This window comes from Streptococcus sp. S5, assembly GCF_034134805.1.
Classification (GTDB): Bacteria; Bacillota; Bacilli; order Lactobacillales; family Streptococcaceae; genus Streptococcus; species Streptococcus lingualis.
This window is the reverse complement of the sequence record NZ_CP139419.1, coordinates 690559-748229: the sequence shown is the minus strand read 5'-3', so window position 1 is coordinate 748229 and position 57671 is coordinate 690559. Positions and strand designations below refer to the sequence as shown.

58 protein-coding genes, 1 tRNA gene, 1 pseudogene and 1 riboswitch (2 of these 61 only partly in view) are annotated in these 57671 nt (G+C 43.4%); of the genes and pseudogenes, 5 read left to right on the top strand and 55 right to left on the bottom strand.

Annotation, left to right across the window (positions count from 1 at the left end):
- From tehB to SM123_RS03385, 15 genes are all read right to left on the bottom strand, one after another.
- Positions 1-538, bottom strand: partial view of an SAM-dependent methyltransferase TehB gene (gene tehB / locus SM123_RS03455; protein ID WP_320909826.1) — the 5' portion only. The gene continues 323 nt to the left of window position 1, outside the view; only the first 538 of its 861 coding nucleotides appear in the window; it begins with the start codon at positions 536-538; its stop codon lies beyond the left edge, outside the window.
- Between the two features lie 130 nt (positions 539-668).
- Positions 669-1136 carry an SsrA-binding protein SmpB gene (gene smpB, locus SM123_RS03450; RefSeq protein WP_003005443.1) on the bottom strand — a complete coding sequence of 156 codons (468 nt, stop codon included), beginning with the start codon at positions 1134-1136 and terminating at the stop codon, positions 669-671.
- A complete protein-coding gene (gene rnr / locus SM123_RS03445) occupies positions 1099-3459 on the bottom strand; it encodes a ribonuclease R (RefSeq protein ID WP_320909825.1) in 2361 nt (786 codons plus the stop codon). Before rnr ends, smpB begins: the two co-directional genes overlap by 38 nt.
- Before the next feature lie 96 nt (positions 3460-3555).
- On the bottom strand, positions 3556-3789 hold the full coding sequence (gene secG, locus SM123_RS03440) for a preprotein translocase subunit SecG (RefSeq protein ID WP_003008189.1): 234 nt from the start codon (positions 3787-3789) through the stop codon (positions 3556-3558).
- A gap of 41 nt (positions 3790-3830) precedes the next feature.
- Positions 3831-3980 carry a 50S ribosomal protein L33 gene (gene rpmG / locus SM123_RS03435; protein ID WP_003005699.1) on the bottom strand — a complete coding sequence of 50 codons (150 nt, stop codon included), beginning with the start codon at positions 3978-3980 and terminating at the stop codon, positions 3831-3833.
- Positions 3970-5169, bottom strand: a complete 1200-nt coding sequence (locus tag SM123_RS03430) for a multidrug efflux MFS transporter (protein WP_311625817.1) — start codon at positions 5167-5169, stop codon at positions 3970-3972. Before SM123_RS03430 ends, rpmG begins: the two co-directional genes overlap by 11 nt.
- Before the next feature lie 16 nt (positions 5170-5185).
- On the bottom strand, positions 5186-5782 hold the full coding sequence (coaE, locus tag SM123_RS03425) for a dephospho-CoA kinase (RefSeq protein ID WP_254727153.1): 597 nt from the start codon (positions 5780-5782) through the stop codon (positions 5186-5188).
- Positions 5783-6607, bottom strand: coding sequence for a DNA-formamidopyrimidine glycosylase (gene mutM / locus SM123_RS03420; RefSeq protein WP_320909824.1), 825 nt, complete (start codon positions 6605-6607; stop codon positions 5783-5785).
- A 45-nt stretch (positions 6608-6652) separates the two neighbouring features.
- Positions 6653-7552, bottom strand: a complete 900-nt coding sequence (era, locus tag SM123_RS03415) for a GTPase Era (protein WP_006595864.1) — start codon at positions 7550-7552, stop codon at positions 6653-6655.
- A 29-nt stretch (positions 7553-7581) separates the two neighbouring features.
- Positions 7582-7980: a diacylglycerol kinase family protein gene (locus SM123_RS03410; RefSeq protein ID WP_003008202.1), complete on the bottom strand. Its 399-nt coding sequence runs from the start codon at positions 7978-7980 to the stop codon at positions 7582-7584.
- Positions 7961-8458, bottom strand: a complete 498-nt coding sequence (gene ybeY, locus SM123_RS03405; protein WP_003005431.1) for an rRNA maturation RNase YbeY — start codon at positions 8456-8458, stop codon at positions 7961-7963. The genes SM123_RS03410 and ybeY overlap by 20 nt, the downstream gene beginning before the upstream one ends.
- A gap of 96 nt (positions 8459-8554) precedes the next feature.
- Entirely contained in the window at positions 8555-10291 is a 1737-nt protein-coding gene (tetB(46), locus tag SM123_RS03400; RefSeq protein ID WP_320909823.1) for a tetracycline efflux ABC transporter Tet(46) subunit B, read from the bottom strand.
- Position 10292: 1 nt separating this feature from the next.
- On the bottom strand, positions 10293-12017 hold the full coding sequence (gene tetA(46) / locus SM123_RS03395; RefSeq protein WP_320909822.1) for a tetracycline efflux ABC transporter Tet(46) subunit A: 1725 nt from the start codon (positions 12015-12017) through the stop codon (positions 10293-10295).
- A 393-nt stretch (positions 12018-12410) separates the two neighbouring features.
- Positions 12411-12483 (bottom strand) — tRNA-Thr (locus SM123_RS03390).
- Positions 12484-12533: 50 nt separating this feature from the next.
- Positions 12534-13103: a GNAT family N-acetyltransferase gene (locus SM123_RS03385; RefSeq protein ID WP_320909821.1), complete on the bottom strand. Its 570-nt coding sequence runs from the start codon at positions 13101-13103 to the stop codon at positions 12534-12536.
- Positions 13104-13303: 200 nt separating this feature from the next.
- On the opposite strand from SM123_RS03385, the gene ald reads away from it, so the two are divergent.
- Positions 13304-14416, top strand: coding sequence for an alanine dehydrogenase (ald, locus tag SM123_RS03380; protein WP_320909820.1), 1113 nt, complete (start codon positions 13304-13306; stop codon positions 14414-14416).
- A gap of 304 nt (positions 14417-14720) precedes the next feature.
- Here the strand turns inward: ald and SM123_RS03375 are convergent, their stop codons facing one another.
- The 7 genes from SM123_RS03375 to rplK form a co-directional block, all read right to left on the bottom strand.
- The gene (locus tag SM123_RS03375; protein WP_320909819.1) at positions 14721-15719 is read right to left on the bottom strand and encodes a PhoH family protein; all 999 of its coding nucleotides are present in this window, start codon (positions 15717-15719) and stop codon (positions 14721-14723) included.
- A 79-nt stretch (positions 15720-15798) separates the two neighbouring features.
- Positions 15799-16014, bottom strand: a complete 216-nt coding sequence (locus tag SM123_RS03370) for a YozE family protein (RefSeq protein WP_003005127.1) — start codon at positions 16012-16014, stop codon at positions 15799-15801.
- A 10-nt stretch (positions 16015-16024) separates the two neighbouring features.
- Entirely contained in the window at positions 16025-16879 is an 855-nt protein-coding gene (gene cvfB, locus SM123_RS03365; RefSeq protein WP_049490840.1) for an RNA-binding virulence regulatory protein CvfB, read from the bottom strand.
- Between the two features lie 99 nt (positions 16880-16978).
- Positions 16979-17536 (bottom strand): ribosome recycling factor, encoded by a 558-nt coding sequence (gene frr / locus SM123_RS03360; protein WP_003005165.1) that lies wholly within the window; start codon positions 17534-17536, stop codon positions 16979-16981.
- 19 nt (positions 17537-17555) lie between these two features.
- Complete coding sequence (gene pyrH / locus SM123_RS03355) at positions 17556-18287, bottom strand: UMP kinase (RefSeq protein WP_003005706.1); 732 nt, start codon at positions 18285-18287, stop codon at positions 17556-17558.
- Between the two features lie 163 nt (positions 18288-18450).
- Positions 18451-19140, bottom strand: coding sequence for a 50S ribosomal protein L1 (gene rplA / locus SM123_RS03350; protein ID WP_320909818.1), 690 nt, complete (start codon positions 19138-19140; stop codon positions 18451-18453).
- Between the two features lie 97 nt (positions 19141-19237).
- Positions 19238-19663: a 50S ribosomal protein L11 gene (gene rplK, locus SM123_RS03345; RefSeq protein WP_003005369.1), complete on the bottom strand. Its 426-nt coding sequence runs from the start codon at positions 19661-19663 to the stop codon at positions 19238-19240.
- 160 nt (positions 19664-19823) lie between these two features.
- On the opposite strand from rplK, the gene SM123_RS03340 reads away from it, so the two are divergent.
- Positions 19824-20168: a DUF3397 family protein gene (locus SM123_RS03340; RefSeq protein ID WP_049498640.1), complete on the top strand. Its 345-nt coding sequence runs from the start codon at positions 19824-19826 to the stop codon at positions 20166-20168.
- A 186-nt stretch (positions 20169-20354) separates the two neighbouring features.
- Here the strand turns inward: SM123_RS03340 and SM123_RS03335 are convergent, their stop codons facing one another.
- From SM123_RS03335 to SM123_RS03315, 5 genes and pseudogenes are all read right to left on the bottom strand, one after another.
- Positions 20355-22673 carry an HAD-IC family P-type ATPase gene (locus SM123_RS03335; protein WP_320909817.1) on the bottom strand — a complete coding sequence of 773 codons (2319 nt, stop codon included), beginning with the start codon at positions 22671-22673 and terminating at the stop codon, positions 20355-20357.
- Positions 22674-22681: 8 nt separating this feature from the next.
- Complete coding sequence (gene gloA2 / locus SM123_RS03330) at positions 22682-23068, bottom strand: SMU1112c/YaeR family gloxylase I-like metalloprotein (protein WP_320909816.1); 387 nt, start codon at positions 23066-23068, stop codon at positions 22682-22684.
- A 66-nt stretch (positions 23069-23134) separates the two neighbouring features.
- Positions 23135-25096, bottom strand: a pseudogene (locus tag SM123_RS03325) (DNA translocase FtsK); the annotation flags it as partial.
- A gap of 554 nt (positions 25097-25650) precedes the next feature.
- Positions 25651-26082: a hypothetical protein gene (locus tag SM123_RS03320; RefSeq protein ID WP_320909814.1), complete on the bottom strand. Its 432-nt coding sequence runs from the start codon at positions 26080-26082 to the stop codon at positions 25651-25653.
- Between the two features lie 135 nt (positions 26083-26217).
- A complete protein-coding gene (locus SM123_RS03315; RefSeq protein ID WP_070595285.1) occupies positions 26218-26982 on the bottom strand; it encodes a hypothetical protein in 765 nt (254 codons plus the stop codon).
- 239 nt (positions 26983-27221) lie between these two features.
- On the opposite strand from SM123_RS03315, the gene SM123_RS03310 reads away from it, so the two are divergent.
- Entirely contained in the window at positions 27222-28067 is an 846-nt protein-coding gene (locus SM123_RS03310) for a peptidylprolyl isomerase (RefSeq protein WP_320909813.1), read from the top strand.
- 312 nt (positions 28068-28379) lie between these two features.
- On the opposite strand, the gene SM123_RS03305 is transcribed toward SM123_RS03310, so the two are convergent.
- From SM123_RS03305 to tmk, 8 genes are all read right to left on the bottom strand, one after another.
- On the bottom strand, positions 28380-29921 hold the full coding sequence (locus SM123_RS03305; RefSeq protein WP_320909812.1) for an ABC-F family ATP-binding cassette domain-containing protein: 1542 nt from the start codon (positions 29919-29921) through the stop codon (positions 28380-28382).
- A gap of 363 nt (positions 29922-30284) precedes the next feature.
- A complete protein-coding gene (locus SM123_RS03300) occupies positions 30285-30638 on the bottom strand; it encodes an arsenate reductase family protein (RefSeq protein ID WP_223325160.1) in 354 nt (117 codons plus the stop codon).
- 5 nt (positions 30639-30643) lie between these two features.
- Positions 30644-31135: a methylated-DNA--[protein]-cysteine S-methyltransferase gene (locus tag SM123_RS03295; protein ID WP_223325162.1), complete on the bottom strand. Its 492-nt coding sequence runs from the start codon at positions 31133-31135 to the stop codon at positions 30644-30646.
- A complete protein-coding gene (locus tag SM123_RS03290) occupies positions 31119-31700 on the bottom strand; it encodes a GNAT family N-acetyltransferase (RefSeq protein WP_320909811.1) in 582 nt (193 codons plus the stop codon). Before SM123_RS03290 ends, SM123_RS03295 begins: the two co-directional genes overlap by 17 nt.
- 17 nt (positions 31701-31717) lie before the next feature.
- Entirely contained in the window at positions 31718-32575 is an 858-nt protein-coding gene (gene rsmI / locus SM123_RS03285; RefSeq protein ID WP_003005580.1) for a 16S rRNA (cytidine(1402)-2'-O)-methyltransferase, read from the bottom strand.
- A 2-nt stretch (positions 32576-32577) separates the two neighbouring features.
- Positions 32578-32898: a DNA replication initiation control protein YabA gene (gene yabA / locus SM123_RS03280; RefSeq protein WP_003005416.1), complete on the bottom strand. Its 321-nt coding sequence runs from the start codon at positions 32896-32898 to the stop codon at positions 32578-32580.
- Between the two features lie 9 nt (positions 32899-32907).
- Complete coding sequence (locus SM123_RS03275; protein WP_223141681.1) at positions 32908-33801, bottom strand: DNA polymerase III subunit delta'; 894 nt, start codon at positions 33799-33801, stop codon at positions 32908-32910.
- Positions 33798-34436 carry a dTMP kinase gene (gene tmk, locus SM123_RS03270; RefSeq protein WP_049472085.1) on the bottom strand — a complete coding sequence of 213 codons (639 nt, stop codon included), beginning with the start codon at positions 34434-34436 and terminating at the stop codon, positions 33798-33800. Before tmk ends, SM123_RS03275 begins: the two co-directional genes overlap by 4 nt.
- A 149-nt stretch (positions 34437-34585) precedes the next feature.
- On the opposite strand from tmk, the gene SM123_RS03265 reads away from it, so the two are divergent.
- Positions 34586-35473, top strand: coding sequence for a YitT family protein (locus SM123_RS03265; protein ID WP_223141680.1), 888 nt, complete (start codon positions 34586-34588; stop codon positions 35471-35473).
- A gap of 42 nt (positions 35474-35515) precedes the next feature.
- Here the strand turns inward: SM123_RS03265 and SM123_RS03260 are convergent, their stop codons facing one another.
- From SM123_RS03260 to SM123_RS03200, 13 genes are all read right to left on the bottom strand, one after another.
- Positions 35516-36172: a CBS domain-containing protein gene (locus SM123_RS03260; RefSeq protein ID WP_003005183.1), complete on the bottom strand. Its 657-nt coding sequence runs from the start codon at positions 36170-36172 to the stop codon at positions 35516-35518.
- 174 nt (positions 36173-36346) lie between these two features.
- Positions 36347-37057: an ABC transporter ATP-binding protein gene (locus SM123_RS03255; protein ID WP_003005434.1), complete on the bottom strand. Its 711-nt coding sequence runs from the start codon at positions 37055-37057 to the stop codon at positions 36347-36349.
- The gene (locus SM123_RS03250) at positions 37057-37821 is read right to left on the bottom strand and encodes an ABC transporter ATP-binding protein (protein WP_003005595.1); all 765 of its coding nucleotides are present in this window, start codon (positions 37819-37821) and stop codon (positions 37057-37059) included. The genes SM123_RS03255 and SM123_RS03250 overlap by 1 nt, the downstream gene beginning before the upstream one ends.
- Complete coding sequence (locus SM123_RS03245) at positions 37821-38768, bottom strand: branched-chain amino acid ABC transporter permease (RefSeq protein WP_205011637.1); 948 nt, start codon at positions 38766-38768, stop codon at positions 37821-37823. Before SM123_RS03245 ends, SM123_RS03250 begins: the two co-directional genes overlap by 1 nt.
- Before the next feature lie 3 nt (positions 38769-38771).
- The gene (locus SM123_RS03240; RefSeq protein ID WP_021153669.1) at positions 38772-39641 is read right to left on the bottom strand and encodes a branched-chain amino acid ABC transporter permease; all 870 of its coding nucleotides are present in this window, start codon (positions 39639-39641) and stop codon (positions 38772-38774) included.
- Between the two features lie 81 nt (positions 39642-39722).
- Positions 39723-40880, bottom strand: coding sequence for an ABC transporter substrate-binding protein (locus SM123_RS03235; protein WP_023918808.1), 1158 nt, complete (start codon positions 40878-40880; stop codon positions 39723-39725).
- Positions 40881-40988: 108 nt separating this feature from the next.
- Complete coding sequence (locus SM123_RS03230) at positions 40989-41267, bottom strand: DUF2129 domain-containing protein (protein ID WP_023918810.1); 279 nt, start codon at positions 41265-41267, stop codon at positions 40989-40991.
- 277 nt (positions 41268-41544) lie between these two features.
- Positions 41545-42135 carry an ATP-dependent Clp protease proteolytic subunit gene (locus SM123_RS03225; RefSeq protein ID WP_155126695.1) on the bottom strand — a complete coding sequence of 197 codons (591 nt, stop codon included), beginning with the start codon at positions 42133-42135 and terminating at the stop codon, positions 41545-41547.
- Positions 42136-42263: 128 nt separating this feature from the next.
- Entirely contained in the window at positions 42264-42893 is a 630-nt protein-coding gene (gene upp, locus SM123_RS03220) for a uracil phosphoribosyltransferase (RefSeq protein ID WP_003005574.1), read from the bottom strand.
- A 219-nt stretch (positions 42894-43112) separates the two neighbouring features.
- Positions 43113-45773 (bottom strand): magnesium-translocating P-type ATPase, encoded by a 2661-nt coding sequence (mgtA, locus tag SM123_RS03215; RefSeq protein ID WP_023918811.1) that lies wholly within the window; start codon positions 45771-45773, stop codon positions 43113-43115.
- Positions 45774-45980: 207 nt separating this feature from the next.
- A riboswitch (M-box (ykoK) riboswitch) is annotated at positions 45981-46138 on the bottom strand.
- A gap of 35 nt (positions 46139-46173) precedes the next feature.
- Positions 46174-47337 (bottom strand): MalY/PatB family protein, encoded by a 1164-nt coding sequence (locus SM123_RS03210; RefSeq protein ID WP_023918813.1) that lies wholly within the window; start codon positions 47335-47337, stop codon positions 46174-46176.
- A gap of 1 nt (position 47338) precedes the next feature.
- The gene (locus SM123_RS03205; protein ID WP_070506858.1) at positions 47339-48436 is read right to left on the bottom strand and encodes a cystathionine gamma-synthase; all 1098 of its coding nucleotides are present in this window, start codon (positions 48434-48436) and stop codon (positions 47339-47341) included.
- 407 nt (positions 48437-48843) lie between these two features.
- Positions 48844-50472: a putative polysaccharide biosynthesis protein gene (locus SM123_RS03200; protein WP_320909810.1), complete on the bottom strand. Its 1629-nt coding sequence runs from the start codon at positions 50470-50472 to the stop codon at positions 48844-48846.
- A gap of 87 nt (positions 50473-50559) precedes the next feature.
- Between SM123_RS03200 and SM123_RS03195 the strand changes: the two genes are divergently transcribed.
- The gene (locus SM123_RS03195) at positions 50560-52005 is read left to right on the top strand and encodes a UDP-N-acetylmuramoyl-L-alanyl-D-glutamate--L-lysine ligase (RefSeq protein WP_320909809.1); all 1446 of its coding nucleotides are present in this window, start codon (positions 50560-50562) and stop codon (positions 52003-52005) included.
- Positions 52006-52320: 315 nt separating this feature from the next.
- Here the strand turns inward: SM123_RS03195 and SM123_RS03190 are convergent, their stop codons facing one another.
- The 7 genes from SM123_RS03190 to SM123_RS03160 form a co-directional block, all read right to left on the bottom strand.
- Complete coding sequence (locus SM123_RS03190) at positions 52321-52971, bottom strand: DUF1803 domain-containing protein (protein ID WP_320909808.1); 651 nt, start codon at positions 52969-52971, stop codon at positions 52321-52323.
- 190 nt (positions 52972-53161) lie between these two features.
- Positions 53162-53740 (bottom strand): TetR/AcrR family transcriptional regulator, encoded by a 579-nt coding sequence (locus SM123_RS03185; RefSeq protein WP_320909807.1) that lies wholly within the window; start codon positions 53738-53740, stop codon positions 53162-53164.
- A complete protein-coding gene (locus SM123_RS03180) occupies positions 53740-54441 on the bottom strand; it encodes an MBL fold metallo-hydrolase (protein ID WP_320909806.1) in 702 nt (233 codons plus the stop codon). Before SM123_RS03180 ends, SM123_RS03185 begins: the two co-directional genes overlap by 1 nt.
- Before the next feature lie 378 nt (positions 54442-54819).
- Positions 54820-55332, bottom strand: a complete 513-nt coding sequence (locus SM123_RS03175) for a YiiX/YebB-like N1pC/P60 family cysteine hydrolase (protein WP_320909805.1) — start codon at positions 55330-55332, stop codon at positions 54820-54822.
- 62 nt (positions 55333-55394) lie between these two features.
- Positions 55395-56330, bottom strand: a complete 936-nt coding sequence (locus SM123_RS03170) for a manganese-dependent inorganic pyrophosphatase (RefSeq protein ID WP_003005572.1) — start codon at positions 56328-56330, stop codon at positions 55395-55397.
- 124 nt (positions 56331-56454) lie between these two features.
- A complete protein-coding gene (gene pflA, locus SM123_RS03165; RefSeq protein ID WP_003005017.1) occupies positions 56455-57249 on the bottom strand; it encodes a pyruvate formate-lyase-activating protein in 795 nt (264 codons plus the stop codon).
- 213 nt (positions 57250-57462) lie between these two features.
- On the bottom strand, positions 57463-57671 hold the 3' portion of the coding sequence (locus SM123_RS03160) for an endonuclease/exonuclease/phosphatase family protein (protein WP_320909804.1). Its footprint extends 2101 nt past the window's final position; only the last 209 of its 2310 coding nucleotides appear in the window; its start codon lies beyond the right edge, outside the window — the gene reads right to left on this strand; its stop codon occupies positions 57463-57465.

The following is a 57671-nucleotide window of genomic DNA, read 5'->3' as shown; positions in this document are numbered from 1 at the left end:
CTGCAGCATTGATATCATAGAGTCCCACTGGCATCTCTAGATCTTCCTCAGCGACAATACTTTGTAAGATCTCAAGTGCCAGCTCATTTTGATCCACTGCTGTCACGTCAAAGCCATGTTGGGCCAAAAAGAGGGCGTTGCGGCCTTGCCCGCATCCTAAATCCAGTGCCTTTCCAGCTGGGACAATTCCCACTGCTTCTAGCACTTCTGAATGGACAGGATTGGTGTTGTATTTTTTGGGGAAATAATCTTTTGGCTCACAGTAAAATTCCAAGTACCACTCCACATCATCAGTCGCCGCTTCGACACGGTGCCAGGCCTGGGGCTCGGCCATGGGGTTCTCTGCTCCTGCTTCAAAGAGGTGGCTTGCGATTTCTTCCCCCTCTTCGGTCAATTCAATAAATCGTAACTGACCCTTTAAAACAGTAATCTTCCCCCAGGTTCCGACCTTGGTATTGTGCTTTCTTTGAAGAGCTTCTGGCATGCTATCCTTGGTCCAGATAGGCATGCGCTTGTAGGCGATCAATTTTTGTGTCATGCTGCTTCTCCTTTTTCTTTCACTACCCTTATCATACAGAAAAAAGCCCCTTTTTACAAGTTAGAAAAAGGAGAGCCCATCTCTAAGAAAAAAGACAGATCTGAAACAAGTTTCAAAACTGCCTTTTTCTTTAACGTGTATTGTATTGTTTCATGACCCGTGCGATGTCTCGGTTTTGTTCCCGACGTTTGATGGATTCACGCTTGTCATAATCATGTTTCCCTTTAGCGAGCCCCAAAAGCAATTTGGCATAGCCATCCTTGAGATAGACCTTCAAAGGCACCAAGGTCATTCCGGTCCCTTTGGTGTCTTGGTCCAGCTTTTGGATTTGCTTTTTATGAAGAAGGAGCTTGCGACGACGGTCTGGATCTTGGTTCCAGATATTGCCTTCCTCGTAAGGGGCAATGTGGACATTGCTAAGCCAAACTTCGCCATTTTTAACTTGCGCAAAGCCATCTTTCAAGTTAATGCGTGCTGCACGGACACTTTTGATCTCTGTCCCCGTCAGCACCATCCCTGCTTCAATCGTATCCACGATGGTGTAGTCATGTCTCGCCTTTTTATTTTGCGCGACTACCTTTCCTTCGCCCTTTGCCATGTTTGGCTCCTTTCTTTGCTACTTCCTTGTAAAATGGTTTCTTCCCTTTTTTCTTTTTGGATTTAGAGGAAGAATCTTTCCGCTTGTCATCTTTTCTAGCGGTTGATCCCTTAGAAACTTTTTTGTCCTTGCGTCTGCGATCTCTACGATTGCCATCTCGGTCACGTCCTTTAGACTTGAGACCTTTTTCGACGACATCCCATTCACTTGGAATATAAGAGAAATCAATCTCTCCTGTCATCTTGTCGGCTCTTTCTACCTTGATCCGGATTTGCTGACCAACACGGAAGGTCACTCCTGATTTTTCTCCGCGAAGGGTTAGATCTCGTTCATTAAAATGGTAGAATTCAGGGAGATTGGTAATATGGATCAAGCCTTCAACCGTATTTGGCAACTCCACAAAGAGACCAAATTTCACCACACTGGAAACCACGGCATCGTACTCTTCCCCAACAAAGTCTTCCATGTATTCAGCCTTCTTCATGGCTTCTACTTCGCGCTCCGCATCAATAGCCCGGCGCTCTCGACTAGAGGATTGGCTGGCAATGTCTGGAAGGACTTGTTCAAAGTGTTCAGCCACATCTTGAGATTTTCCGTATTCGCGCACCATTCGATGAACCATCAGGTCCGGATACCGACGGATGGGACTGGTAAAGTGGGTATAATACTCAGCAGCAAGGCCATAGTGGCCATGGTTATGCTCTGAGTAGCGAGCCTGCTGCATCGAGCGCAACAACATCATCGAAAGGACATCCGCATAGGGTTCTCCTTCGACCTTGCGCATAATTTCTTGCAGGGCTTCTTGACTCATCTCACTAGCCGTTCCGTAGATTTGGATTCCAAAACTAGAAGCATAATCGATAAACTTCTGTACTTTTTCTGCCTTTGGATCTTCATGGATCCGGTAGATGAACGGTAGTTTCAGTCGCGTAAAGTGCTCCGCCACTGTCTCATTAGCGATCAGCATAAAGGACTCAATCATCCGCTCGGCAATTCCTCTTTGACGCAAAACGATATCGACCGGTTTTCCTTCTTTATTGACCAGGATTTTAGCCTCATTGGTATCAAAATTAAGGGCGCCGCGACGAATCCGCATGCTTTCTAGAATGCCATGCAAGGTGGCCATTTGATGAATACTTGGGACAATTTTCTTAAAGGTTTGAGCCTTTTCTTCGTCTCCCGCTAAGATATCATTGACGTCGCTATAGGTCATTCGGAAGGTTGTATTGATCACTGTTTGGGTAATGGTATGCTTGACGACCTTGCCATGAGGATCGATCTCCATGATGGCAGACTGGGTCAGGCGGTCCACATTCGGATTTAAAGAACAGATCCCATTGGAGAGACGCTCTGGCAACATGGGTACTACTCGGTCGGTCACATAGACAGAGGTTGCCCGATTTAGAGCTTCCTTGTCGAGTGCTGTACCTTCTGTAACATAATAAGAAACATCTGCGATGTGAACACCCAGCTCAAAGTTGCCGTTCTTGAGTAGCTTGATATGGACTGCATCGTCCAAGTCTTTGGCATCTGCCCCATCAATCGTAAAGGTGATCTCATCTCGCAGATCTAACCGTCCCTCTAAATCCTTAGCAGACGGTGCATCTGGAACCTGATCAGCCTCTTTCAGCACTTCTTCTGGAAATTCTGAGACGATGTCCATGGATTCTAACACTTCCAAGACATCGATTCCTGGATCTGTCACATGACCGACCACATCCCGCACCGTCGCCACAAAATAATTGTGTTTGCGGCTCGGGTATTGATCAATTTCGACTTTGAGGATTTCGGTCCCTTCCAATTGGATGGCTGGCTTCTTCACATAGATCAGCTGGCTGATCTTTTGATTTTTCGAACGAATGTAGCCGGCATATCTAGGCTTTTCCTCATCCAGAACGATTTGTCCAACTACCGTTTTGATGCTATGCTCCAAGACATCAATAATCTTAGCTTCTGCTGCCGTTCCCTTGTTTCGGTCTGCTACCTTGGTAATGACGATCTCAACGGTGTCACCATCGATAGCGTGATTAACATCATTTCGGCCAACAAAGAGGTCCTCTTCTTCGCCTTCTAAACTGACAAAGCCAAAGCCATTCTTATGCGCATGAAAGATCCCCTTGAGGGTAATAACTGGGGCCTTCTTTTGAGCCAAACGAAGAGAGCCATCATCTTCGAATTTCAACTCATGACGGCGTTCCATCAGAGAGATGGTTTTGACCAAGTCACGGAAATCCTTAGACCCTTCCTTTCCTAGAGCTGCTGCTAGATCATTGATCTGGGCTTTGTCATGCTCTTGTAAATATTCTTTAATACTTGTTTTCATTGATTTATTTGCTGGTTATCCAGCCTCCTTTTTTCTATCTACTTGTGTCTTTGTTTTACAAAATAAAAATAGGCAAAGACATTGTCTGAGCCTATCTTATCTACTAGAAAGTACCATTAAGATCATCGCGATCAATAACCAAAAGAAGATCATAATAGCTGTTAAACGCTGCATCACGGCTTCAAACCCGCGCGCTTTTGAACGTTCAAACAAGTCATTTGAGCTTGCGTCAAAGACGTTGCTCGATTGGTTTTTTGTTGGTTGCATAAAAATTGCGATAATAATCAATACTGATAATACTAGTAAAATAGTTGTTAATGCTCCGCTCATATTCAAAACTCCTTAAAATCTTCACTATTATACCATGAAAATCATTTTGATTCAATATGTAAGGTTACTTTTCTTTCCTTGGGACAATACTTCAAGACCTCGATCTTTTCGGGATGGGTTTTGGTATTTTTACTGGTCAAATAATTCTGACTCCCACAACTGGTGCAGGTCAATTGAACTTTAATTCGCACGTACGTCTCTCACTTTCAAATACTTTCTAAATAAGAATAAGAGGAACATCAAATCGGTAAAGGCCAAAAGGGCTGTACCGTAAAATACCCAATGATAGCCAAAATGCATGAAAATACTCGATCCCATCATTGGCCCTAACACGCCACCTAAGTAATAAAAGAGCTGGTTGTAGCTAAAGATCCGAGAGATCCCTTCAGGAGGGGTTAATCGATTCAATAATGCAGAAACTCCAGGTAGTAGGGCTCCTGTCCCGATCCCAAAGAGGAAGCGTAAAATCCCTAATTGAAGGGGTGATTGCGCTTGGGCACAAAGGATATAGAGACAGCCACTATAAAGAAGGGCGATTAACAAGAGCCGGTGATTTCCGATTCGGTCTCCGAGTTTTCCCATCCAACCTGAAAAGAGCATACTAGAGACTCCCATAGCCGAAACAATCATCCCCGATACAAAGATCAGGTTATCTCTTTGTCCCAAAGCTCGCACATAAAGAGGCAGGATCGGAGAAATAGATTGGGCGATCATTTGAATGGTCATGCTGGTCAAAAAGAGGCCCAAGAGAATATCCTTCTGCTGAATGGACTTGAGCAACTGCCAACTGGATTTTTGTTCTTCTTTTGGAAGGGGCTCATAGTCTTCCTCAATGCCCCAGAAGGTTAAGAGGGAAACCAAAAATAAGAAGAAGCCGACCAAGAGAAAGACATTGCGCATGCCTAGATTTTCAGCAATGAGTCCCCCAATCAAAGGGCCCATCAAGGTTCCAGCCACGACACCGGTCGACAAGGTCCCTAGGGCATAGCCAGATTGGTCCTTGGGAACTTGACTAGCAATCAGGGCTGTACTATTGGGGACAAAACCTGAAAAAACCCCATTGAGCAAGCGCAGGACCAAGAGCCAAAAGACGGACGGGACAAAGGCAATACCTCCCATGGTCAGCGTCATGGCAATGGAAGCTCTAAGCATCATAGGTTTTCGACCATAGCGGTCGGCCAGGCTCCCCCAGATGGGGGACATGATCGCAGAAGTCACAGAAGAACTCGCGACGGCAATCCCAGCATAAAGGGGAACAGCCTTACCCGTAACACCCAACTCTTCCACAAAGAGGGCCATAAAAGGGACGACTAAAGAAAGGCTGGCTCCGATGAAAAAGCACCCGATCCAGGCAATATATAGATTTTTACGCCAATTGATTTCTCTTGTGATAAAATCATCTTCTTTCTAATTGTTTTAGGGCTGCATCTAATTGAGCATAGAGGGCCGTTAGATCGCCATTATTGTCTAAGACCAGATCTGCATGGGCTCTTTTTTCATCTAGCGGCATTTGAGACGCGATGCGTTCTTGGGCCTGCAGTTCTGATAAGTGGTTGCGTTCCATCAGACGCTTGAGCTGGGTTTCTTTTGATACAGCTACCAACCAGACAGATTCAAACCAATCTTCATAGCCTTGCTCGATTAAGAGAGGAATATCCATAAAAATGAGATCGGATTGTGCAGCTTGTCTGTCTCTTACCTCAGCTAGAGCCTCACGAATAAGCCTTCCTTGGACGCGATTGGACCAGTTTCTTTCACTAGGATTTGAAAAGATCCGCTGACCCAAAGCGACGCGGTCCAGCTCTCCTTCTTTGGTAAGGATCTCTCTCCCAAAATGATCTACTAAGACACGGTAGAGAGCTCCTCCTGGTGCTTGCAAGTCATGGACCACTCGATCAGCATCAATGACAGGATACCCTTTTTCTCTCAAATAGGAGGTGACAGTCGACTTTCCTGAAGCAATCCCTCCTGTTAATCCGATGATTCTTGCCATCTAGTTCTCCTTTTGGCAGTGGGGGCAAAAATAGGTTCCGCGTCCCCCCAGCTGGATTTTCTCAATCGGTGTCCCGCAGCGCAAACAAGGCTGGCCTGTTTTTCCATAGACCTGGTGTTCTTCCTGCATGGTGCCATCCTCGCCAAAAGCATTGCTGTAGGAGCGAATGGTGGAGCCACCCTTTTCAACAGCTTGAGCAAGCACAGCAATCGTTTCTTTGCGGATTACTTTGGCTTCTCTAGCAGTCAAGCTTTGACCCAAACGGGCTGGATGAACCTTGGCTCGATAAAGGACCTCATCCACATATATATTGCCCAGACCAGCCACTAATTTTTGGTCTAAAAGAGCTGATTTAATGGGTTTCTTTGATTTTTTAAGAGCTGCTTGGAAGGCTGGTTCTTTAAAATCCGCTTCCGTTGGCTCTGGACCAATCTTTTTCGCCAAAAAATAGCTCTCGACAAGCTCAGGTATGAGGACTTCCATGGTCCCAAACTTGCGGACATCTTCATAGACCAGAGTGCTACCATCTGTAAAATGAAAGAAGACATGGGCATGCTTGCGAAGAGGAACCTCGTCTGGATAAAAGAAATACTTGCCTTCCATCCGCAAATGCGAGATGAGGACCAGATCCGTCAGATAAAATAAAAGGTATTTCCCACGGCGCCCCATGGCCCGAATTTCTTGGCCTGGGAGATCTTGTCGAAAAGCATCCAGATCCGTCTGAATCATCTTTGGATACTTTACTTCCACTGACTGGATGGTTTTCCCAAGAATTAATTTCTCAAGACCTCGTCGAACGGTCTCTACTTCTGGTAATTCAGGCATAGAACTCCTTTCAAAAACAAGAAGCAGGCTTCTGCCCACCTCTTCTTAATATTCTTTTTCGTTGTATCCGAAATCGGCAAGATCCAATTTCTTATCCCGCCAATTTTTCTTGACCTTGACCCATGTTTCTAGGAAGACCTTGTCCCCTAGCATGAGCTCAATATCCTTACGCGCAAGGGTTCCGATCTTCTTAAGCATGGCGCCACCTTTTCCGATGACAATCCCTTTTTGGCTATCGCGCTCGACCATGATGGTTGCACGGATATGGACCTTATCTGTCTCTTCATCCCGCTTCATAGAATCCACGACTACAGCAACAGAGTGAGGAATTTCTTCCCGCGTTAAATGCAAAACCTTTTCACGGATCATTTCAGAGACCAAGAAGCGCTCTGGATGATCGGTGATTTGGTCAGCAGGGAAATATTGGAAACCTTCTTCTAAGTTTTCACTCAAAATATCAATCAAACGCGAAACATTGTTTCCTTGAAGGGCTGAAATTGGCACAATTTCCTTGAAGTCCATCTGACTACGGAAGTCATCGATTTGCGCCAAGAGCTGGTCAGGGTGGACCTTGTCAATCTTATTGACCACAAGAATAACCGGCACCTTAGCAGCCTTGAGGCGTTCAATGATCATATCATCACCCTTGCCACGCGCTTCATCTGCTGGCACCATAAAGAGTACCGTATCCACTTCTCGAAGGGTGCTATAGGCCGACTCCACCATGAAGTCTCCAAGCGCTGTCTTGGGTTTGTGAATCCCTGGGGTATCGATAAAGACGATCTGTTCCTTATCCGTCGTATAAATCCCCATAATCTTATTGCGCGTTGTCTGCGCCTTGTCACTCATGATGGCAATTTTTTGCCCCATGACGTGGTTCAAAAACGTTGACTTCCCAACATTGGGACGTCCTAAAATGGCTACAAAACCTGATTTAAATGTCATATTATCCTTTCACGAGGGAAGTCTCCCTCTTATCCAAATACCAAGGCCCAGAATTTGGGCACAAAAATCACCAGTCCTGTTAGTAATGCAAAGCCTGAAACGACGAGGACTGCTCCAGCTGCCATGTCTTTGGCATTCTTTGCCAACATGGAGAAATGGTAGTTACTAGCTAAATCCACCACATTTTCAATGGCTGAATTCATAATTTCAAACGCAATCACCAAGGTGATGCTGAGCAATAAAAAGAGCCATTCTGTCGCAGAAATCCTAAATACCAAACCAGCAAGAATTGCTACAAGGGCTGATAAGGCATGCTTGCGCATATTGCGCTCTTCTTTGATCGCCGTGAAAATTCCTGTTATCGCAAACTCCAGGCTTGAAGTGAAGTCTCGATTTTTCCATTTTCGCTTATTGTCTTGTGAGTCCATAGGCTGTCAAAATCTCTTCCTGTAAGCCAAACATTTCCTTTTCTTCTTCCGGCGTATAGTGATCATAGCCATTGATGTGAAGAAAACCATGCACTGCTAAAAATCCCATTTCGCGTTCAAAGCTGTGGCCATATTCTTCGGCTTGCTCACGCGCCTTGTCAATTGAAATAAAGAGCTCCCCAATATAGGTATCGAATTCCGCCATCATCTCTGCCAATTCTGGATTTTCTGCAAGGTCTTCCTCGTCAAAAGAAATCTCCATCTCTGGCTTGTATTCTAAACTGATGACATCCGTCGGACGATCCGTATCACGGTATTCAAGATTTAGTTCATGACTGCGTTCATTGGTTACAAAAGTCACAGCCATTTCCTTGTCTTCTTTCCCAATTTTTTGAGCAGCAAATTCTAAAATTTCTTGCGTTTGTTTTAAGATTTCGTCAGAGACTTGACCAGTCTCATCTACCATTTCAATATACATATGGATCACCTCACTATTATCACTTCATTATAGCATAAAACCAGCCTATATACTAGATACAGGCTGGTTTTCAAACTTTTTCTTTACAGGACAATCTTACACCACTGTTTGCTGAATGGCATTCATCTGGGCATAGATCCCGCCTTGTGCAACCAGTTCCTCGTGTCTACCACGCTCCACAATGCGTCCTTCGGATAAGACTAAGATCTGATCCGCATCTTGAATAGTGGACAAGCGATGGGCAATGATAAAGGTGGTCCGGCCTTTTTGCAGGACTGCCATAGCCTTCTGGATGATTTCTTCTGTTTCCGTATCAATGTGAGAAGTTGCCTCATCCAAAATCAGAATTTGCGGATTCATATAGAGCGTTCGCGCAAAGGAAATCAATTGGCGTTCGCCACTTGAAAAGGCGGATCCTTTTTCTACGACTGGATGGTCGATTCCCTTTTCAAGGCGCTCTACAAAGGGCCAAGCCCCGACTTTTTTCAAGGCATCTTGGACCGCATCCCGATCAATGTGATCCTGACTCATGGCCACATTACTAGCAATGGTCCCTGTAAATAGATAAGGATCCTGCAGGACAATCCCCATATGGCTTCGTAGGCTCTCACGAGAGACTTGGCGAATATCTTGACCATCGATCAAAATCGCTCCTTCTTGAGGATCATAAAAACGATAGAGCAGGTTCATAATCGAAGACTTACCCGATCCAGTATGGCCCACCAAAGCGATGGTTTCCCCAGGGCTAGCCTGAAAGGCAATATCTCTCAGAACCGGCTTGCCTTCTTCATAAGCAAATTGAACGTCGTCAAACACGACTTCTGCCTTTTCTATCTTCAGTTCTGATGCACCATCGGCCTCTAAGGGTTGATCTAAGAAAGCAAGGACGCGACTCCCCGTTTCTAAGGATCGCCGAATATTTGGGAATTGACGACTAAGATTGGCCATGAGATCAAATAGATTAATGACATAGTTAATATTGATAAATAAGAAACCAGCCGTCACACCGATATTGCCCTCTAGGAAAGAAATACCAGCGATGGTCAAAATGCCCGCAATCACTAAAAACTTGAGCAATTCCGTCAAGGTCCAAGAAGCGATAGAATCAGCCAAGAGGATTCGATCATTGGCTCCTAACATCTTCTGGGTAGTGGCTTCAAACTCCTCCACCACACCAGGCTCTTGATGATAGAGTTGAATCATACTGGCACCATGCAAGAGTTCATTGACCTGGGTATTGACCTCACTTCTCGCATCGAAGAAATCCTTCATAGGCTGATCCGTCATGACCTTGTAGAGATACTGGATCCCATAGAAAATCGGAAAGACCAAACACAAGAGAAGGCCCATCATAGGACTCAGGTAAAAGAGAATACCTAGGATAAAAAGAAAGCGTACCAAATAGATGACTAAAATCATACAAGAGTTATAAAACTGGGTCCGCAAGGTCTCCGTATCATTGACAATTCTTGTCGCAATCTTCCCAGCCGGCTTATCATCAAAATAAGAAATAGGCAACCCTTGCATGACTTGAAAGGCTTGATCTCTCAGATTAGCGGTTACTTGATTACTTCCATGTAGCAAGATCCGATTGCCCATGTAGCTTATCAGCTGCCCTAGGCTCAAGACCAAGAGATAAAATCCTCCCATCTGAAGCAAGTCACCTTGCCCGCCACCATGGGTCAGTGCGGTCAAAGGCCCATCGATCATCTTTTGGAGAAGAAAGGGAGACAATTCAGAAAAAATGGTGGCTAGTAAGAGGCAAATAAAGCCAGCAAGAAAGACAGTTGGATAAAGCGTGATCCTCGATAATAATCGTTTTAAAACTTTCATCTTATTCTCCTTCCTGTTTTTGTTGCCGTTGGTATTGTTCATAATACCAGCCTTCTTGAGCCAATAAATCACTAGCCCTACCTTCTTCTACAATCTGCCCTTGATCCAAGACGATGATCCAATCCGCCTGATGAACAGCAGACAAGCGATGAGAAACAATGATGGTCGTCTTGTCTTTTCGTTCCTTTTGAATCGTGTCAATAATGGCCTGTTCAGTCTTAGCATCTACTGCCGAAAGGGAATCATCTAACAGCAAGAGCTCTGCATCTCTTAAGAAGGCACGCGCCAAAGAGATCCGCTGTTTTTGACCTCCTGATACAGAGACCCCTTTCTCACCGATCAGGGTGTCCATTCCCTGAGACATCCGCTCGAGATCATCCGCAAAAGCAGCTTGGGCTACTGCTTCCACCAAGTCTTCTTGGCTGGCTCCTTTTTTACCAAGCGCTATATTCTCACGGATAGACTTGGAGAATAAAATATGTTCTTGGGAAACATAGCCAATTTTTTCTTCGATGGAGTGTCGGTTGTAGTCCACGATCGGTTGCTGGTTGACCAAGAATTCTCCCTCACCAACTGGGTACTGCCGCAAGAATTGTCGAACCAGGGTAGTCTTTCCTGCACCGGTACGACCAACAATTCCAACCGTCTGTCCTTTCTGAATGGTCCAATCAATGCCTGACAGGCTCTTTCGCTCAGCACCAGGATAGCTGAAAGAATAGTCCTTAAACTGCACCAAATCAATCTGCTCTAGGTAGTGAGAACCATCTGGCTCCAGATCATCCGTTTCATCAATCACTTCTTTTAATTTTTTATAGGACATTTGCCCTGTCTGGTAGACCAAGATCAAGTCCGCCATCATCCACATAGGCTCAATTAAAAAGACCAAATACAGCTGTAAAGCCAATAATTTCCCAAGACTCAATTGCCCGCTTGCCAGGGACTGGCCTCCAAATAGTAGGAGCAAGACTGTCGAGAATCCAATAAACAACAGGGCTAAAGGTCCAAAAGAATACTGGATAGAGGCAATTTTATCCCCCGTTTTGGATAGACTGGCCGTTTTTTTCTGAAACTGTTTGACCTGCTGGTCCCGTCTACTATAGGCCCGCATGACCCGAATTCCTTCGATCGACTCCAAGACTTCATCATTCAACTGAGCGACCGCTTCCCGGTTTTGCTCAACATACTCCTCCTGCTTTCTACTCAAAAAATAGGTAGAGACTACGAGGAAGATCATGGGAATAAAGGAAATCAAGGTTAATTGCCAAGAAATGAAAAACATGGTCGGAATAATAAAGGCAAACAAGCCACCGCCAAACAGGAGCACCATCATCCCGTAACCAGCCATATCGGCCATCCCATCCACATCTGTCGTAAAGCGCGTCAAGAGATCTCCTGAACGGAATTTCTCAAAAAAGGGACGCCGCATGGCTACTAGCTTACGAAAAGCTTGTCCCTGAAGGGTCGCCTTGAAATGGACTGACGACTGAAAGAGTCGCAACTGCCAATAAAAAGCCGTTAGGTAATTGAGGATGGCCGATCCTACCAAGAGGACCATATCCCATACAAAGTTCGATTGCGTCAGCGTCCGCTGACTCAAATGATCCACTAAGCGCTGGATGACTTGCGTCGGGATCAATAAAGTGTAATCATAAAGAATCAGGACCATAGCGATCTTCACATATCGCCACTTGCGCTCCCTGATATACTCCCAAATAGCTCTGATCATATATTCTCCTTTTCAAAATGGCACAGAAAAAACCCAAGCAAGGAGCTGAGTACGTGCTCAGTCCACACTTGGGCCTTCTGATGCCTGTCACCAATTCAGTTAAGGCAGGTAAAAATGCATACAAAAAACCCAAGACAGACTCCTCCATCTTGGGTTCCACTTATAGTTTACATCGAACTCAACTGAGATTGGAGAAGCTGTGTATTCAATTGTGTCATCAAAACATCTACTTTGTTCATGATGGTTTTCTCCTTTCTCTTTGTTGTTCTAACTTTACCACGTATTTCCTTGCTTGTCAACGTTTTTTTGAAAATTGTTGAAAAAAGCAAAATTTTTAAGATGGAGTCGCAAAAAAAGAAGCCTAGATCCTCTCTAAGCTTCTCTTTTCTGATATGCTAGTTGCCGGGATTGAACCGGCGACCTCATCCTTACCATGGATGCGCTCTACCGACTGAGCTAAACCAGCAGTACCTATCTACTATATCATGGAGATAGGTCTTTTGTCAATATCCTGACTCATTTTTCTGCCAAATATTCTTCCTTCGTGAGGACATAATGAACTCTCGTCACCATTCGCCCTTCTTCATGCAGGTCTAGCATCGCGTAGGGCTCCTCGTGAGAATATTTCAACCCTGATTTGGCCATCACCCGTCCAGAAGCTGGGTTGTCCTGATCATGAACAGCAATGAGCTTGTTCATCCCTAACTGTTCAAAAGCCAAGGCAATGACTGCCTTTGTAGCCTCTGTCGCAAGACCTTGGTTCCAATAGTCTTTATTCAGAACATAGCCGATACTCCCCTTCTTCAGACAAAGATCCAAATCCAGTAAATCAATCGTCCCGATAAATTTTCCATTTTCTTTGAGCTCGATCCCCCATTTTCCAAGTGGGCTCGCTAGGTAAAAGAGGGCAATATTATTACGCGTCTCTTCTAGACTTTGATTGGTTGGAAAAGTGTAGCGCGTAACTGTTTCATCAGAAGCATACTCAAACATAGCCGGTGCATCTTCAAAAGTGACCGGACGCAAGTGCAAGCGCTCAGTCTCTATTTCTCGATAAGCCGCTAACTTCACATATAAATTTTCCATTTGACACTCCTTCTTTAGGGATTAGTTTAGCAAATAACCTAAAGGAAGGCAAGCTCAAATTTTTCTTGCTTTTTAACCCACTTTTCTATACAATAAAATCAATCAAAACAATCAGATAAGGAGTGAAAAGGTCATTGAGTCAAGAGAGCAATCTCACACCAATGGCCTTTTTACACCTAAATCTGAGCAAGGAGGCAAGAATGCTCATTGGAATTCCTAAAGAAATTAAAAACAACGAAAATCGGGTCGGTTTGACACCTGCAGGTGTACAAAGCTTGGTGAAGAAAGGTCATCACGTTTTGGTAGAAACAAATGCTGGACTTGGTTCTGGCTTTGCGGATGAAGATTACACGAAGCAAGGGGCAACCATCGTTGCAACTGCTGCAGAAGCTTGGGCAGCTGAGATGGTGGTCAAAGTCAAGGAACCTCTCGCTGAAGAATATGGCTTCCTTCGCGAAGACCTCTTGCTCTTCACTTACTTGCATATGGCTGCTGCACCAGAATTAGCGGACGCTATGGTCTCAGCTAAAACAACAGGGGTGGCCTACGAAACGGTGCGTGACCTTGATGGACAATTGCCTCTCTTGGTGCCAATGAGTGAGGTGGCTGGACGGATGGCCGTGCAAATCGGTGCTCACTTCCTGACCAAACAAGAAGGTGGATCAGGCGTCCTCCTAGGTGGGGTGCCAGGTGTTCCCAAAGGAAAAGTTACCATTATCGGAGGCGGGGTCGTTGGAACCCATGCAGCTCGGATCGCCCTTGGACTAGGTGCCCAAGTGACCATCTTAGATATCAGCGCTAAACGTTTGGCTGTTCTGGAAGATGTCTTTGGTCACCAAATTCAAACCCTTATGTCCAACCCATTTAACATTGAAGCCAGCGTCCGTGATGCTGATGTTGTCATCGGTGCTGTCTTGATTCCTGGTGCTAAAGCTCCTAAATTAGTGACAGACGATATGGTTAAACAAATGCGTCCCGGTTCAGTCATCGTCGATGTAGCCGTTGACCAAGGTGGGGTTATCGAAACAGCAGACCGTGTCACAACGCATACGGAGCCAGTTTACGAAAAACATGGCGTGCTCCACTATGCCGTTGCCAATATCCCAGGGGCTGTCGCTCGTACCTCTACTATCGCCCTTACCAATGTGACCCTTCCTTATGTTGAATCCCTAGCTAACAATGGCTTCCACAAGGCCATCGCCCTCGACGAAGGCCTGCGCCAAGGGGTCACCACTTACCAAGGTCACATCACTAGCCAACCCGTTGCTACCGGTTTAGAGCGCGACTTCACACCAATTGATGAATTGGTTTAAACTATCATAAAAGAATTACCATCGAAAAAAACAAACAACTTATTTTTTTCATATGAACTAATTAAAAATGTTTTGGAAAAAACAAGTTGTTTTGAATTTTTTAAATCATTTTCAGAGACTTTCCGCCGTGAGAAAAGTGCTTGAAACAATTTAGTTTCAAGCACCCGGAATAATTGAGACCTTAGGCTCAATTATTAGTCATGGAACTTCGAAGAAGTTCGCTGACGTCCGTTCTCACCTAAGGAAAGGCTAAGAGATGATTTTATCGTCAATTTAAGGCAAAGATCCGATGATCTTTGCCTTTTTATTCTGCTTCTTCTTCCACATCCAGTTTTTCTTTGAGGACTGGATTTGGGATTGGCTCGTAGGCCCGGATAATCTCTGCTACTACTGGATGACGAACGACATCCTTAGCAGAGAAATGCACAAAGTCAATTTGAGAAATGTTCTTCAATTTCTCCTGAGCATCAATCAAGCCGGATTTGACATTTCGAGGAAGGTCAATCTGGCTGGTATCTCCATTGACAATCATCTTAGAGTTAAAACCAAGACGGGTCAAAAACATCTTCATCTGCATGATGGTGGTATTTTGCGCTTCATCGAGGATGACAAAGGCATCGTCCAAGGTCCGTCCCCGCATATAAGCCAAAGGCGCAATCTCGATAATCTCCCGCTCCATCATCCGAGTTGTTTGGTCTTTCCCTAAAATCTGGTAAAGAGCATCATAGACCGGACGTAGATAAGGGTCTACTTTTTCTTTAAGATCCCCTGGTAGGAAACCAAGGCTCTCTCCAGCTTCTACAGCAGGACGGGTCAAAATGATTCGCTTGACTTGACCACGCTTGAGTGCAGTCACAGCCAAGGTCACTGCTAGGAAGGTTTTCCCAGTCCCCGCTGGTCCAATCCCAAAAGTGACATCATGGTTCTTGACACTATTGACATAGATCTTTTGACCAAGTGTTTTAACCCGAATGGGCTTGCCGTAACTATCCTTGATAATCTCTTCTTCATAGAGAGCGATGAACTTATCCAATTCCCCATTTCTCACCATGGTAATGGCGGTCACCACATCCGGCGTTCCAATGGTCATGCCACGATTAACGAGGACCAAAAGAGCCTGGATGACTTGACGAACTTGCTCGCAGGTTTCTTCTTCCCCAATGATTTGGACGATTTCTGTCCGGGCATGAATAGTCACCCCAAATTCTTGCTCCATCAAACGGAGATGGCGTTCGTTAGATCCAAACAAATGAAAGAGATCGTCTGGATGCGTTAATGTAATTTCAACTGAATGTTCTTGCAAATAAAGAACCTCTCTACCTGTATTTTTCTATTATTATAACAAAGAGGCCGAGAAAAAACCATCCTCGACCTGTCCTTTTCTAGTGGGCTTGGTATTCTTCCCAAATCGCATCAAAATCGCCAAGATTAAAGGAAAAGCTCGCATGCTCTTCTAGATAGCGACTGACCTCGTCGAAGTCATCTGTATGCTTGGGAAAAGCAGACTCGTGAAATGCAAGATCTGCTAGAATGGCTTTAGGAGCATTGCTTTTAGGATTGCGCTCCGTCATCAACCAAGTATAAAATGATTTTCGCATAAGCCTCCTCTTAGATCAACTCTGTTCCAAACTGGTCTTGCTTGATTTTTTTGGCCTTCATCAAACCACCCAAGGCCTTTTTGAACTGACCTTTTGAAATCCCAAAAGTTGCTTTGATTTCTTCTGGAGAGGACTTATCATTCAAGGTCATAAAGCCACCATTGGCTTCCAAATAGGTCAAAATCATTTGGGCATCGTTTTCCAACATCTCAAAGGAGCGTGGCTTCAAAGATAGGTTCAAGGTCCGGTCCACCTCCCGAAAACCAATAACGCGAGCATTTAGGACCTCTCCCAAACGAGGTTCTGCATAGCGCTCACTTGGGTGGATAAAGCCCAGCATATTGTTCTCTGGAAGGTAAACAAAGGTTCCAGACAATTTCAAGCGGTAGACAATGGCTGGCCAGTTTTGGTTTTGCATATTGTTGTAGGCTGGACGAGCCAAACGCTGGAAATCTTCCTGGTAGGCTAAGATTCCCCAAATCCGATCTTTCTTATCAACTTCTAAGCGAATATAGAGACGATCGCCCTTTTTAGGCCATAGATCTTTGATCTCCGGTAGGATATCTAGTGAGACAACAATCTGCTTATCTGGAAGCCCTGTGTCCACAAAGACTCCCAAATCCTTGCGCACTTCCGTGACCGTTCCCCAGCCAAAGCTTTCTTGAGTTGCAGTGACTTCAAGTGTCGTGAGTCGGAGCTTTTGCTTCATATCTGTATAGGCAAAGCCCTTGACACTTTCTCCGACTTTGTGTGGGCCTTCTGCTTTATCAAGCGCGTAGGTCTGGCCATCTTTTTGAACAAAATAGAAGTGATCATTTTCATCAATGACCATTCCCATGATGTAGCTTGCTAGATTCGTATTCATGTTTCCTTCTTTCCTCTTGCCTCTTCACAAGAATAATGGAAATAAAACCCAGCCAGCAGTGCCAACTGAGTCTATCTTTCCTGTAATGGTTGGGATGGATTAAACTTCCATCAATTCTTTTTCTTTGTGAGCTGTCATTTCATCTACATGCTTAACAGCATCATCCGTAACTTTTTGGATCTCTTTTTCAAGACCTTTCAATTCATCTTCTGTGATTTCTTTTGCTTTTTCTTGTTTCTTCGCTTCATCCATAGCATCACGACGGATGTTACGGATCGCTACTTTAGCATTTTCACCCACTTTTTTCACTTCTTTTGCCAAGTCACGACGAGTTTCTTCTGTCAAAGCTGGGATAACCAAGCGGATAACAGATCCATCGTTGGCTGGAGTGATACCAAGGTCAGAAGCATTGATGCTGTGCTCGATGTCTTTCAAAGATGATTTATCAAATGGTGTGATCAACAAGACACGCGCTTCTGGAATGGTGATAGATGCCAATTGGTTCAATGGTGTCTCTACTCCGTAGTATTCTACGAAAATACGATCCAAAAGACTTGCGTTTGCACGTCCAGCACGGATGCTACCAAATTCACGTCCCAAACTTTGGTGAGACTGAGTCATTCTTTCTTTTGCTTTTTCTACGATTGGGTTTGCCATAATCTTCCTCTATTTTCTATTATTTTTCTACGTTATTTGATACGGTTGTACCGATATTTTCACCAAAGACAACGCGTTTGATATTGCCTGGTTCATTCATATTAAAGACAACCAAGTCAATGTCGTTGTCCATGGAGAGAGTAGAGGCTGTTGAGTCCATGATGCGAAGACCTTTGTTGATCACATCGCGGTGAGTCAATTCCTCAAATTTCACAGCTGAAGCATCTTTTTTCGGATCGGCATTGTAAACACCATCGACCCCATTTTTGGCCATGAGAATGGCATCTGCTTCAATCTCAGCTGCACGAAGGGCTGCGGTCGTATCTGTTGAGAAATAAGGAGAACCGATCCCTGCACCAAAGATCACGATCCGATCTTTTTCAAGGTGACGAAGGGCACGACCACGGATATAAGGTTCTGCAACTTGTTGCATAGCAATCGCAGTTTGAACACGGGTATCCACGCCAACTTGTTGAAGCGAATCAGCCATCACAAGAGCGTTCATGACAGTACCGAGCATACCTGTGTAGTCTGCTTGGACACGATCCATCCCTGCTTCAGCAGCAGGTTCTCCACGCCAAAGGTTTCCCCCTCCGATCACCAAGGCAATTTCAATTCCAAGTTCATGAACTTCCTTGATTTCTTGGGCCATATTTTGGACAGTTTTGATATCGATTCCGACACCACGTTCGCCGGCAAGAGCCTCACCAGATAGCTTGATTAAGATACGTTTATACTTAGGTTCTACCATTTTCTCTCTCCTTTTTTGATCTGTATTATTTTACCATAAATTACGCTTTTTATATAGTCATATCCATCAAAATTTTCTTTTTTCCATCCGATTAGTTTTACCAACTGTAGCAAATAAAAATGGAGTACAAAAAAAGCTACCCGAAGGCAGCTTTTCATTTCAATTAAAGTGAGTTAACATCCACTTTGATACCAGGACCTTGAGTTGTAGTCAAAGTCAAGCTAGTTACGTAAGTACCTTTAGCTGTAGCTGGTTTTGCTTTTTGGATTGTGTCGTTGAAAGATTTAAAGTTTTCAACCAATTTAGTATCATCGAATGAAACTTTACCGATGATCGCTTGAACGATACCTGCTTTATCAGCACGGTAAGTGATTTTACCACCTTTAGACTCTTCAACTGCTTTCGCAACATCCATTGTTACTGTACCAGTTTTAGGGTTTGGCATCAAGTTACGTGGTCCAAGGACACGTCCAAGACGTCCAACAAGAGCCATCATGTCAGGTGTAGCGATAACTACGTCGAAGTCCAACCAACCATCGTTGATTTTCGCAACAAGGTCATCTTCACCTACGAAGTCTGCACCAGCAGCTTTTGCTTCTTCAGCTTTTGCACCACGTGCAAATACAAGTACGCGAGCTGTTTTACCAGTTCCGTTTGGCAATACCATTGCACCACGGATTTGTTGGTCAGCTTTTTTCACGTCGATGTTCAAGTTGTAAGCAACTTCTACAGTTGCGTCAAATTTTGCGAAGTTAGTTTCTTTTGCAAGAGCTACAGCTTCTTCTACGCTGTAGACTTTTGTGCTGTCGATTTTTTCAAGAGCAGCACGAAGTTGTTTGCTTTTTTTAGCCATTTTATCTTTCTCCTTGTAATGTGGTCATATCGATTTTCATCTCCCACGTCACTCGTCATTTGATCAAGTGTATTGCGGGCAAATAGGATTGTTACAATTAGTCAGTAACAGTGAATCCCATAGAACGAGCAGTACCTTCGATCATACGCATTGCAGACTCAATGTTTGCAGCGTTCAAATCTGGCATCTTAGTTTCAGCGATTTGTTGTACTTGTGCACGAGTTACAGTTGCAACTTTCGTTTTGTTCGGTGTACCTGAACCTTTTTCAACACCTGCAGCTTTTTTCAAAAGAACAGCAGCTGGTGGTGTTTTTGTAACGAAATCGAATGATTTGTCTTCATAAACAGTGATAACAACTGGGATGATCATACCAGCTTGATCAGCTGTACGAGCGTTAAACTCTTTAGTGAATCCCATGATGTTGATACCTGCTTGACCAAGCGCTGGACCAACCGGTGGAGCTGGAGTAGCTTTACCAGCAGGGATTTGCAATTTTACAAGTTTTTCGACTTTTTTAGCCATTTCTTAAATCCTCCTTTGTGGTTTTGGCGGTAATTACAGATTTTTACCTCCCACAAGTATGCTTTGTGCATACCTTTCTATTATACACGATTTCTCTTTTTTTGCAAGAAAAAATTAAAATATAGTAAACTTTTTTTTCGTTTTATGATAGAATGAAGCTATGTTAATCAAAGTTGCTTCTGTATTATTTATTTTTTTAACGCTGATTCTGAGCGGCATTATTGTTCACCTCTTTAAACTCCAAAAAAGAGGATGGCGATCTACTGATATTGCCTTTCCTTTATTTGCCTTGGAGTACTACCTGATCTCAGACAGCGCTTTTTACCACAGCCTCTTACCACTATTAGCCTTGAGCCTTTCGCTTTTGGCCTTGGGGCTAACGGTTTATTTCTTAAAAAAGAAAAAGAGTTTTTATTATCCGAAATTTATCAAATACTTCTGGCGCGCTGGGTTTCTGATCACCTTCTTGCTCTATCTGATCCTAACCGCTAGTTTGTTTATCTAATACCAAAGAGGCTGGGACAAAAGTCCTAGCCTCTCAATTATTTTTGGATTGTCGAGCAAAACGCAGTGGTTGAGTGGGCTCTACTACGCTGATTTCATCAGCTTTTACAGCCCTACTCAACTGTGCGGAGGTGGGACGACGAAATCGAATTCTAACTAATTACCGATTTCTGTCCCACTCTCTTTTTTATTTCTTCCGATGAAAGAACCAACCCACCAACTTCTTGAAGACTTGAATCAAGACGAGAGCAAGAACGGCCATGATGGCACAAATAACCAGTGTTTGGATCCTCAAGGGATTCATGTTAAAGAATCTACCTAAGACACTGCTTGAAACCAGGAAGGCTAGGATATTTCCTAGAAGAACTAGTCTCTTGTAGTGATTGAGAGGCTGGGATTCTTGGTAGATGATGGTAAATCCAACGAAGGCCATCAAGCAGATGGCTGCACTCGAGAGTTCTTCCGACCTCATGCCAAATGTTGAAGAGAGCAATACCAGACTGAAGATCAGTATAAAATCCGTCAAGGCAGCAGGCAGCGCATTTTTAAAGACCGTTTCGATAAAGCGCCCTTTGATGCGCTCGCTATTGGGCTCAAGCGCTAGGAAGAATCCTGGAATCCCAATCGTAAAACCACTGATCAAAGACATCTGCGACGGCATGATGGGATAGGTAAAGGCTAAGAGCGTCACAGAGATGGCCAACAAAATGGAAAAGATATTCTTGATCAAAAAGAGACTGGCTGATCGTTGAATATTATTGACCACTCGCCGACCTTCTGCCACGATGGACGGCATCTTCCCAAAGTCAGAATCCAGTAAAACCACTTGCGCCATCTTCTTGGTCGCATCGTTTCCAGATTCCATCGCAATACTACAATCTGCTGTTTTGAGAGCCAGAATATCGTTGACGCCATCTCCAGTCATAGCGACTTTATGCCCCTTTGCCTGCAAGCCTTCGACAAGGCTTTTCTTTTGCTCTGGTGTCACCCGACCAAAGACTGTATACTGGCTTGCCGCTTGGTGCAAGTCTTCTTCCGTCAGTAAGGTTCTGGTATCGATTAGATCCTCTGCTCCTTCAATGCCTGCTTTTTGTGCAATAGCTGAGACTGTAGCAGGGTTGTCCCCTGAGATAACCTTAATGGTCACTCCTTGTTGTTTAAAGTAGGCGAAGGTTTCTTTGGCATTTTTTCTCAAAGGATTGGAGAGAATAATCCAGGCTACCAAGTCTACAGGAGCCTCTAAAGTCTCTCCCAGGTGTTCTTCCTTATATTTCCCAAAGGCCAAGACCCGATTGCCTGCCTGAGTAGCAGGAGCTATCTCCTCTTCAACCTCAGGGAAGCCCTCTCGTAAAACAAATTCTGGTGCACCTAATACATAGATCCCAGATTCAAAGGCAATGGCCCCATACTTTTTCTTAGACGTAAAGGGCTGTATTTCAAGAGCCTTCCAAGGCTGACTGACTGGAGTCTTGTGAAATTTTCGGATGGCATCCATGGTATCGTTTTGATCCATACTAGCTCCTACATACTGAGCTAGAGCTTCCAAGTCTTGACCATCTTGAGCTGGACGAATCTCTGTTACTTCCATACCCGGCTCTGTAATGGTCCCTGTCTTATCGACACAAAGGATATCCACGCGCGATAAGGTCTCAATCCCCTTCATGCTATTGAGCAGGACCTTTTCCTTGGCTAATCTGACAGCACCCAGAGCCAGTGCCAAGGTCATCAAGAGATACAAGCCTTCTGGAATCATTCCGATCAAGGCCCCGACTGTTGAAGTCACACTGAGCTTGAGACTATCGCCTAGGCTGATATAGCTACGAAGAAAAAGGAGCGAGCCTAGCGGAATGATAAGAAGACCAATGATCCCCACAATACGATTGACCGCATGGACCATATCGGACTCCTCATGAGACTTGACCTGCTTGGCTTCCAGGCTCAGTTGGTTGATGTAGGAGTCATTCCCAACTTTTTCCAATCGCGCTAAACCTTGACCAGCGATCACAAAACTACCTGACATGAGCGCATCTTGTGCTCCTTTTTTGACCTCATCGGCTTCACCTGTCAATTGAGACTCATCGACTTTTAGCTCGCCCTCCAGCAAGACCCCATCCGCATAGATCTGATCTCCAGCTTGAAAACGAACCAGATCGCCCTCCACCAGCTGATCGATAGGTAGAGCGACTTCTTTTCCTTCGCGAAGAACGATCGCCTCACTCATATGCAGAAATTGCATCTGACGCAAGATCCGTCTAGAGCGGACTTCCTGCACAATTCCTACCAAGGAGTTGACCACGACGACCGGGACAAACAAGAGATTGTTCCAAGACTTCACTGCTACCAGCAAGACCGCTAAGACCAGGAAAATCAGATTAAAGTAGGTAAAGACATTGTCTCGAATGATCTGCCCAATACTTTTTTCTGTCTTAATCGTGACCTTATTTTGCTTGCCCTCTTGGATCTTTTTCGCTACTTCTTCCTGACTGAGTCCTTCTAATCTAACCATTGCTTTCCTCACTCATGTATTTCCAAGGGCAATCCTTCTGGATCGAAGAAAAATGCCATCTTCTTGCCATCAAAGTCATCATAGCGAAGGCCTGTATTCTCAATACCTAGCTGATCCAATCTAGCTAGATAGGTCTCTACATCGTCTACTTTAAAGGCCAGGTGACGCAGTCCCGCATGCTCGGGCAAGGGGAGCTTAGGCCGTTCTGGGGCCGTCGGTTTGATAAAGAGTTCTAAAGTCAACTCTCTTTGGCGGAGATTGATCAAGATATCTCCGCGTTCGGGACGGTCATACTCACTGACAATCGCAAAGCCCAACTGGTCCACATAAAAGTGCAACATAGCGTCGCGATCCCGTCCAATGATGGCAATATGATGAATCGTGTCTAACTTCATCTGGTCCTACTTTCTATTTTCTATAAAAAGAAAAGGGAGTGGAACATATGCCCTTTTTCCCTATCCTTATGATTGTTGCAATACTTTTCGAGGCTTGGTCCCTTCAGCTGGTCCAATCACACCTGCTGCTTCCAACTCTTCCATGAGGCGAGTCGCCCGGTTAAAACCAACCGATAAGCGACGCTGGATCATCGAAGCACTGGCTTTTTGGGTCTCGATGACAAGCGCTTTGGCCTCTTCAAAGAGAGGATCACCCTCGTCTGAGCCGCCCATACCTCCATCAAAGTCTGACTCCGATACTTCTCCTGGATCAAAGGCATCATCATAATCGGCTTCTGCCTGCTCTTTGACAAAATTGACAATCCGCTCCACATCGTCGTCTGAGATAAAGGATCCTTGTAAACGGATTGGATGATTTTCATCAATCGGTTTAAAGAGCATGTCTCCACGACCAAGCAATTTCTCCGCTCCATTTTCGTCCAAGATGGTCCGTGAGTCGGTCCCAGATGATACCGCAAAAGCGACACGGGAAGGCACATTAGCCTTGATCAAACCTGAGATAACGTCAACCGATGGTCGCTGAGTCGCAAGGAGCATGTGGATCCCCGCTGCACGCGCCTTCTGTCCAAGGCGAATAATAGCATCTTCCACTTCTTTACTTGCGACCATCATCAAGTCTGCCAACTCGTCGACAATGACCACGATCAATGGAAGGGGCACTTGCTTCATCTCAGACTGGGCATTGTACTCAGCCACCTTGGCATTAAAGCCAGCAATATTGCGAGCGCCTACTTTCGAGAAGAGCTCGTAGCGATTTTCCATCTCATCAACGACCTTCTGCAGGGCTCGACTAGCCTTGCGTGGGTTGGTCACCACTGGAATCAAGAGGTGAGGAATATCATTGTAGACAGAAAGCTCCACCATCTTTGGATCGACCATCATAAACTTGACTTCGTCCGGACGAGCCTTCATCAAGATACTCGAAATAATCCCATTGACCGCTACTGACTTACCAGATCCAGTAGAACCCGCGACCAAGAGGTGGGGCATCCGAGCCAAATCAAAGGTCCGAGCCGAGCCATCTACAGCCTTCCCAAGAGGAATCTCAAGGAGTTTAGCTGGGTCTGTTTTGGACTGCTCCCACAATTCACGGAAGGAAACGGTCGCAATCTCTGAGTTGGGCACTTCAATCCCGACCAGAGACTTCCCTGGAATCGGTGCTTCAATCCGCACATCCTTAGCTGCTAGTGCCAAGGCCAAATCATCTGCTAGGTTAGAGATACGGTTGACCCGCACACCGACAGCTGGCTTGACTTCATATTTGGTAACAGAAGGACCGATTTCCGCCCGCTCCACTGTCGCCTTGATGTTAAAGCTTGCAAAGGTTTCTTCCAAAATACGGATATTCTGGCGAACGATGTTTTTCTCTTTGGATTGATTTTTCGGCTTGTCAGGTGCGAAGAGATCAATGGTTGGAAGCTTGTACTGGAGGAGTTCCTTAGGTGTGAAATCCACTTGAACCTCTTCCCCATCGTCCTCGAATTCTTCGGCTTCCGGAAACTCTTCGTATGCTTCAGGATCTTCAGGCCATTCTTCATCTGGCAGGTAAATCTCTGGTGTTGCTGGTGCGACAATTTCGGCTTCTGGGAAGGGCTCTGTGAACGGCTCTTCCGCCGCCAGCACCTCTCCCGTTTCAGGGTCTACAGGATGCCCTTCCATTGAAAGGGGAGTTGGAAGAACTGCACTTGCTTCTTCTTGCTCTTGTTCAGCTGCAGCAGCTTCCTCGGCAGCTCTCGCTTCTTTTTCAAGGAATTTCTGCTCGCGACGTTCTTTGCGTTTTTCCATAGAAGCGTGGAAGGCTTCCGATCCCTTTTCAAACAAATCATAGATGGAGTAGGGACTCATCAAGAGAATCCCCAATCCAATAAAGAGAAGGCCAATAAAATAAGAGCCAATATTTGAAAAGAGGAAGGAAATCGGAGCATAAAGAAGGGCACCGATCATACCACCACCGGCAAAGCTCTCCACTCGCAGATGAATCAGGTCTGCCATGATTCTTGAAAAGGTGACCTTGATCCCATTATTGTCTAAATGAAGGGAGGATACAAAGAAGGCCTGAAACATCAAGAGAACCCCAGCAAAGAAGCTTAGGAATCCTGAAATAACCCCTTCGTGTTTGTCCAGCCATTTAAAGGCATAAAGGTAGAAAAAGGTCGCTAAAATAGCCAAATAAGCCAAACTCCCAACAAACAGTCGGATCAAGTTGTAGGCCAAGACCCCTACTGCTCCCAATTTCAAGGCCGCAAAAATTAAGACCAGACTAATGAGAATGGTCGCAATCATGCGATGAATTGCTTTTTTTCTTTCTAATTCTGCTTTGGACAGTCGTCTCGTCGACCGTGTTTTTTTTGATTGATTATTGTTTGCCATAACCTTTATTATATCACATTTCCAAGCCAGTTCTCTAGTAAAATCACTTTCACAAATTTGTAGCAGAAAGCAGAAAAACAGCACCGAGTGGGCACTGTTCTTTAGAGCTGTTTAGAACGATATTCAATGATGTTCAAATTCCAAAATGGATCTTATTCAGATTTTTTATCCTCCGGTGTGATGGTATCTAGAACTTGATCGACCTTTTGCTCTCTTTCCAATTCGTTATCCATTTGAATGATATCGATTTGATCTTGTACATTTGTCTGCTGGACTTGTGGTTTGAATGACGAAGCAAATCCTACTCCAATCACCAATAGACCCGCTCCAAGAACGCAAAGTCTTTTAACATGCCAAGCCATCGGCAAGGGAATCTTCGCTCGGATCCCCGATTTCTTGACCCAATCCGGATGGTCTCGCATCACACGATTTGCTGCCATCAGAGGCATCAGGTAGCCAAAGAGCGCAATGACCGTGGTCAAACCAATAACTCGAAAACGATTCTGATTGGAAGGAGAAACATGGTTCACTTCCATCAAGACCATTCCCACAATCACTAAAATAATGACTAGTAATAGTCCCAAAGATCTCCATAGACCTTCCCTGCGGTAACATTTCAATTCATCAAACGACATCTCGTTAAAATTCTTATTCATTTTTTAATAATTCCTTGTGTTTGTTCAGGCTCTTTCAATTAATCTCTATTTTGATTGGAGGATTTACAGATGACTGCCTTCATCCTTCAAGTATTGCTTAGCCTTTCGAACGATATAGAGCAACTCATCTTCTGAGACTAACTTGCGAAAGAGATCATTGGCTCTGTGCTGATCGCCTTTAAGAGTAGCATTCAAGGCTTGGTAGTAGATAATTTCCAACTGCTGGTACTTGAAATCATTGCTTAAATCTTCGAAATAGTCATTACTTTGGTGCGCAATGGTTAAATCATAAAGGGCAAGACAGACCTTTCTTGTTTTCTCAGCCAGTGTCGGGTCTGTGATAGTCAATTCATTCAACCGACCCTCCAGTTCTCCTCTAGACAAATCAGGATCTGTCAGGACAGTTGATCGCATGAGATAACTTTCAAAAAAGTTTTTATATTTCTGCGGATAATCCGTCCGACTAAGTGCTTCCCTAGCTTCTTTTATGACAGTATCAAAATCTCCCATCATAAAAGAATAGGCAACCGATGTCAGCTTAATATCTATCTGTGAAATAGCTTTTTTCACATTCTTGTTCAACTGAAGGTATTGCTGCCAAAAAGCTAAATCTAAGTCTACACGGAGCAAGGTGTTGCACTTGTTGGTGTAGCTTTTCTTGAGCAATTGGATGAATAAAATCAAGCATGCAATAACCAATAAAACGCCAGCAGTCTGAAGAAGATTATCCCTGACCACTAATCCAATGCAAAAGATCAGAAGCATTGCTAACAAGCCTGCAGATCTAATATAGAGTCTATAGTTTTTGCGTAGAGTTTTATAATCCAATTTGTAGCCTCCTATTCATGATACGGTTTTTGAGGGAATTCGTTCATTTTCAAACAAATTAACATATCTCCCATCATACCGAATTTTCCATCTATACGCAACTTCCTTCTTAATTAGTGATTTATCAAATGTTATCGGTCTTGAAACAACCTCAGAAAATAGAGAATCCCGTCCAGATTTGAAAGTATCGCAAAATTAAGGTACAATAGAAAAAGACAACTATGTTGGAAAGGAAGAATATGAAAAAATTAATCGCACTACTATTATTTTCCGGCTTGGCTTTGACAGCTTGTTCGTCCAATAAGACAGACACTAACGCTTCAAGCTCAAGCAAAGAAAAGACAGAGCAGACAGCAACTTCTAGCTCTAGTGAAAAAGATCAAAAGAAAATTGAAGAAGAACAAAAAAAATTAGAACAACTGCGCAAAGATTTTAACGATGCCATGACCAATGAAAATGCTGTCTTCCCACAACTCTCAACTGATGTGGCTGAAGACGAAGCAGAGGTTAAAATCACGACAACTGAAGGCGACATCACTGTGAAGCTCTTCCCTAAATATGCGCCCCTTGCAGTTGAAAACTTCTTGACCCACGCAAAAGAAGGCTACTACAATGGCTTACTCTTCCACCGTGTTATTAACAACTTTATGATCCAAACTGGGGATCCTAAGGGAGACGGTACGGGTGGCGAGTCCATCTGGAAGGGCAAAGACAAATCCAAAGATTCAGGTACTGGTTTTGAGAATGAGTATTCTCCATACCTTTACAACCTTCGTGGAGCCCTTGCCATGGCCAATTCTGGTCCAAATACCAATGGTAGTCAATTCTATATCAACCAAAATAAGGATGATATTTCTAGCAAGCTCCCGACTGACCGCTTCCCAGCTAAGATCATCGATGCTTATAAAAATGGTGGAAATCCAACCCTTGATGGTGGCAACTACACTGTCTTTGGACAAGTCATCGATGGCATGGATGTGGTCGATAAAATCGCCTCTGCCGAAACTGATGATAAGGACAAACCAAAAATAGACATCAAGATTGAAAAAATCGAGATCTTAAAAGACTATAATTTCAAGAAATAATGAAAAGAGAACCAAACGGTTCTCTTTTTCTATCAAATGTAAATTTTTCTTAGAAACTTTCCTTAGGTGAGTACGGACGTCAGCGAACTTCTGCGAAGTTCCATGACTAATTATTGAGCCTAAGGTCTCAATAATTCCGTGTGCCTGAAACAAATCTGTTTCAGGCACTTTTCTCACTGCGGAATGTTTCGGTCATTACTTGACTAAATTTAAAAATAGAATCATTTAGATTTTTTGAATTAGTTATGCCGCTTTATGTAAACAACAAAATTTCTTCATTCTAAAAAGCGAGACAAGTTTCTCTCTTTGTCTTTACGTCAATTCATTAAAGTCCCAGATTTGATCCATCCAGCCTTCATAGAAGTCTGGCTCGTGGCAAACCATGAGAATCGATCCCTTGTACTCTTTCAGAGCCCGTTTCAATTCATCTTTGGCATCCACATCCAAGTGGTTGGTTGGTTCGTCTAGTACCAAGACATTGTTTTCACGGTTCATCAAGAGACAGAAGCGTACCTTAGCTTGCTCCCCACCGGATAACACCTGGATTTGGCTCTCGATGTGTTTGGTCGTCAAGCCACAGCGGGCAAGGGCGGCACGGACTTCTGCTTGGTTGAGAGCCGGAAAGGCATTCCAGACTGCTTCTAGTGGTGTTTGACGATTGCCACCTTCGACCTCTTGCTCGAAGTAACCAAGCTCTAGGTAATCTCCACGCTCGACTTCTCCAGCGATTGTTGGGATGATTCCCAGCAAGCTCTTCAAGAGAGTGGTTTTCCCGATCCCGTTGGCTCCGATGATGGCTACCTTTTGATTGCGTTCAAACGTTAGGTTCAAAGGCTTGGTCAAAGGACGATCATAGCCAATCTGAAGATCCTTAGCCTGGAAGATAAAGCGTCCAGGAGTCCGAGCATTTTTAAATTCAAAGGATGGCTTTGGTTTCTCGCTTTGCAACTCAATGAGTTCCATCTTGTCCAGCTTCTTCTGACGAGACATGGCCATATTCCGTGTAGCCACACGCGCCTTATTGCGGGCTACGAAATCTTTCAAATCAGCAATCTCTTTTTGCTGGCGCTCATAAGCCGCTTCCAATTGCGATTTCTTCATTTCATAGACTTCAAGGAATTGGTAGTAGTCTCCGGAATAGCGGGTTAACTGCTGATTTTCCACATGGTAGACGATATTGATCACATCGTTCAAGAATGGAATGTCGTGGGAAATGAGGACAAAGGCATTTTCATAGTTCTGCAAGTAGCGTTTGAGCCAATCGATGTGCTCTGCATCCAAGTAGTTGGTTGGCTCATCCAAGAGAAGGATATCTGGTTTTTCAAGGAGCAATTTAGCCAAAAGGACCTTGGTCCGCTGCCCACCTGAAAGGGCCGTCACATCCGTCTCCATGCCAAAGTCCATGACCCCAAGAGCCCGGGCTACTTCATCAATCTTGGCATCCAAGGTATAAAAATCACGGCTTTCTAGACGCTCTTGAAGTTCTCCTACTTCTTCCATCAGAGCATCGACATCGGCTCCGTCTTCTGCCATGGCCATATAGAGGTCATTGATGCGAGCTTCAGCTGTGAACAACTCATCAAAAGCGGTCCGTAAGACATCGCGAACCGTTTGTCCTTCTTCTAAGACCGAATGCTGATCCAGGTAACCTGCCGTCACATACTTAGACCACTCCACCTTTCCTTCGTCAGGTTGCATTTTACCAGTCACGATGCTCATGAAGGTCGATTTCCCCTCACCATTGGCCCCGACAAGACCGATATGCTCTCCTTTTAGCAAACGGAAGGACACATCCTCAAAAATCGCCCGATCCCCAAAACCGTGACTCAAATTTTTCACTTCTAAAATACTCATGCTTGACTCTCTTTCATTGATTTCACTCGTATGATTATATCATCTTCACTGCAAAATGAAAAGGGAGCCCAACTCCCTTTAGAATATATATAAATAAATTATAAGTAAGATAGGTTACGCGATTTTGTCAAGAAATCAAAATAAGTTCTAACTTATGAATCTCATAAAGAATATACCGAAACTTTCCGCCGTGAGAAAAGTGCTAGAAACATTATTGTTTCTAGCACTCGGGAGTTTTGAGACCTTAGGCTCAAAACTAAGTCATGGAACTTCTTTGAAGTTCGCTGACGTCCGTACTCACCCAAGGAAAGCTTCTGGCATACCTTTATTATAGATCTGAAGAAAATCCAACTCCCTTTTCTTTTACAAACCTAAGTCTGCGTATGGTTTCCGGTAGCCCACTTGAACCACTTTTCCGTCTTTGACAAGCAGAGGCCGCTTGATTAGCATACCGTCTGAAGAAAGGAGATCCGCCGCTTCTTTCACTGTCAGTTGATCCACCTTATCTTTCAAACCGAGTTCCCGGTATTTCATCCCGCTAGTATTAAAGAAAGACTTGATCGGTAGGCCAGACGCTGCCATCCAGTCTTGCAATTCTTTGCTAGTAGGTGTTTCTGTGACAATATTTTGGCTTTGAAACTCACATTGGAGACCGTCCAATTCTGATTTAGCCTTTCGACAAGTCGAACATTTTGGGTATTCAATAAAGGTATACATCGATTTTATTTCTCCTTCCAGATAATTCCTTCATGGTGTAAGAGCCAGCGTTTGCGATCGAGTCCAGACGCATAGCCCGTCAGTTGTCCATCTTTTCCCATCACGCGGTGACAAGGGACTAAGATCGTCAAGGGATTGCGTCCAACAGCCTGTCCCACGGCCTGGGCTGAACCACAAGAAAGATCCTGGGCAAGTTGGCCATAGGTCTTGGTCTCACCATATGGGATCTCTCGCAATAACTGCCACACTCGCTCTTGAAAGGCTGTTCCTTGTGGCGCTAGTGGAAAGCTGATAGGGATTGGATCTCCCGCAAAATAATGGTCCAACCACTCCTTCACCTTCTCATGGTAGGGATGGACCTGCTCCAGCGCCCCATAGGGATCAGGCGCATCCTCTTTCGGATCATAAAAATCAAGCTCTACAAGGCCTTCCTCACTGACAATGATCGAAAGAAGCCCCATAGGACTTTCATAAAATTGTTTAAGATAGAGAGTCATTGTAGGCCGCTTCTGCTCTTTGGTCCCAGCGATCTTCTTCTGAGACCACTTGGAATAGACTAGTTTCTGCTTTTCGTTTGATCTTTTGATAAGCCAGACGGACTCCATCAATAGGGACCTTCCCACAATAATGGTAGCCCAATTTTTCAAGCAAATGTTGCATGACCAGATTATCCGGGTGCGTATCGCAACGGAAATCTGGCCCTTTTTCTCCTTCGATTAAACCTTGAAGGAAGGTCTGAGCCACCCCTTTGCCAGCAGCTTCTTTGGCTACAGCGACGCGGTGAAAAGTGACATACATATAGTTGTCATGCTCCCACTTGCCATCGTAAATCTCATTATAGGCCGCTTCGTTGCCCTTGTAGACAGCTGCATAGGCCACGACTTCCTGATCTTCAACGGCCACATAGCCACGACTTTCTAGAATATCCGCAAAAATGATCTCTTCATCTGGATAGCCATCCTGCCACTGGTCGACCTGTCTTTGAGCCAGGCTTTCCTTGGCATCTTGGATGATTTCCATAATTCGCTTAATCTCGTTGGGATAAGCCATTCTAATTTCCATCCTGCTTCCAACCTTTCCTAGTCTTGATGGTAACGAGCATAGAGCTCACTCTTTTGCAGGCCGTATTGTTTGGCGACCTGTTTAATTGCTTGATTTTTCTTCATGCCCTCTTGGACCAAGGTATCGATCTCTTGGATCAAGTCGACCTCTTCTAGGTCTAGCTCTTCTTCCTTGGCTCCTTCGACGATCAGGAGGCACTCCCCTTTGAGGGGATTTTCTTCAAGAAATGCGACTAACTCAGAAATACTGCCGCGAGTATATTCCTCGTAGATTTTGGTTAATTCACGAACCAGGACGACAGGACGATCCCCATAGACAGCCAACATATTCTCTAAGGTTGCCTTCACTCGATGGGGAGACTCATAAAAGATCTGAGTCTCAGGATAGGCCACTTTTTCTTGGAAAAAGGCCTTCTGTTGCCCCTCTTTGCGAGGCAGAAATCCATAAAAAATATGAGGTTGAGGGGCTAGACCACTGGCAATCAAACCCGTTATACCCGCACTAGGACCAGGCACAGCTACGACAGGAATCTCTCGTTCAATCGCTGCCTTGACCAGATCATGACCGGGGTCAGAAATACTAGGGAGTCCTGCATCTGAGACTTGTGCCACATCCTTTCCTGATTCTAAATGGGCGATCAGATCTGGAATTTTCTCCATGGCATTGTGCTCATGAAAGCTAGTCTGGGGTGTCGCAATCTCAAAATGCTTGAGCAAGAGGCCTGTATTTCTAGTATCCTCAGCTGCGATCAAGTCGACATCCTTTAAGGTCTGGACCATGCGGTAACTCATATCCTCCCGATTGCCGATCGGTGTTGGGACCAGGTAAAGCACCCCTGTTTTCTTTTCCCCTTTAAAACTTCGTTGGATCTGCATGCTTACTCCCTAAATAACAACTCGTCACAAAACATACACTCTTCATCGTTCTCACGGCGTTGACCGTAGGAATAAGTGCAGATATGAAAACCATCGTTGTAAATACGTTGCAAATTTTCACGACCATGGTGTTGTGACTTTGCGGATGAAGTCTTCTCCACTTCCCCCAAACGCTCTCTCAATTTATCATTTTCTAAGCGAAGAGCTGTATTTTCTTCGATGACTTGTTTCAAATTTTTCTTGATGGCTTCGACTTCAGCCAAGGTGACCAACAAATTCTGAGAAAAGCCGTCTAAAGCATCAAATAATTCTTTTTTATTCATTCTGACTCCTTAACTTTCTAAGCTCAACACCATATATTCTAGAGCATTTTGAAAAGAAACATTGGCCTTCCACATCCTGCGAGCAAGACTCAATTTATCAAGCAACTGCTGGGATCTACTCAAGCGCAACTGCTCTTCTAAAGCCAACTCCATCAAACGAAAGGCCTGGCTTTGTTTTTCCTTATCATCTGCTAGGCTCACTAAACGGGTCACTTCCAAATAAGCACGATTCAAATTGGATTGACACCGTTCGATGAACTGATCACAAACTTTTGCCAGTTCAAAAAACGTAGCATTCTTTTTTTGCTGCTCTGCTTCTTCGAGACTAAAACTAAAACGAGCTACTAAATTTGCCTGTGATTTGATCAAGCCTTCTTTTTCTAGCAGTTTAGTTAGGTAGGCTTGCTTTTTAGGAAAATGGACCTGCTGGGCCCGACTCTTGATAGTCGGTAAGATCAAGTTTTCATCGGATGTCAACAAGAAGAGATAGATCTCACTCTGGGGGTCTTCCATGACTTTTAAAAGAGAGTTGGCCGCATTGGTATGCATCTTATCCGCATCTTGGACGATAAAGACCTGCCGACTTCCTTCAAACCCTGATTGAGAAAAGTCTTGAACGAGCGAGCGAATACGGTCCGTCTTAATGATCTGGTTGACCGGACGCACGATCTTTACATCTGAGAATTCTTCTTCTGCAATCAAGCGGCAGGAACGGCATTTGCCACAAGGCCAGACTCCCTGCAAATCTTCGCAAAATTGACTCTGAGCTAGCAAGAGAGCCATCTCAAAACTGGCAAAAGAACCCGTAAAGAGATAAGCATGACTGAGCTGTTTGTGTTCTAAGATCTGGGTGAAGCGCTCCACCAATTCTGGCTGGAGCTGTTGGATCTCTTCTAGCTTCATTTCAATATCCCCAAGCGATTTTCTAAAACAGCCAAGACATCTGCAAAGACTGCTTCAAAGGATTGACTGGCATCGATTTTCACAATGCGCTCTGGTTCCTTTTCATACAAGGCCAAATAACCTTGTCTGACTTTTTGGTGAAGCTCCAAACCTTCCAAATCCAAACGATTGACTTCCCGCTCTTGGTTTTTCGCAATTCGGGCGAGCCCTTCTTCGACATCCAGATCAAAGTAAAGGGTGAGATCTGGTTTAAGACCATCTGTCGCGAATTGATTGAGCCATTCGATATCTTCCACACTCAGACCGCGACCATACCCTTGATAAGCGACCGAGCTATCAATAAAGCGGTCCATCAAGACGATTTTCCCAGCTGCAAGGGCCGGCAAGACGCGTTCCACCAAATGCTGCCGGCGACTAGCAATATAGAGCAACAACTCGGTCTTGGCATCCATACTAGTATGGTCTGGATCTAAAATGACTTGGCGGATCTTTTCTGCAATGTCTACACCGCCTGGTTCACGGGTTGTAATAAAAGGAATTCCTTTTTCTTCAAGTAGAGGCAAAACGGCTTCTAGGACCGATGATTTCCCCGCTCCTTCTGGACCTTCAAATGAAATTAATGTACCGTTTACCATAGTATCCTCTTTCTAGTTTTCTACTTTTTATTTTACCAAAAATAAGGGTAAAAATCTTGTATTTTAGGAGAGAAAATTTTTCAAAGTCATTTTCATTTTTTCACTTTTTTGTTACAATGATCTTATAAAGTTTTAGGAGACAACCTATCATGTTTAAATTTAAAGATATTCTGGCTATCATCTTGGGGGCCGGCATTTTTTCGTTTGGGATCTATTTTTTGGTCATTCCCTTTCACTTCTATGAAGGAGGAGCGACAGGGATTACCTTGATCACCTATTACCTCTTAAAAATCCCCGTATCTCTGATGAACTTGCTGATCAATATACCTCTCTTCGTTCTGGCTTGGAAACTGCTGGGCAAGAAATCTCTTTACCTGAGCTTACTTGGGACTTTCTCGGTTTCGGCATGGATGGCAATTTTTGAGGCCATGCCCCTCAGCCACCACTACCATCACTTTATCTTTACAGCCTTTAAAGGAGATATTCTGCTTGCCTGTATAGCCTCAGGGGTTGTCCTTGGTTTAGGTCTAGGGATCATCTTCAATGCTGGGGGAACTACGGGAGGAACTGATATCCTCGCTCGCATCTTTAACAAATACACTTCCCTCAGCATGGGAAAACTCATGTTGATTGTAGATGCCATTGTTCTGACAACTGTGGTCATTGTCTTCCAAGATGTCCGTACAGCTATGTACACCCTCTTCTTTATCCTGATTGACACCCTTGTGATCGACTTGATTGGAGAAGGTGGTTTTGCTGGAAAAGGCTTCCTTATCGTCACATCTAAACCAGAAGAAATTGCCCAAAAAGTATCCGACGATCTGGGTCGCGGGATTACCTTTATCCGCGGGATGGGCTATTACAGCCGTAAGGACCTGGATATCGTCTACTGTGTCGTTTCACGGAATGAGATGAAACAAATGAAAGACATCATCAATCAGATCGATCCATTCGCCTTCATCACCATTTCTGAAGCCCATGAAATTCTCGGCGAAGGCTTCACTTTAGATAAAGAAAAACAACCCATTAACCGTTAATAGAAAAATCAGACTGGATTGTCATCCAGCCTGATTTTTTTATTAAATAGCTTTTGCGGTTGTTCGAGTGATTTCATCAACTTTCAAACCGTTGGCTTCAAATTTACTACGGATTCCTTCTAGATCTGTCACCCCATCAATTTGGACTTCGATAACCACACGATCGTCTTTGGTTGGGATATTGACTGTATTGGCGATGTTATACCCTTCTTCTACAATCAAGTGAATGATTTGTTCTAGAACGCCAACCTTATCTTCTGTCACAAAGCGAACACGAACTCCTTCTTCTCCATAGCCCGATACTTCAAGGAAAGCACGGAAAATATCACGGTCTGTGATGACACCGGATACTTGGTCATTGTCCACGACTGGAAGAATTCCCACCTTGTTCTTGTACATGAGGTAGGTCGCATCTTCTAAGCTCGCAAATTTAGAGACGGTAATGACATCGCGAAGCATGACATCTTTAACCTTAGTCTTGTTCAACAGATAGTTCATCTCGAAAATAGACAAGCTTGTTGCTTTAGATGGACTTGCTTCTGCAATCGTACCTTCTGTCACCAAACCAACCAATTTATCGTTTTCAATGACTGGCAAACGGTGCAAACCTTGTTCGCGCATCAAATCTGCCGCGTGGGCAATTGTAGTATCTGGACTAATGTAAACCACTTTACGTGTCATAAAATCTTTAACAGCCATAACAAGTTCTCCTATGCTTTTATTAGTTTTATTATACTTGATTTTAAGAATGATTTCAAACGCTTTCAGCAGTTTTCTCTTGTTTTCAAAATTTAGAAAAATCAAACAAGAGGGATGAAAAAAGAAAGGTCTTCAGGACCTTTCTTTTTAATATTCTAGTGAACTTTAGAAATCTTATCCACCAAGGTAGGCCTTGCGGACTTCTTCTGAGGCTAAGAGTTCTTTTCCTGTTCCGGTAAGAACGACTTTCCCTGTTTCCAAAACATAACCGCGGTCTGCGATGGCAAGAGCCTTGTTGGCATTTTGCTCGATCAAGAGAACAGTTGTCCCTTGTTTTTGGATATCTTGGATGATATCAAAGATTTCTTGGATAAAGATTGGGGCCAATCCCATAGAAGGTTCATCCAGAAGCAAGAGTTTTGGCGTTGACATAAGTGCACGACCCATTGCAAGCATTTGTTGTTCCCCACCAGATAGGGTTGCTGCATCTTGGTTCTTCCGTTCTTCCAAACGTGGGAAACGGGAGAAGACTTTCTTCAAGTTAGCTTGATTTTCTTCTCGATCTTTCTTCAAGAAAGCTCCCATCTCCAAGTTTTCCATAACAGTTAAGCCTGGAAAGACGTGGCGGCCTTCTGGAACTTGAGAGAGTCCTGCTGCTACAATCTTTTGAGCCGGAACCTTTTGAATCTCCTGACCTAAAAACTCGATTTTCCCAGCACTTGGACGCACCAAACCTGAAATCGTACGAAGAATAGATGTTTTCCCAGCACCGTTAGCACCGATAAGAGAAACAACTTCCCCTTCATTCACCTCGAAACTGACATCACGGACAGCCTGGATCATGCCATAGTGTACAGAAAGATTTTCAACTTTTAACATAGACATTAGGCTTCACCTCCTAGATAGGCTTCGATTACGCGTTTGTTGGTCTTGATTTCATCTGGCGTACCATGGGCAATCAAGCGACCATATTCCAATACATAAATCCGTTCCGTTACTTCCATAACCAAGCTCATATCGTGCTCGATCAGCATGATCGTAATATTAAATTCTTTTTGAATGCGACGGATCAATTGGGTTAATTCTGCTGTTTCTTGAGGGTTCATCCCTGCAGCAGGTTCATCCAAGAAGAGGATTTTTGGCTCTGTCGCAAGGGCACGAACGATCTCCAAGTGACGTTGTTGTCCGTAAGCTAAGTTTTTGGCCAAGGTATCTGCTTCTTTTTCCAAACCAAAAATCGCTAACAATTCAAGGGCTTTCGCTTTCAAAGCTTCTTCATTCTTGTAATAGCTTGGCAAGCGGAAAAGACTCGCAAAGACATGTGGTTTGTGGTGATTGGCAAAGGCAATCAAGACATTGTCCAAAACGCTTAAATCTTTAAAGAGACGAATATTTTGGAAAGTCCGTCCCAGACCACCTGCAGCGATTTTATAAGGTGCTTTACCATTTAGGAGCTGACCATCTAAGGTAATGGTCCCTTCACTTGGTTCATATACCCCTGTTAGGAGGTTGAAGAGGGTTGTTTTCCCGGCACCGTTGGGTCCGATCAAACCAACCAATTCCCCTTCATTGAGTTCCATGGTCACATCCCCAACGGCTGTCAAACCACCAAAGTTTTTTGTTAAATTTTTTACTTCAAGAAGTGCCATTAGTTAGCCTCCTTTTTTGAGAGTAGTTTTTTCAAGCTGAATTCCCATGTTCCAAGAAGACCACCTGGACGGAAGATCATCACGAGAATCAAAGCCAATGAGTAAATGATCATACGTACACTTGAGAAGTCTTGAAGCACCATATTCAAGATACCCAAGACGATGGCTGCTACAACTGTTCCTGACATTGATCCCAAACCACCAAACACGACAATGATCAAGACATTAATGGTATTGGTGAAAGAGTAATCTTTAGGAACAACAGATCCGATAAAGCCAGCTTGGAGAGATCCAGCAATCGCCGCTGTGATCGCACCAAATACAAAGGCGATGACTTTGACTTTGGTCGTATTGATCCCAACAGATTCTGCTGCGATTTCATCTTCACGAACAGAAAGGGTAGAGCGTCCAATTGGACTGCGTAAGAAGTTAATCGTAAAGATCGTTGTAATGACAACAAAGAGGTAAACCAATTGCCAAGTTGTAAAGGCTGGCAAACCAAGGATCCCAGCAGCCCCATTGGTGAGAGTACCCCCATTGACGATCAAGATCCGGATGATTTCAGAAACCCCAAGTGTCGCAATCGCGAGGTAGTCCCCTTTCAAACGAAGGGTTGGAACCCCAACGATCAAGGCAACGACACCAGCAATCAAAGCACCTAAAACCATCGCGCCAAAGAAAGCACCATAGGTTGGTGATTTAGAACCGAGAATGGCTGCAGAATAGGCACCAATCGCCATAAATCCGGCATGCCCGAGCGAGAATTGACCTGAGAAACCAACAATGAGGTTCAAGCCAACTGCAAGGATAATATTAATTCCAATTTGTTCTAAAATTTGGATATAGAAGAGGTTGAGCACACCCGCTGCAACCAAGACTTGGATCAAGGCAAAACCTGCGACCAAAAGACCAAGCCAGACTATATTCACTTTTAAATTTTGTTTCATGGCTTACACCTTCTCTTTCACATTTTTACCGAGGATACCTGCTGGACGGATGAGCAAGATCACAATTAAGATGGCATACACAATGGCATCACGGAAGTCTGAAAGACCGATCGCTGTAGCGAAGGTTTCCAACAAACCGATAACAAATCCACCTAGGGCCGCACCTGGAATGATTCCGATTCCTCCAAGAACGGCTGCGACAAAGGCTTTGATCCCTGGTGTCATCCCCATCAAAGGCTCGATCGAGTTGTAATACAAACCAATCAAGACACCACCAGCACCTGCCAAGGCTGATCCCAAAGCAAAGGTAAAGCTGATCGTACGGTTTACGTTAATCCCCATCAATTGAGCGGCATCACTATCGACAGATACAGCCCGCATGGCTTTCCCCATCTTTGTCTTTTGAATAATAAATTGAAGAGCGACCATCAAGAAAACAGACACTCCCAAGATCATCAACTGAATATTGGAGATTGAAATAGGACCGAAGTTGTAACGAACCGTTTTAATCACTTGCGGGAAGGAACGGGTATTGGCCCCTACGAAGAAGACCATCCCATATTCAAGCAAGAAGGAAACCCCGATGGCTGTGATCAAGGCAGCAATCCGAGTCGAATGACGAAGCGGACGATAAGCCAGGTATTCAATTACAACCCCTAAAATAGCTGTCCCAACCATTGCTAGGAGCAAGGCTACAAAGAAGTTCACTTTCCATGAGTTCAATAAGAAATATCCCATAAAGGCACCTACCATGTAGATATCCCCATGGGCAAAGTTGATCAATTTGATAATTCCATACACCATGGTATAACCAAGGGCCAAGAGTGCATAGACACTTCCCAAGATTAGACCGTTCACTAATTGCTGGAGCATTTGAACCATCCTTTCTAACAATAAAGAGCGAGGCCAGGAATTTTCATTCTCCCAGCCTCTTGTACAAACAACAAATGATAATTATGGTTTTACAGACTCAACTGATTTGACTTTACCATCTTTCAAGCCAATCATAAGAGCTGATTTAACCGGGTTGTGGTTCTTGTCAATTGACATTGTACCAGTCACACCTTCCAAGTCTTTCAACTTCGCAAGGTTATCTTTCAATTCGACAGAGTTCTTAGCACCTTTAGATGCTTCTGCAACCATGTAAACTGAATCATAAGCCAAAGCTGCGAACATTGAAGGTTCTTCATTGTATTTCGCTTTGTATGCTTCTACGAATTTCTTGGCTTTATCAGTCATTTCACCTTCAGTAGAGAATCCAGCTACGTAGTAGATATCTGTAGCTGCAGCAGGTGTTGCTTGTTCAACGAACTTAGCATCGCTAAATCCATCCCCACCAATGATTGGTTGTTTGATTCCCATACCACGCGCTTGGTTTACGATCTTACCAGTTTCAGTGTAGTAACCTGGAAGAACAATCGCATCGAAGTCTTTATCTTTGATTTTTGTAAGGGCAGCTTGGAAGTCTGTATCCTTAGATTGGAAGGTTTCTGTTGCTACGATTTCACCTTTGTAAGATTTCTTGAAGGCTTCAGCAATCCCTTTCGCATAGTCAGATGAGTTATCGTAGTAAAGAACGACTTTCTTCGCTTTCAAGTTATCCGTTGTGTATTTGGCAATGATTTTTCCTTGGAAGCTATCGATGAAGGTTGCACGGAAAAGGTAATCTTGACCTTTTGTCAAATCATCTTGAGTTGCAGATGGTGTAACCAATGGAACACCTGCTTTACCAGCATTGGCAACCGCTGCTGCAGTAGCACCTGAAGTTGCAGGTCCTACAAGAGCGTTCACTTTTGATTGAGTGACAAGGTTTGTAGTGACTGTAGCTGCTTCAGCTGTTTCAGATTTGTTATCTTTATCTGTGACAACGATCTTCTTACCGTCAGCTCCACCCTTAGCGTTGATTTCATCAACGGCCAATTGAGCACCCTTTTGTTCAGCGCTACCGTAGGCTGCTACTTCACCAGTTTTTTCAAAGTTAAAACCGACTTTTAGTTCTTTGCCGATTTCGTTACCAGTTGTGTTTGAACCTGAAGTAGAAACTTCACCACAAGCAGCAAGAAGAGCGACACTTGCAATGGTTAAAAATGAAAGAGCAAATTTTTTCTTCATTTGTAATGATCTCCTTAAATGAATCTTAAAATAAATACATTAAGAATATACCGAATTATCTGACAATTGTCAATAAAAAAAACGCAATCCATCAAATGATTGCGTTTTCTAAACTTCTGTTACCACAGATGGGGTCTCCAATCGTTGCAAACTCCCCACAAAATCTGTATCTAAATCTTTGAGATGGCAAGGCAAGACTTTTTTGACATAACGTTCTTTCTTTAAGTCTTCCATGACTTGATCCGCCTTGTCACTGTCCACATACAATTGGACATAACGGCATTTCTTAGAATGGTACAAGACATCTCCGACTGATTGTAATTTTTTCCCGTCGCGATTGTAATACAATTTAACAATTAAGCCTGTTCTTTCTTGTTTCTCAAACATGGTCAATCCCTTTCTCGTTCTGTTACTAGTATATCAAATTTCAAGAAAAAGAACTACTCTTTTATGAGAGCAAAAAAGAGAGTGGGACAGAAATCGGTCATTCGTTAGAATTCGATTTCGTCGTCCCACCTCCGCACAGTTGAGTAGGGCTGTAAAAGCTGATGAAATCAGCGAAGTAGAGCCCACTCAACCACTGCGTTTTGCTCGACAACCCAAAAATAATTGAGAGGCTAGGACTTTTGTCCCAGCCTCTTGACGGGCCTTCCCACAGGATGGTTTAGCCCAATTTATTATTGGCCATGATTTCATCAATAAAGCCATATTCAAGTGTTTCTTGTGCGCTCATCCAATTATCACGTTCCGCATCAGCATGCACTTTTTTAATGGATTGACCTGAATTTTCCGCAAGGATTTTTTCCAAGTTATTCCGTGTTTTGAGCAAGTGTTCTGCTGCAATCGCCATATCGGTTTGTTGGGTACCACCACCAGTACCACCCATTGGTTGGTGAATCATGTACTCGGCGTTTGGCAACATGAAGCGTTTGCCCTTCGCACCGCTTGAAGCGATAATTGTTCCCATAGAAGCTGCCATCCCCATGACAATGGTTTGGACATCTGACTTGATAAAGTTCATGGTATCTACGATGGCAAGACCTGCAGAGACAGAGCCTCCTGGTGTATTGATATACATATAGATATCTTTTGTATTATCTTGGGCATCCAAGAAGAGCAATTGAGCGATAATGGAGTTAGCCATTTGGTCCTCAACGGGTCCTGTTACCATGATAATTCGATCTTTCAACAGACGGGAATAAATATCGTAAGAACGTTCTCCACGACTGGTTTGTTCAATAACTACTGGAATCATCTATTCTTCTCCTTTAGTATCCATTCATTCTCACGATTCGTGAGGTTCAAAGTATATGTGCTATTATAAACCAATGGTCAAAAAAGGTCAAATATTAAGCACCTTTCGGACGAATCATGAATGGTTTCTTATTTGGTACCGAATAAACGGTCACCCGCATCTCCAAGACCAGGAACAATGTAGCCATGTTCATTCAAATGATCATCGAGGGCTGCTGTAAAGATATCAACATCTGGGTGAGCTTCTTGAAGAGCTTTCACCCCTTCTGGCGCTGATACCAAGCAGACAAATTTGATATGGCTAGCGCCACGTTTTTTCAAGGAATCAATCGCTAGAATAGCGGATCCACCCGTAGCAAGCATCGGGTCTACTACAAAGATACGACGTTGATCAATATCTTCTGGCAATTTCACCAAGTATTCAACTGGTTTCAAGGTTTCTTCATCACGGTACATCCCGATATGGCCAACCTTAGCAGCTGGTACCAAACTCAAGAGACCATCAACCATCCCAATCCCTGCACGAAGAATTGGGACAATAGCCAATTTCTTACCTGCGATTTGTTTTTGAACGGTTTTGGTAATAGGAGTTTCAATTTCAACATCCTCAAGAGGCAATTCACGCAACACTTCGTAGCCCATCAACATAGCAATCTCATCTACCAATTCACGAAAGGCCTTCGTAGAGGTATCTGTACGACGAAGAATAGACAATTTGTGTTGAATCAGTGGATGTGTAATAACTTCTAATTTTCCCATTTTGAGATCCTTCTTTCTAAGCTGTTATTATTCAAAAAAGAGCTATGATAAAAGTGGAGTCAAGCTCTACTCTTTCTTTCAGTCCCTCTTTGATACTCACAGCACATGGAAATCTTCATTTCCAACTTTACATTCTTCTTATTATACCAAATTTTACAAAAAAAAGAGAGCCCTTACACTTAATTTTTTAAGTTCGGACTCACTCTTTCTATCAATCAATTACAACCATTCTTTGTATTTCTTAATATAGATACGTTTGACAACCGTCACACTCAGCATATAGAGGACGATAATCGCAAACAATAGAACAAAGTACAATCCATTTAGTTGGCTCAACTTCAAGATAGAAGCCAAAGGACTATATGGAAGGGAGGTTACAAAGAAGGCTGCTGCTAAGGTCGTCACCACGACTGAGAAGGCTGGACGACTTTGGATAAATGGCAGTTTTGGTGAACGCAACATATGAATAACCATGGTTTGAGACCACATAGATTCGATAAACCATCCGGTTTGAAACACCATGATAAAGGCTGCTGCATCTGTTGCTCCATGGTTGTAGCCATGACCTAAAATCATAGGAACAACAAGGAAGTAAAGAAGCATGTAGGTAATAATATCAAATACAGATGAAATTGGACCAATCCAGGCCATAAAGCGCATGATAGAGTTTGCTTCCCAGATACGAGGTTTCTTGAGGAATTCCTTGTCGACATTGTCAAAAGGAAGGGCGATACAAGAAAGATCATAGATAAGATTGAGCACAATCAAATGAACAGGAGCCATTGGAAGGAAAGGCAAAAAGATGCTGGCGAAGAGCAGAGAGAAGATGTTCCCGAAGTTAGAAGAGACCGTCATCTTGATGTACTTGGTCATATTGGCATAGACCTTGCGGCCTTCAACCAAACCTTTTTCAAGGACCATCAAATCCTTATCCAGAAGGATGACATCTGCCGTTTCCTTGGCGATATCCACAGCGGTATCCACGGAGATCCCAACGTCTGAGACCTTCATGGATGGAGCATCGTTGATCCCATCTCCCATGTAACCAACCTTGTGGCCATTATTCTTGAGGCAGAGGATGATCCGCGCTTTTTGATCTGGTGATAGTTTGGCAAAGACCGTTGTTGTTTCCACAACTTCTGCTAACTCTTGGTCTGTCATCGTATCGATTTCGCTTCCCAAAAGAATCCGCTCGACATCTAGTCCTACTTTTTCACAGACAGCTTGGGTGACCTTTTCATTGTCCCCAGTTAAGATCTTGGTGGTTACCCCATACTCTGCAAGAGCTTTGATTGCTGGAGCTGCAGAAGGTTTTGGTGGATCAAGAAAGGCAAGGTAACCGGTTAGGATCATGTCTCGTTCATCTTCAACACTAAAGATGTCATTTTCGTCCAAGTCGGTTTTGTAGCTGACGCCCAAAACACGAAGACCTTGTTCATTTAATTGAGCAACTTCAGCGAGGACCTCTTGACGGACTTCATCTGTCAGGCGTTTAATCTCCCCCTTGTACTCAACATAAGTCGATACAGAAAGCATTTCTTCCAAGGCACCCTTGGTCACCATGCTGACCACACCGTCTTCGTCTTTGACAATGACACTCATGCGACGACGTTCAAAATCAAAGGGCAATTCATCAATCTTATGGAAGGTTTGATCCAGATCGCGAACAATCTCATGTTTCTTGGCTTCTTTCTGGGTCCGATTGATAATCGCTCGGTCCATCAAATTTTTTAGCCCGGTTTGGAAATAGGAATTCAAGTAAGCTCGGCGAAGGACTGATAGATCCAATTCGCCATGGATATCAAGCGGATACTCCAAAACGATTTCATCTTGGGTCAAGGTACCTGTCTTATCAGTACACAAAATATCAATAGCCCCAAGGTCTTGGATGGCATTGAGTTTTTTGATAACGACTTTTTCCTTGGCCATGATGATGGAGCCCTTAGCAAGACTCGCCGTAATAATCATCGGCAGCATTTCCGGAGTCAAACCAACCCCAACGCTGAGGGCAAAGACACCCGCTTCTAACCAGTCACCATCTGTGAGACCATTGATCACAAAGACAACGGGCACCATCACTAACATGAGCCGAATCAAGAGCCAAGAGATGGTATTCATTTCTCTCTCAAATGAGGTTGGTTCGTCATAGGTGTTGATGGTTTGCTCAATAGCTCCCATCATGGTTTCATCCCCCACGACCAGGACCAAGGCTGTTGCCCGTCCGGAGATGACATTGGTTCCCATGAAGGCCAAGCTTTCACTCGCCAAGAGACTATCTAAATTTTGACTCTCAGCCTTGCTGAGACAAATCTTTTCAACAGCATCACTTTCCCCTGTAAGACCAGATTGTTGGACAAAGAAGTCACGGGAATCGATCAAGACCACATCTGCTGGAATCATATCGCCGGCACTCAGTTTGATCACATCTCCTACGACGATTTCATCGATCGGAATTTCTTGTTCTGATCCATCACGAAGAACGGTCGCTGTATTGACAATCATACGTGATAAGTTGCTAGCTGCTTTGTCGCTCCGCAATTCTTGAATGAAGCGGATACCACCAGAGATCAGGACCAAGGTCACAATGATGATGGAGGTCGTTGGATCCTGTTCACCTGGTTTTGCTAGCCAGACATTAGTAATGAAGGAAACCAGCGCAATGACTAACAAAATCACTGTAAAAGGATTGATGATGGATTCGTAGATCTTTTTGATCATGGAATCTTCTTGACCTTTTGTGATGACATTTTCGCCATAGGCATCGCGGTTTTCTTCTACTTGATCGTCAACTAAACCAAGGGCACTGGTTTTGTAGTTGGCAAAGGTGCTTTCAAGTGGTTCTTGAAGAGCAGCAATGAGTCTTTCTTTATTTGTTTGCATTGGTATCTCCTTTTTCAATCAGGAGCCAATCACTTTTGGAGTCCCTACGACACAAATCAGCGATTGGCTGGTTCGGTGCGGTTCGGGATGATCGTCGATTTGTATCATAGCTCTCTCCTTTCTCTTTTCTTGGTAAGGCATAAAAAAGAGTCCTACCCTCGATCGGTAGGACTCATGAAACTCGTCATTTATTTTTCAATCAAAACTCTCAAAAAACTGACCGTCCAAGCTTTAGCTCCACAAGGCAATGAAATGAGCTTAGTCTTGACCTTTGCGATCAGGACTGTTAACCAACGAGTAGTGTCTCCACTGCTTTGCGGTAGTCATCCGTATCCTTGTGGTAGCCTCACCTACCGTATTTCGAGTTTATTTTACTCCTTCACTCACAGAAAGTCAACACTTATTTGTGAAAAGTTTCCACCAAGCGTTTGGTGATTTCTTCAATGAGGGTGAAAGGGGCTGCTACATTGAGGCGAGCATGCAAGTTTCCTTCTTTTCCAAAATCTGTTCCACGGTTCAAAATCAATTTGGCTTGGTCATGAATTTTAGCATGCAGCTCATCATCGGTATAAGGATAGGCTGAAAAGTCCAACCAAAGAAGATAGGTGCCTTGGGGTTTCATGACACGGATTTTGGTCTTTTCATGCAATTCATCTACCACATAGTCGATGTGTTTTTCAAAAACTTGCTTGAGCTCTGTCAACCAAGGCTTGCCATGACGATAAGCCGCTTCTGTAGCAATATACCCTAAGCCTGAGATTTCATGTTGATTATTAGTCAATTGCCGTTGTTTAAAAGCCGTACGAAGCTTTGGATTTTCAATGACCACATAGGAATTTTTTGTTCCTGCAATATTGAAAGTCTTGGTTGCACTGGTTAAGATCAAACTGAAGTCTTTAAAGATTGGATCAACCGTGTTAAAGCTGGTATGACGGTGGCCAAACAAGGCCAAATCTTGGTGGATCTCATCTGAAACGAGAAGGACACCATGTTTTTGACAGAGGTGGCCGATTTTTTCCAAGACTTCACGATCCCATACACGGCCTCCAGGATTGTGCGGATTACACAAAACATAGAGTTTAACTTCTTGCTCCACAATGTCTTTTTCGAGCTGATCAAAATCAATTTGGAAAAGACCATCCTTTTCAACTAATGAATTTTCGATCAATTTTCGACGATTGAGTTTGACACTTCTGGCAAATGGAGGATAGACCGGCGTATTGATTAAGACAGCATCCCCTTCCTTAGTAAAGGCTTGAATAGCTGTTGAAATGGCTGGAACAACACCTTCGATAAAGACGACAGCTTCCTTGTCAAAGGAATAGCCGTGCTCTTCTTTTTCCCAATCAAGGATAGACTGGTAGAGGGTATCCGATGCGTAGGTGTAGCCATAGACCATTTGGTCCGCATAACCGATCACCGCTTCTCGTACTTCTGGAATGACATTAAAATCCATGTCCGCGATCCAAGCCGGAATGATTTCTGGATCTGTCTCTGTTTCTTTCCACTTGTAGGTATGGTGGGTCAAGCGATTCGGTAAAGTCGTGAAATCATATTTGGTCATCTTAAGCCTCCAATGCTTGTTTCAAATCGTCAATCAAGTCATCTGCATCTTCGATTCCGATAGACAAACGAAGGAGATCATCTGTCAAACCGTATGAATGACGAACTTCTGCAGGAATGTCCGCGTGAGTTTGGGTGGTAGGATAAGTGATCAAGCTTTCAACTCCGCCAAGACTTTCTGCAAAGGTAAAGACTTGAAGGGAATTCAACAAGTTAGGAATTTTTTTCTCATCTTGAATTTTAAAGGAGACCATTCCACCTTTTCCAGTGTAGAGGACTTCTTTGACCTGAGGGGAGGTTTTCAAAAACTCGACCACCTTGCGGGCATTCTCAGTGGAGCGCTCCATCCGGATAGAGAGCGTCTTGAGACCACGGATCAGCAGATAGCTGTCAAATGGGGAAAGAACAGCACCTGTCGTGTTCAAATTGTAAAAGAGTTTGTCATACAAGTCCGCATCATTTGTCACGACAACACCAGCCAAGACATCGTTGTGACCAGCTAGGTACTTGGTTGCTGAATGAAGGACAATATCCGCTCCCTCTTCAATTGGGCGTTGATAGATCGGGCTATAGAAAGTATTGTCCACCACGACTTTAGCACCTTTTGCATGGGCCAATTTGGCTAAATGAGCAATATCGAATTCAAACATCAATGGATTGGTTGGTGTTTCAATATAAAGGACATCCACCGGATCATTATCTAGATGGTGGATCAGTTCTTCTTCTGTATTGGCATAGGTGAACGAGAAGCGGCCTTCTTGCTCTTGTTGGTTAAACCAGCGGAAAGAACCTCCATAAAGGTCACGAACGGCTAAGACTTTTGAACCAACTGGGAAAATGCTAAAAGCAAGCACAATGGCTGACATTCCAGAGCTTGTCGCCAAAGCATAGTCTGCACTTTCGATAGCTGCCAAAGTCTTCTCAGCTGTTGCGCGTGTTGGATTTTTTGTACGGGTATAGTCAAAACCTGTAGACTGACCAAATTCTGGGTGCTGGTAAGTCGTAGAGAAATGCAAAGGAGTCGTTAAAGCTCCCGTTGCTTTATCCGACTTGATTCCTGCCTGTGCCAAAATAGTATTGATATTACGTTTTTTACTCATATTGCCCTCCGATAAACATTCAATCTAACTGCTTACTATTTTATCACTATTATGAGGAGAGCGGTTTTCCCATTTTCAAGACCTAGCTATAGTTTCAAACTATAAGAAAAGGCTTGGCATAAATGTCCAGCCTGAGAGTATAGACAAACAGTTCTTCTTTACAAATCGAATAAATTCTATAAAAATTTATTCGTTATAATTATTCAATCATCTATTGAAACTTTCCGCTGTGAGAAAAGTGCCTGAAACAATTCAGTTTCAGGCACTCGGAATTATTGAGACCTTAGGCTCAATAATTAGTCTTGGAACTTCAAGGAAGTTCGCTGACGTCCGTACTCACTTAAGGAAAGTTTTTAAGATAACTTTGTCCTCAATCAGAGACTGGACATAAATGTTCAGCCTTTGATTTATTTAATCCGGAATTTTTGTCTGAGACGTGCAGCTTGACCTCCGATAAAGCGGTCAAAATACCGTAGCCATAATCCTAAGGCTCCATAGATAACAACTCCTAATCCGCCAATGACGATGATATAAATCATGCTCGATACACGGCCATTTGGTGGGAAAATCCAGCCCAAAATCAAGCCTGCGATCAAGACTCCAAGTAGCATCACCACAGTCAGGATAGAACCAAGCAAGGTCCGCTTGAAGACGATGGTTCGATTAAACTGAGTGATGGTTTGGATCTCTCGATACATGAGAACGATTTGCACCATTAAGGCAATGGTCGTTGACAAAAGTGGTCCATAAGAACGAAAAACCAAAATAAATGGAATTTGTAGGACCAATTTCACCACTACACCATAAAGGAAGTAGCGAATGGCCTTACGATTTTGAAAGAGGGCTTGAATCATTGGAGACAAGACTGTGTAAAGGCCGAGAATTACGGTCTGCAACATTGCTACGATGAAGAGTCCTAAGGCCAAGCCATCTGGTTGCCCATAGAAAACCGTATAAAGTGGTTTTGCGACTGCTACTGCACCAAAGGTGGCTGGAAGTAAGAAAGCTAGCAACATGGTCAAGTTATCCTGTACGAGCTTCCCAGCCGCTTTTAGGTCCCCCTTCACATAATTCTCTGTCAAAAGAGGAATCCCGACTCCCCCAATCGAAGTCGCTACCGCAATCAAGATCATGGTGATTTTGTTTGGATTAGCAGAGAAATAACTAAACATGACCAAGAGCTGCTTTTGACTATAATCTGTGAACCAAGACATGACATTGATAAAGGTCATCTGGTCAACAATTTGGAAGAGCTGAATCGCAGAACCAGTGATAATAAAAGGAATGGCCTCACGAATCGTATCGATCAAGAGAGCCCGAGTATCAATCCCTTCACTTCCCTCTTGCTTTCTAAAAATAGAAGAGAGCAAGCCTGTCTTTGCAAGGTAATAAAAGAGCACCAGAAGGCTCGCTCCCATCCCGATAAAGGCCGCAAAGGTCGACTGCGTCACAGCTTGCACATAATCACCTGAGCCAATCTTCATAATGAAGAAGGTCGTGAGCAACATCCAGATGACCCGAATGACTTGTTCTGCAATCTGGCTTATAGCGTAAGGCTTCATGTTGTTAAAACCTTGGAAAAATCCGCGAATAACACTCATCGAAGGAAAGATCAAGACAGCCCAAGAAAGGCTCTGCATGATCGGAATCAACTCTTTTCCCCCACCTGAAAGACTCGCAAAGACAGGAGACAAAAGATACATGAGAATGGCAAATCCAAGGCCTAGAATTCCCATAAATTTCAAGAAGCCCCGAATCAAAGCAAAGCTATGATCCGCTTGGTCCCGGGTATTGTATTTGGCTACTTGCTTAGCAACAGCTACGGGTACTCCGGCTGTCGAAATCAAGAGAAACCAAGCATAGATATTGTAGCCCATTGTAAAAAGACCATTGGCTTGTGGCCCATATTTCCCCATCCAAATATACCAAGGAATAATATAAGCGGCTCCTAGCAAACGGCTGATAAAGTTGCTGGCTGTCATCCAGGCAGTCCCGCGTAGCATCTGGGCTTGCTGGTCATTTTGTTCGTGACTCATTGGTGTCCTCTTTCGTTTCTTCTTCTCTTCATTATAAACTTTTCCATGACACTTGTAAAATAGGGACTTTAGGTTTACAATAGTTTTATGATTACAATTGAACAAACCCTCAACATTTTAAAACATGACCAAAATTTCCGAGAAATTCTAGTAAATGGTGAATATTACTACCATCTAGAAGGAACAAGTTTTGATGCCATTAGCTATGATAGCCGGAAGGTTTCTGCTAGTACCCTCTTTTTTGTTAAAGGGGCGAGTTTCAAAAAAGAATACCTGGAACAGGCTATTTCTAATGGACTCGGCTTTTATGTCTCTGAAAAAGATTATGAAGTTGGCATTCCTGCCATTCTCGTCAATGATATCAAGCAGGCCATGAGCTTAATTGCTATGGAGTTTTATGGGCACCCTGAGAAACAATTAAAACTATTGGCCTTCACAGGGACTAAGGGAAAGACAACAGCGGCCTATTTTGCTTACCATATTTTGGAACAAAGTCACCGACCAGCTATGCTGTCGACTATGAATACGACGCTGGATGGTAAAAACTTCTTTAAATCGACCCTGACAACGCCAGAGAGCTTGGATCTTTTTGCCATGATGGCTGAGGCAGTAGCCAATGATCGGACCCACTTGATTATGGAAGTTTCCAGTCAAGCTTATCTGGTGAAGCGGGTTTACGGTCTGACCTTTGACGTCGGTGTTTTTCTCAACATCAGTCCAGACCATATTGGACCGATTGAACACCCAACTTTTGAGGATTATTTCTACCACAAACGTCTCCTCATGAAGAACAGCCAAGCCGTAGTCATCAATAGCGATATGGATCATTTCCAAGTTTTAGCGGATCAAGTCGCGAACCAAGACCATGATTTTTATGGAAGCCAGTCTGAGAATCAAATTGAAAACTCCAAAGCTTTCAGCTTCTCAGCCACTGGTAAATTAGCTGGAAACTATGATATCCAACTGATTGGACATTTCAACCAAGAAAATGCTGTAGCAGCAGGTCTTGCCTGTCTTCGTCTAGGCGCGAGCCTCAAGGATATCCAAAAAGGGATTGCTAAGACGCGCGTTCCTGGCCGAATGGAAGTCTTGACTCAGAAAAACGGCGCTAAGGTTTTCATCGACTATGCCCATAATGGAGATAGCTTGAAAAAACTGCTTTCAGTTGTCGAAACCCATCAAACAGGGACCATTTCACTGGTCCTTGGATCAACTGGGAATAAAGGAGAGAGTCGCCGCAAGGACTTTGGCTTACTCTTAGAAGACCATCCTGAGATCCAAGTCTTCCTCACAGCGGATGATCCCAACTATGAAGATCCTTTGGCTATCGCTGAAGAGATTAGCAGCTTCATCACGCGCCCTGTCGAGAAAATCGCAGATCGCGAACAAGCTATTCAACTGGCCATGGCAACAACCAGCAAGCCTGAAGATGCCGTCATTATCGCCGGAAAAGGAGCGGACTGCTACCAAATCGTCAATGGCGTAAAAGAAGAATATCCAGGTGATGCCGCCATCGCTGAACGTTACCTATAATCAAACGAAAGAAGGCTAGGAAAATTCCTAGCCTTAAAATGTAGATAACTTATTTTAAAGTAAAAAAAGTTAAACAATACTACAAAAAAATGAGTTCTATTTTTTAAATCGATTTAAGAAAATACCGAAACTTTCCGCTGTGAGAAAAGTGCCTGAAACAATAACGTTTCAGGCACTCGGAATTATTGAGACCTTAGGCTCAATAATTAGTCATGGAACTTCAAAGAAGTTCGCTGACGTCCGTACTCACTTAAGGAAAGTTTTTAAGATGACTTTGTCTTCAATCCGAGGCTAGGAAGTTTTCCTAGCCTCTTTCTATTGTTTGATAAACATCAGTCTTTCCTTGTCCAAGTCCACTGCTAATTCATATTTGCCTTCATCATTTTTGCGGATATAGCCTAAGATTTCTAAACTGTCGACAAAGATGTCCTTGCGCTTTTGCTGGACTACTTCTTTTTTGAGGAACTTGAGCAAAAAGCTGGTCATATACTTAAGAGCATACTCGAGATTGACATCTCCCAAGATGGCATAGAGCTTTTCTTGATCCTCTGTCAATGGATATTGGTGAGCAACCTTGTAGAAGTAATTGGAAAGGGTCTGTGCATCTCGCGCAAAGTCCGTCTCCTCCACCAAAATCGCTTCATTGGTAGTATTGCGGAGTTCCGTTTGGAAAACTTTGTTTTTTAGTTCCTGATAAAATTCACTGTCCTCTCGGACAAAGACCTCTTGATCCAATTCAACAAGATCAGCTGACTCCAAGAAGGGCAAATTGAGAGTGTAGCGTTTATTTTCTCGAAGGATGAAGCCCGCTTTGATATACTCCTCCATCAGCTTATCCACTGGTTGATCCGGAAATTGGGCCTTAATTTGCCGCAGGATCACATCGTCGTGCTGGTCCAAATAATTGATCAAGTCCTTGAAAAATGGCTGACGTGTCAAACGTGTGGGATTAATGATTGTAATCATAAATAGGTCTCGTTTACTGTTTTATCGGTTCGTTCTTATTGTAACATAAAAATTAGTTTAAGCGAAATCAATACCAAAGGACAAAATCTTCAATTTATGGATAGGCAGGCAAGAGGGGAAAATAAGGCAATAAAAGAACTTAGTCTTTTCAATCCAAGTTTACTGTAGAAGCCCCATAAGTTATTCCAACTCATTTCATTCCTATTATTTTAAAAGAAATAAAATCAGTCAGTAGTTGCTTAATGCGTTCTGGACATTCTTCATTGTCCCTACTGTAGATACTTACTAAGCCATGTAAAAAAATAAAGATTCCACTACGAATATTTAGCGCTTCTGCATCAGATAAGTTTTTCGGTAAAAAGACATCAATAGCTTCTTCCAATAAACGATAACTTTTCATTCTCAATTGCATCAACGGTTGCGAACAATCGCCTGAATCTTCATGCTCTCCACGGTAAAAAATCAATAATTCATAAAAATTACGTTCTCTAAACCCAAAATCCACGTATGTTTGACAGATTTGAAGCAGACGTTCCTTATCATTCTGCTTGGAATGACTGATTTCTAAGCAAGTATGATAGAGGTGAGTTAACGGTTTTTCCGCTACTGCATATAATATATCCTCTTTCTTTTTAAAATACTGATAAATAGCTGTATGTGAACATCCTGCAGCTTGAGCAATCTGCCTGATTCCTACTTTTTGCTGAGATTCTGTCCGGTAAAGTTCCTCGGCTGCCTTGATAATTCTAGACCTTGTATTCTTTGCCATTACAAACTCCCTTTAAACCCATCCGATGCCTCAAAATCTCGTACGGCATCTTTTACCTCACTGCCATGACAAACACTAACAAGGGCCTGCGAATAATCCTTGAGAATTCTTTCACCACTAGCTAAAGCTTGTCTCATATCTGCTGTATATCCTTTCATTGGTGGACGCAACTTCCCACTTCTCGTAGCTGTGAAAAGATCTCCAGCGATTAAAACTTGATCCTCTTCATGGTAATAAACAACATGACCAGGGGAATGCCCAGGAGAAAATAGGGGTTTTAGTCCTGCACTACTTATCAAGTCTTGACCTTCTTGACTTTCAACAGTTATAAAAGTAGCCGGATCAAAAATCACTTTTTCCGTCTCTTTTCTATTAGGAAAAGGTTCTTTGCCTGAAATATAGGGGAATTCCTTCTCACTGATTAAAGTCGGGATGTTCCCAAAGTGCTGTCTAAGATAGAGCAAACCTTTGATATGATCTGGATGTCCATGGGTCAGAAAAATTGCTTCAATTTTTTGTGGGAGTAAAAACTGGGCAGCGTACTTCTCCATTCCTCGCATTCCCGTATCAATCACATAAAAGCGACCAGATGATTCAACTAGCCATATGCTGACAACAAAAACACCCAATTCGAACTCAAACTTTCTTATATGTGGACTGATTTGTTTTGTACGTGTTAATAAACGATACAAGAAAGACATATTTACTTCCTCCTTTGAATTCCGGCAAAAACTAACCAGTGGTTAGTTTTTTGTGAAGTATATCATATTTTATCTGTCTAAACAAGAAACATCCAGAGGATAGTAGAAAAAATACAACTTTTTCAAGTTGTATTCGAACGTAAAATATGTTTTTAAAGTAAAAAATGATATATCGAGACTTTCCGCTGTGAGAAAAGTCCTTGAAACAATTAGGTTTCAAGGACTCGGTATTTTTGAGACCTTAGGCTCAAAACTAAGTCATGGAACTTCCAAGAAGTTCGCTGACGTCCGCACTCATCAAAGGAAAGGATTGAAAAATTATTTTTCTTTAGTTTGATGTAACTCTTATAAACTGTATCAAAGATTCAGATTGTTGTTTCATGAATCCAAATCATCCAAATACCTTTCTTTAAACTGTAGCTGTGGTGACTGGGCTAACTGACTCGGGTTGGTTCCAGGTTGATCCAAAGGAACCGCTAGACCGAGCCCTCTGTAGTAATCTTCCCAAAACGGACTAATCTCCTCTTCCTCATCTCCAAACTTCATGGGAATGGTCTCAAAAATAGGAAGTAGTTCTGAGATGAACTGGGAACAGTAATAACCATCTCCATCCGGATAAAAGGAAGCATTGTAGGGAGCCCCTAAAAGACTCTCTGCTCGCTTTTTGACCTCTGGACAATCAATCTCCGCACAGCGATAAAAGTCATATACTTTCTCAGCTTCAAAGAAATCTTCAGGGGACTGGGCAAGGACGCCACCTTCTACAGTGGCATGATAAATGAATCCGTCCAAAAAGATAGCTACATGGCTATAGTTGCCAGTAGAGGCCTGAATGGCCTGCCCCATTTCTGTGTCTTCTCTAACAAAGATTAAATCACCATTTTCTAGCACGATCTCCTCCTAGCAAAAAAGGAGTCGAAACTCCTTTTAACGATGGGTTTCCCCATTTATCATTAAGCATTAAAGCTTTCAGTCAATTGAGGAACCACTTGTTTCTTACGTGAAACGGCACCTGGAAGGAAAGCGTGGTTGTTTTCAAGTTTGAAGTTGAAAGCTGCTTCTACCTTGTCCATGTTGGCACCAAGAGCCAAGATTTCTGAGTTTGAGTTGACGATATCTGTAATCATCAAAACAAAGTCAGAGTATCCGTTAGCTGCATTGGCAGCTTGGATAGCTGCTTCGATTTCAGCTTGGCGTTCCAAAACTTCCGCAATATCAACTGTGTTCACTTGAGCCACACGAACGTTGTTTCCGTTCAATTCAAAAGTCTTGGCATCGATATCGATCAATTCTTCTGCTGATTTGCTTGCCAAGTTAGTACCAGCCTTGAGCATGGCAAGACCGTATTCTTCTAAGTTGACACCAGCCAATTCAGCCAATTCAGGCGCAATCACCTTATCAGATGGGTGTGTTGTTGGAGATTTCAAAAGAAGGGTATCTGAAATCAAACCTGAAAGCATCAAACCTGCCAATTCTTTTGGCACTGCTACACCGTGTTCTTTGAACATACGGTACACGATAGAAGATGCTGATCCAACTGGTTCCAAACGCATGTAAAGTGGGCTGGCAGTTTCGAAGTTAGCCACACGGTGGTGATCCACTACACCATAAACTTCTACTTCAGCAATATCTGAAACAGATTGTTGGAATTCATTGTGGTCCGTCAAGATGACTTGTTCTGCACCTTCTGCTTTAGCTGATGTGATGACGCGTGGTGCTTCCACACCAAAATAGTCCAATACGAAAGCTGTTTCTTCATTTGGAGTTCCAAGAGCCACTGCTTCTGTATCCAAACCATAAGCTTCTTTTGCAAGATAAGCAAAAGCTACAGATGAGCCGATAGCATCTGAGTCAGGATTTTGGTGACCAAAAACGAGAATTTTTGACATGTTTCTACCTCTTTATTTCATTTATAGATTCACTCTATTTTAGCACGTTTTGCCATTTAAAGAAAGGGAATAGTTGTGCATTTCAATAGAAAAGACAGCTGGAAGGCCCAACTGTCTATACTTTTTATCCTTTGACCCGTTTCAGGTAATCTTGGTAACTTTCTGTTTCCATCAAATCTTTTGCATTTTGGACCCGTTCTTTTGTCGGTGGTTTCACACCCTCCAATTTGTACGGAATTCCCAATTCACGCCATTTGAATTCCCCCATAGTATGGTATGGAAGGATCTCAAATTTATCAACATTTTTAAGGGTTTTAACAAATTTTCCAAGCTCGATCAAGTCGTCATCTCGGTCTGTAAGCCCAGGTACCAAAACGTGACGAATCCAGACTGGTTTTCCAATATCAGATAAGTACTTGGCACAAGCTAAAATCGTTTTATTGGTATGGCTGGTCACAATTTTGTGCCGTTCATCATTGATTTCCTTGATATCCAGAAGTACCAAGTCAGTCACTGCCATCAAGCGGTCAAATTTTTCCAAATAACGAGGCGTATTGCGGAAAGGAAGAGCACAGGTATCCAAAGTACAATGAATGCCCAACTCTTGAGCCTTGGTAAAAAGTGCAATCAAAAAGTCAATCTGCAAGAGGGCTTCTCCACCACTAACAGTGATTCCCCCTTTTTCGCCCCAAAATCCACGATAACGGAGGGCTTCTTCTAAGACATCATCCACCGTCCGCTCACGGGACTTGTTGGTTTCCATTGCCCAAGTATCTGGATTGTGGCAGTATTGACACCGCATTTGACACCCTTGAAGGAAGACAATAAAGCGGATCCCAGGCCCGTCTACTGCACCAAAACTTTCTGTTGAGTGTACCATTCCTGTTACTTTTCCATAGTCAACTGTTTCATTTTCCATTGAGGAACCTCTTCTCTTGAAAACGTTTTATGGTTTTATTATAACACGATTCCATCTATTTTAAAGAGTTTAAGCTTCTTTTTGAAAAGAAACTGTTCTTTTCAGTAGTTTTCATTGTCCTAGTACAGTTTCCAATATGGGACTATCTGTCCTGTATTTTAGGAGAAAAAAAGGAGCCAGCGACTCCTTTTTTAGATCTTTCTTTTGAAAACGTTAGTAAGTCTTTTTCTTCTTATACCAGACAAGACTCATCGTAGCTATTGCCACTCCAAAAAGAGCTAGATAGCTTGTTTCTTGTCCAGTTGATGGAAGGATTTTCCGCTTGCCTGGTGTCTTGGTTTCTGTTGTTGCCTCTTCCTTGTCGTCTTGCTTCTCATCTTCGTTCTTGCCCTTCTCTTTGCTTTCAGATGTTGAACTCTTTT

Excerpts from the sequence above, each read along its gene's own strand:
- mutM (WP_320909824.1), bottom strand. The coding sequence starts at position 6,607 with ATGCCTGAATTACCAGAAGTAGAGACCGTTCGACGAGGTCTTGAGAAA.
- SM123_RS03205 (WP_070506858.1), bottom strand. The coding sequence starts at position 48,436 with ATGAGTAAAAAACGTAATATCAATACTATTTTGGCACAGGCAGGAATC.
- ybeY (WP_003005431.1), bottom strand. The coding sequence starts at position 8,458 with ATGTATATTGAAATGGTAGATGAGACTGGTCAAGTCTCTGACGAAATC.
- secG (WP_003008189.1), bottom strand. The coding sequence starts at position 3,789 with ATGAGCGGAGCATTAACAACTATTTTACTAGTATTATCAGTATTGATT.
- SM123_RS03275 (WP_223141681.1), bottom strand. The coding sequence starts at position 33,801 with ATGAAGCTAGAAGAGATCCAACAGCTCCAGCCAGAATTGGTGGAGCGC.
- SM123_RS03295 (WP_223325162.1), bottom strand. The coding sequence starts at position 31,135 with ATGACTCTCTATCTTAAACAATTTTATGAAAGTCCTATGGGGCTTCTT.
- era (WP_006595864.1), bottom strand. The coding sequence starts at position 7,552 with ATGACATTTAAATCAGGTTTTGTAGCCATTTTAGGACGTCCCAATGTT.
- SM123_RS03245 (WP_205011637.1), bottom strand. The coding sequence starts at position 38,768 with ATGAAACAAAATTTAAAAGTGAATATAGTCTGGCTTGGTCTTTTGGTC.
- SM123_RS03210 (WP_023918813.1), bottom strand. The coding sequence starts at position 47,337 with ATGACCAAATATGATTTCACGACTTTACCGAATCGCTTGACCCACCAT.
- SM123_RS03340 (WP_049498640.1), top strand. The coding sequence starts at position 19,824 with ATGTTAATCAAAGTTGCTTCTGTATTATTTATTTTTTTAACGCTGATT.
- SM123_RS03250 (WP_003005595.1), bottom strand. The coding sequence starts at position 37,821 with ATGGCACTTCTTGAAGTAAAAAATTTAACAAAAAACTTTGGTGGTTTG.
- SM123_RS03225 (WP_155126695.1), bottom strand. The coding sequence starts at position 42,135 with ATGATTCCAGTAGTTATTGAACAAACCAGTCGTGGAGAACGTTCTTAC.
- SM123_RS03370 (WP_003005127.1), bottom strand. The coding sequence starts at position 16,014 with ATGCGAAAATCATTTTATACTTGGTTGATGACGGAGCGCAATCCTAAA.
- SM123_RS03300 (WP_223325160.1), bottom strand. The coding sequence starts at position 30,638 with ATGTATACCTTTATTGAATACCCAAAATGTTCGACTTGTCGAAAGGCT.
- SM123_RS03180 (WP_320909806.1), bottom strand. The coding sequence starts at position 54,441 with ATGTCTTTCTTGTATCGTTTATTAACACGTACAAAACAAATCAGTCCA.
- coaE (WP_254727153.1), bottom strand. The coding sequence starts at position 5,782 with ATGGCAAGAATCATCGGATTAACAGGAGGGATTGCTTCAGGAAAGTCG.
- rplK (WP_003005369.1), bottom strand. The coding sequence starts at position 19,663 with ATGGCTAAAAAAGTCGAAAAACTTGTAAAATTGCAAATCCCTGCTGGT.
- pflA (WP_003005017.1), bottom strand. The coding sequence starts at position 57,249 with ATGGAAAATGAAACAGTTGACTATGGAAAAGTAACAGGAATGGTACAC.
- mgtA (WP_023918811.1), bottom strand. The coding sequence starts at position 45,773 with ATGCAAACAAATAAAGAAAGACTCATTGCTGCTCTTCAAGAACCACTT.
- SM123_RS03310 (WP_320909813.1), top strand. The coding sequence starts at position 27,222 with ATGAAAAAATTAATCGCACTACTATTATTTTCCGGCTTGGCTTTGACA.
- SM123_RS03235 (WP_023918808.1), bottom strand. The coding sequence starts at position 40,880 with ATGAAGAAAAAATTTGCTCTTTCATTTTTAACCATTGCAAGTGTCGCT.
- cvfB (WP_049490840.1), bottom strand. The coding sequence starts at position 16,879 with ATGAATACGAATCTAGCAAGCTACATCATGGGAATGGTCATTGATGAA.
- SM123_RS03230 (WP_023918810.1), bottom strand. The coding sequence starts at position 41,267 with ATGTTTGAGAAACAAGAAAGAACAGGCTTAATTGTTAAATTGTATTAC.
- SM123_RS03240 (WP_021153669.1), bottom strand. The coding sequence starts at position 39,641 with ATGCTCCAGCAATTAGTGAACGGTCTAATCTTGGGAAGTGTCTATGCA.
- SM123_RS03190 (WP_320909808.1), bottom strand. The coding sequence starts at position 52,971 with ATGATTACAATCATTAATCCCACACGTTTGACACGTCAGCCATTTTTC.
- SM123_RS03260 (WP_003005183.1), bottom strand. The coding sequence starts at position 36,172 with ATGGCTGTTAAAGATTTTATGACACGTAAAGTGGTTTACATTAGTCCA.
- SM123_RS03170 (WP_003005572.1), bottom strand. The coding sequence starts at position 56,330 with ATGTCAAAAATTCTCGTTTTTGGTCACCAAAATCCTGACTCAGATGCT.
- SM123_RS03185 (WP_320909807.1), bottom strand. The coding sequence starts at position 53,740 with ATGGCAAAGAATACAAGGTCTAGAATTATCAAGGCAGCCGAGGAACTT.
- SM123_RS03255 (WP_003005434.1), bottom strand. The coding sequence starts at position 37,057 with ATGTCTATGTTAAAAGTTGAAAATCTTTCTGTACACTATGGCATGATC.
- frr (WP_003005165.1), bottom strand. The coding sequence starts at position 17,536 with ATGGCAAACCCAATCGTAGAAAAAGCAAAAGAAAGAATGACTCAGTCT.
- SM123_RS03265 (WP_223141680.1), top strand. The coding sequence starts at position 34,586 with ATGTTTAAATTTAAAGATATTCTGGCTATCATCTTGGGGGCCGGCATT.
- SM123_RS03385 (WP_320909821.1), bottom strand. The coding sequence starts at position 13,103 with ATGGAAAATTTATATGTGAAGTTAGCGGCTTATCGAGAAATAGAGACT.
- rplA (WP_320909818.1), bottom strand. The coding sequence starts at position 19,140 with ATGGCTAAAAAAAGCAAACAACTTCGTGCTGCTCTTGAAAAAATCGAC.
- SM123_RS03410 (WP_003008202.1), bottom strand. The coding sequence starts at position 7,980 with ATGGACTCACAAGACAATAAGCGAAAATGGAAAAATCGAGACTTCACT.
- smpB (WP_003005443.1), bottom strand. The coding sequence starts at position 1,136 with ATGGCAAAGGGCGAAGGAAAGGTAGTCGCGCAAAATAAAAAGGCGAGA.
- SM123_RS03305 (WP_320909812.1), bottom strand. The coding sequence starts at position 29,921 with ATGAGTATTTTAGAAGTGAAAAATTTGAGTCACGGTTTTGGGGATCGG.
- SM123_RS03290 (WP_320909811.1), bottom strand. The coding sequence starts at position 31,700 with ATGGAAATTAGAATGGCTTATCCCAACGAGATTAAGCGAATTATGGAA.
- SM123_RS03195 (WP_320909809.1), top strand. The coding sequence starts at position 50,560 with ATGATTACAATTGAACAAACCCTCAACATTTTAAAACATGACCAAAAT.
- gloA2 (WP_320909816.1), bottom strand. The coding sequence starts at position 23,068 with ATGAAGTTAGACACGATTCATCATATTGCCATCATTGGACGGGATCGC.
- SM123_RS03200 (WP_320909810.1), bottom strand. The coding sequence starts at position 50,472 with ATGAGTCACGAACAAAATGACCAGCAAGCCCAGATGCTACGCGGGACT.
- rsmI (WP_003005580.1), bottom strand. The coding sequence starts at position 32,575 with ATGCAGATCCAACGAAGTTTTAAAGGGGAAAAGAAAACAGGGGTGCTT.
- ald (WP_320909820.1), top strand. The coding sequence starts at position 13,304 with ATGCTCATTGGAATTCCTAAAGAAATTAAAAACAACGAAAATCGGGTC.
- tmk (WP_049472085.1), bottom strand. The coding sequence starts at position 34,436 with ATGGTAAACGGTACATTAATTTCATTTGAAGGTCCAGAAGGAGCGGGG.
- pyrH (WP_003005706.1), bottom strand. The coding sequence starts at position 18,287 with ATGGTAGAACCTAAGTATAAACGTATCTTAATCAAGCTATCTGGTGAG.
- rnr (WP_320909825.1), bottom strand. The coding sequence starts at position 3,459 with ATGAAAACAAGTATTAAAGAATATTTACAAGAGCATGACAAAGCCCAG.
- upp (WP_003005574.1), bottom strand. The coding sequence starts at position 42,893 with ATGGGAAAATTAGAAGTTATTACACATCCACTGATTCAACACAAATTG.
- yabA (WP_003005416.1), bottom strand. The coding sequence starts at position 32,898 with ATGAATAAAAAAGAATTATTTGATGCTTTAGACGGCTTTTCTCAGAAT.
- SM123_RS03335 (WP_320909817.1), bottom strand. The coding sequence starts at position 22,673 with ATGGTTAGATTAGAAGGACTCAGTCAGGAAGAAGTAGCGAAAAAGATC.